This window comes from Picrophilus oshimae DSM 9789 (assembly GCF_900176435.1).
GTDB classification, from domain to species: Archaea; Thermoplasmatota; Thermoplasmata; order Thermoplasmatales; family Thermoplasmataceae; genus Picrophilus; species Picrophilus oshimae.
This window is the reverse complement of the sequence record NZ_FWYE01000001.1, coordinates 516,981-573,494: the sequence shown is the minus strand read 5'-3', so window position 1 is coordinate 573,494 and position 56,514 is coordinate 516,981. Positions and strand designations below refer to the sequence as shown.

Annotated in this window: 65 protein-coding genes and 1 tRNA gene (2 of these 66 running past the window's edge); 23 read left to right on the top strand and 43 right to left on the bottom strand. The window is 38.3% G+C overall.

Annotation, left to right across the window (positions count from 1 at the left end; all coding sequences use genetic code 11):
• Both B8780_RS03150 and B8780_RS03145 read left to right on the top strand, forming a co-directional pair.
• Window positions 1-772, top strand: the 3' portion of a protein-coding gene (locus B8780_RS03150; RefSeq protein WP_161939669.1) for a hypothetical protein. The gene continues 701 nt to the left of window position 1, outside the view; the window shows 772 of its 1,473 coding nt (coding positions 702-1,473); its start codon lies beyond the left edge, outside the window; it ends in the stop codon at window positions 770-772.
• Between the two features lie 48 nt (window positions 773-820).
• Window positions 821-1,366, top strand: a complete 546-nt coding sequence (locus tag B8780_RS03145; protein ID WP_084272608.1) for a DUF998 domain-containing protein — start codon at window positions 821-823, stop codon at window positions 1,364-1,366.
• Here B8780_RS03145 and B8780_RS03140 read toward each other — a convergent pair.
• Both B8780_RS03140 and pdo read right to left on the bottom strand, forming a co-directional pair.
• Window positions 1,367-1,439, bottom strand: a tRNA-Thr gene (locus B8780_RS03140).
• Between the two features lie 65 nt (window positions 1,440-1,504).
• Complete coding sequence (pdo, locus tag B8780_RS03135; RefSeq protein ID WP_011177170.1) at window positions 1,505-2,167, bottom strand: protein disulfide oxidoreductase; 663 nt, start codon at window positions 2,165-2,167, stop codon at window positions 1,505-1,507.
• Window positions 2,168-2,253: 86 nt separating this feature from the next.
• Between pdo and alaXM the strand changes: the two genes are divergently transcribed.
• On the top strand, window positions 2,254-2,970 hold the full coding sequence (gene alaXM, locus B8780_RS03130; protein ID WP_048059436.1) for an alanyl-tRNA editing protein AlaXM: 717 nt from the start codon (window positions 2,254-2,256) through the stop codon (window positions 2,968-2,970).
• Here alaXM and B8780_RS03125 read toward each other — a convergent pair.
• Complete coding sequence (locus B8780_RS03125) at window positions 2,957-4,051, bottom strand: pyridoxal-phosphate-dependent aminotransferase family protein (protein WP_084272607.1); 1,095 nt, start codon at window positions 4,049-4,051, stop codon at window positions 2,957-2,959. The two genes, alaXM and B8780_RS03125, sit on opposite strands and share 14 nt — an antisense overlap.
• Window positions 4,051-4,950 carry a D-2-hydroxyacid dehydrogenase gene (locus B8780_RS03120; RefSeq protein ID WP_084272606.1) on the bottom strand — a complete coding sequence of 300 codons (900 nt, stop codon included), beginning with the start codon at window positions 4,948-4,950 and terminating at the stop codon, window positions 4,051-4,053. Before B8780_RS03120 ends, B8780_RS03125 begins: the two co-directional genes overlap by 1 nt.
• Before the next feature lie 165 nt (window positions 4,951-5,115).
• Here B8780_RS03120 and B8780_RS03115 point away from each other — a divergent pair, with 165 nt between their 5' ends.
• Window positions 5,116-6,744 (top strand): NADH:flavin oxidoreductase, encoded by a 1,629-nt coding sequence (locus B8780_RS03115; RefSeq protein ID WP_084272605.1) that lies wholly within the window; start codon window positions 5,116-5,118, stop codon window positions 6,742-6,744.
• Here B8780_RS03115 and B8780_RS03110 read toward each other — a convergent pair.
• From B8780_RS03110 to B8780_RS03100, 3 genes are all read right to left on the bottom strand, one after another.
• Window positions 6,741-8,330 (bottom strand): bifunctional N(6)-L-threonylcarbamoyladenine synthase/serine/threonine protein kinase, encoded by a 1,590-nt coding sequence (locus tag B8780_RS03110; RefSeq protein WP_084272604.1) that lies wholly within the window; start codon window positions 8,328-8,330, stop codon window positions 6,741-6,743. The two genes, B8780_RS03115 and B8780_RS03110, sit on opposite strands and share 4 nt — an antisense overlap.
• 86 nt (window positions 8,331-8,416) lie before the next feature.
• Window positions 8,417-8,689: an HU family DNA-binding protein gene (locus B8780_RS03105; RefSeq protein ID WP_011177176.1), complete on the bottom strand. Its 273-nt coding sequence runs from the start codon at window positions 8,687-8,689 to the stop codon at window positions 8,417-8,419.
• Between the two features lie 266 nt (window positions 8,690-8,955).
• On the bottom strand, window positions 8,956-9,369 hold the full coding sequence (locus B8780_RS03100; protein WP_011177177.1) for an Lrp/AsnC family transcriptional regulator: 414 nt from the start codon (window positions 9,367-9,369) through the stop codon (window positions 8,956-8,958).
• 145 nt (window positions 9,370-9,514) lie between these two features.
• Between B8780_RS03100 and B8780_RS03095 the strand changes: the two genes are divergently transcribed.
• From B8780_RS03095 to purN, 3 genes are all read left to right on the top strand, one after another.
• Complete coding sequence (locus tag B8780_RS03095) at window positions 9,515-10,198, top strand: peroxiredoxin (RefSeq protein ID WP_084272603.1); 684 nt, start codon at window positions 9,515-9,517, stop codon at window positions 10,196-10,198.
• Window position 10,199: 1 nt separating this feature from the next.
• Complete coding sequence (locus B8780_RS03090) at window positions 10,200-10,484, top strand: ferritin family protein (RefSeq protein WP_011177179.1); 285 nt, start codon at window positions 10,200-10,202, stop codon at window positions 10,482-10,484.
• 74 nt (window positions 10,485-10,558) lie between these two features.
• On the top strand, window positions 10,559-11,167 hold the full coding sequence (purN, locus tag B8780_RS03085; protein ID WP_084272602.1) for a phosphoribosylglycinamide formyltransferase: 609 nt from the start codon (window positions 10,559-10,561) through the stop codon (window positions 11,165-11,167).
• Here purN and B8780_RS03080 read toward each other — a convergent pair.
• The 5 genes from B8780_RS03080 to B8780_RS03060 are packed head-to-tail and all read right to left on the bottom strand — an operon-like array spanning window position 11,153 to window position 15,303.
• Window positions 11,153-11,716, bottom strand: coding sequence for a LysE family translocator (locus B8780_RS03080; RefSeq protein ID WP_084272601.1), 564 nt, complete (start codon window positions 11,714-11,716; stop codon window positions 11,153-11,155). The two genes, purN and B8780_RS03080, sit on opposite strands and share 15 nt — an antisense overlap.
• Before the next feature lie 43 nt (window positions 11,717-11,759).
• Complete coding sequence (locus tag B8780_RS03075; RefSeq protein ID WP_084272600.1) at window positions 11,760-12,635, bottom strand: Rossmann-fold NAD(P)-binding domain-containing protein; 876 nt, start codon at window positions 12,633-12,635, stop codon at window positions 11,760-11,762.
• 59 nt (window positions 12,636-12,694) lie between these two features.
• A complete protein-coding gene (locus B8780_RS03070; RefSeq protein WP_011177183.1) occupies window positions 12,695-13,093 on the bottom strand; it encodes a Zn-ribbon domain-containing OB-fold protein in 399 nt (132 codons plus the stop codon).
• Between the two features lies 1 nt (window position 13,094).
• On the bottom strand, window positions 13,095-14,264 hold the full coding sequence (locus B8780_RS03065) for a thiolase domain-containing protein (RefSeq protein WP_236719361.1): 1,170 nt from the start codon (window positions 14,262-14,264) through the stop codon (window positions 13,095-13,097).
• Window positions 14,248-15,303 carry a hydroxymethylglutaryl-CoA synthase gene (locus B8780_RS03060; RefSeq protein WP_084272598.1) on the bottom strand — a complete coding sequence of 352 codons (1,056 nt, stop codon included), beginning with the start codon at window positions 15,301-15,303 and terminating at the stop codon, window positions 14,248-14,250. Before B8780_RS03060 ends, B8780_RS03065 begins: the two co-directional genes overlap by 17 nt.
• Before the next feature lie 126 nt (window positions 15,304-15,429).
• Between B8780_RS03060 and B8780_RS03055 the strand changes: the two genes are divergently transcribed.
• Complete coding sequence (locus tag B8780_RS03055; RefSeq protein ID WP_011177186.1) at window positions 15,430-16,251, top strand: SPFH domain-containing protein; 822 nt, start codon at window positions 15,430-15,432, stop codon at window positions 16,249-16,251.
• Here the strand turns inward: B8780_RS03055 and rsmA are convergent.
• The 10 genes from rsmA to rrp4 are packed head-to-tail and all read right to left on the bottom strand — an operon-like array spanning window position 16,202 to window position 21,778.
• Window positions 16,202-16,921: a 16S rRNA (adenine(1518)-N(6)/adenine(1519)-N(6))-dimethyltransferase RsmA gene (gene rsmA, locus B8780_RS03050; RefSeq protein WP_084272597.1), complete on the bottom strand. Its 720-nt coding sequence runs from the start codon at window positions 16,919-16,921 to the stop codon at window positions 16,202-16,204. The two genes, B8780_RS03055 and rsmA, sit on opposite strands and share 50 nt — an antisense overlap.
• Window positions 16,918-17,469, bottom strand: a complete 552-nt coding sequence (locus B8780_RS03045) for a DUF655 domain-containing protein (RefSeq protein ID WP_011177188.1) — start codon at window positions 17,467-17,469, stop codon at window positions 16,918-16,920. The genes rsmA and B8780_RS03045 overlap by 4 nt, the downstream gene beginning before the upstream one ends.
• 2 nt (window positions 17,470-17,471) lie before the next feature.
• On the bottom strand, window positions 17,472-17,780 hold the full coding sequence (locus tag B8780_RS03040) for an RNA polymerase Rpb4 family protein (protein ID WP_084272596.1): 309 nt from the start codon (window positions 17,778-17,780) through the stop codon (window positions 17,472-17,474).
• The gene (locus B8780_RS03035) at window positions 17,781-18,065 is read right to left on the bottom strand and encodes a 50S ribosomal protein L21e (RefSeq protein WP_236719360.1); all 285 of its coding nucleotides are present in this window, start codon (window positions 18,063-18,065) and stop codon (window positions 17,781-17,783) included. It lies immediately after the preceding gene.
• 10 nt (window positions 18,066-18,075) lie between these two features.
• Window positions 18,076-19,209 carry a tRNA pseudouridine(54/55) synthase Pus10 gene (locus B8780_RS03030; protein WP_011177191.1) on the bottom strand — a complete coding sequence of 378 codons (1,134 nt, stop codon included), beginning with the start codon at window positions 19,207-19,209 and terminating at the stop codon, window positions 18,076-18,078.
• Window position 19,210: 1 nt separating this feature from the next.
• Window positions 19,211-19,342: a TFIIB-type zinc ribbon-containing protein gene (locus tag B8780_RS03025; RefSeq protein WP_011177192.1), complete on the bottom strand. Its 132-nt coding sequence runs from the start codon at window positions 19,340-19,342 to the stop codon at window positions 19,211-19,213.
• Window positions 19,335-19,592 carry a 50S ribosomal protein L37ae gene (locus B8780_RS03020; RefSeq protein WP_011177193.1) on the bottom strand — a complete coding sequence of 86 codons (258 nt, stop codon included), beginning with the start codon at window positions 19,590-19,592 and terminating at the stop codon, window positions 19,335-19,337. Before B8780_RS03020 ends, B8780_RS03025 begins: the two co-directional genes overlap by 8 nt.
• A 5-nt stretch (window positions 19,593-19,597) precedes the next feature.
• The gene (gene rrp42, locus B8780_RS03015; RefSeq protein WP_011177194.1) at window positions 19,598-20,380 is read right to left on the bottom strand and encodes an exosome complex protein Rrp42; all 783 of its coding nucleotides are present in this window, start codon (window positions 20,378-20,380) and stop codon (window positions 19,598-19,600) included.
• Window positions 20,381-20,382: 2 nt separating this feature from the next.
• Window positions 20,383-21,102 carry an exosome complex exonuclease Rrp41 gene (gene rrp41 / locus B8780_RS03010; protein ID WP_011177195.1) on the bottom strand — a complete coding sequence of 240 codons (720 nt, stop codon included), beginning with the start codon at window positions 21,100-21,102 and terminating at the stop codon, window positions 20,383-20,385.
• Window positions 21,077-21,778 (bottom strand): exosome complex RNA-binding protein Rrp4, encoded by a 702-nt coding sequence (gene rrp4, locus B8780_RS03005; protein WP_048059438.1) that lies wholly within the window; start codon window positions 21,776-21,778, stop codon window positions 21,077-21,079. The genes rrp41 and rrp4 overlap by 26 nt, the downstream gene beginning before the upstream one ends.
• A gap of 95 nt (window positions 21,779-21,873) precedes the next feature.
• Here rrp4 and B8780_RS03000 point away from each other — a divergent pair, with 95 nt between their 5' ends.
• The gene (locus B8780_RS03000) at window positions 21,874-23,172 is read left to right on the top strand and encodes a hypothetical protein (RefSeq protein ID WP_084272595.1); all 1,299 of its coding nucleotides are present in this window, start codon (window positions 21,874-21,876) and stop codon (window positions 23,170-23,172) included.
• On the opposite strand, the gene B8780_RS02995 is transcribed toward B8780_RS03000, so the two are convergent.
• From B8780_RS02995 to B8780_RS02985, 3 genes are read right to left on the bottom strand one after another with little or no spacing between them, the layout of a single operon-like run.
• On the bottom strand, window positions 23,163-23,429 hold the full coding sequence (locus B8780_RS02995) for a ferredoxin family protein (protein WP_084272594.1): 267 nt from the start codon (window positions 23,427-23,429) through the stop codon (window positions 23,163-23,165). The genes B8780_RS03000 and B8780_RS02995 overlap by 10 nt on opposite strands.
• Complete coding sequence (locus B8780_RS02990) at window positions 23,430-24,638, bottom strand: FAD-dependent oxidoreductase (RefSeq protein ID WP_084272593.1); 1,209 nt, start codon at window positions 24,636-24,638, stop codon at window positions 23,430-23,432.
• Window positions 24,639-24,684: 46 nt separating this feature from the next.
• The gene (locus tag B8780_RS02985) at window positions 24,685-25,275 is read right to left on the bottom strand and encodes a hypothetical protein (RefSeq protein ID WP_048059439.1); all 591 of its coding nucleotides are present in this window, start codon (window positions 25,273-25,275) and stop codon (window positions 24,685-24,687) included.
• A 69-nt stretch (window positions 25,276-25,344) separates the two neighbouring features.
• Between B8780_RS02985 and B8780_RS02980 the strand changes: the two genes are divergently transcribed.
• Genes B8780_RS02980 through B8780_RS02970 form a run of 3 tightly spaced genes read left to right on the top strand, consistent with a single transcriptional unit; the run spans window position 25,345 to window position 29,085 of the window.
• The gene (locus B8780_RS02980; protein WP_084272592.1) at window positions 25,345-27,063 is read left to right on the top strand and encodes an alpha/beta hydrolase family protein; all 1,719 of its coding nucleotides are present in this window, start codon (window positions 25,345-25,347) and stop codon (window positions 27,061-27,063) included.
• Between the two features lie 31 nt (window positions 27,064-27,094).
• A complete protein-coding gene (locus B8780_RS02975; protein WP_084272591.1) occupies window positions 27,095-27,964 on the top strand; it encodes a heterodisulfide reductase-related iron-sulfur binding cluster in 870 nt (289 codons plus the stop codon).
• Window positions 27,961-29,085, top strand: a complete 1,125-nt coding sequence (locus B8780_RS02970) for an LUD domain-containing protein (RefSeq protein ID WP_084272590.1) — start codon at window positions 27,961-27,963, stop codon at window positions 29,083-29,085. The genes B8780_RS02975 and B8780_RS02970 overlap by 4 nt, the downstream gene beginning before the upstream one ends.
• On the opposite strand, the gene B8780_RS02965 is transcribed toward B8780_RS02970, so the two are convergent.
• The 7 genes from B8780_RS02965 to B8780_RS02935 form a co-directional block, all read right to left on the bottom strand.
• Window positions 29,082-29,528: a peroxiredoxin gene (locus B8780_RS02965; protein WP_011177204.1), complete on the bottom strand. Its 447-nt coding sequence runs from the start codon at window positions 29,526-29,528 to the stop codon at window positions 29,082-29,084. The two genes, B8780_RS02970 and B8780_RS02965, sit on opposite strands and share 4 nt — an antisense overlap.
• Window positions 29,529-29,595: 67 nt before the next feature.
• Complete coding sequence (locus B8780_RS02960) at window positions 29,596-30,348, bottom strand: proteasome assembly chaperone family protein (protein ID WP_011177205.1); 753 nt, start codon at window positions 30,346-30,348, stop codon at window positions 29,596-29,598.
• The gene (locus B8780_RS02955; protein ID WP_011178338.1) at window positions 30,329-30,505 is read right to left on the bottom strand and encodes an RNA-protein complex protein Nop10; all 177 of its coding nucleotides are present in this window, start codon (window positions 30,503-30,505) and stop codon (window positions 30,329-30,331) included. Before B8780_RS02955 ends, B8780_RS02960 begins: the two co-directional genes overlap by 20 nt.
• A complete protein-coding gene (locus B8780_RS02950; RefSeq protein ID WP_011177206.1) occupies window positions 30,505-31,260 on the bottom strand; it encodes a translation initiation factor IF-2 subunit alpha in 756 nt (251 codons plus the stop codon). The genes B8780_RS02955 and B8780_RS02950 overlap by 1 nt, the downstream gene beginning before the upstream one ends.
• Entirely contained in the window at window positions 31,244-31,453 is a 210-nt protein-coding gene (locus tag B8780_RS02945) for a 30S ribosomal protein S27e (protein ID WP_011177207.1), read from the bottom strand. The genes B8780_RS02950 and B8780_RS02945 overlap by 17 nt, the downstream gene beginning before the upstream one ends.
• Before the next feature lie 2 nt (window positions 31,454-31,455).
• The gene (locus B8780_RS02940) at window positions 31,456-31,737 is read right to left on the bottom strand and encodes a 50S ribosomal protein L44e (protein ID WP_011177208.1); all 282 of its coding nucleotides are present in this window, start codon (window positions 31,735-31,737) and stop codon (window positions 31,456-31,458) included.
• A 75-nt stretch (window positions 31,738-31,812) separates the two neighbouring features.
• Window positions 31,813-32,097, bottom strand: coding sequence for a hypothetical protein (locus B8780_RS02935; protein ID WP_084272589.1), 285 nt, complete (start codon window positions 32,095-32,097; stop codon window positions 31,813-31,815).
• Window positions 32,098-32,200: 103 nt separating this feature from the next.
• On the opposite strand from B8780_RS02935, the gene B8780_RS02930 reads away from it, so the two are divergent.
• The 3 genes from B8780_RS02930 to ileS are packed head-to-tail and all read left to right on the top strand — an operon-like array spanning window position 32,201 to window position 36,540.
• Entirely contained in the window at window positions 32,201-32,524 is a 324-nt protein-coding gene (locus B8780_RS02930; protein WP_011177210.1) for a tRNA-binding protein, read from the top strand.
• Between the two features lie 33 nt (window positions 32,525-32,557).
• Window positions 32,558-33,418, top strand: a complete 861-nt coding sequence (locus B8780_RS02925) for a DMT family transporter (RefSeq protein WP_084272588.1) — start codon at window positions 32,558-32,560, stop codon at window positions 33,416-33,418.
• A 47-nt stretch (window positions 33,419-33,465) separates the two neighbouring features.
• A complete protein-coding gene (gene ileS / locus B8780_RS02920; protein WP_084272587.1) occupies window positions 33,466-36,540 on the top strand; it encodes an isoleucine--tRNA ligase in 3,075 nt (1,024 codons plus the stop codon).
• On the opposite strand, the gene B8780_RS02915 is transcribed toward ileS, so the two are convergent.
• The 3 genes from B8780_RS02915 to B8780_RS02905 are packed head-to-tail and all read right to left on the bottom strand — an operon-like array spanning window position 36,541 to window position 38,583.
• Window positions 36,541-37,503: a DNA methyltransferase gene (locus B8780_RS02915; protein WP_084272586.1), complete on the bottom strand. Its 963-nt coding sequence runs from the start codon at window positions 37,501-37,503 to the stop codon at window positions 36,541-36,543.
• Window positions 37,490-37,792, bottom strand: coding sequence for a DNA-directed RNA polymerase subunit L (locus tag B8780_RS02910; RefSeq protein WP_011177214.1), 303 nt, complete (start codon window positions 37,790-37,792; stop codon window positions 37,490-37,492). The genes B8780_RS02915 and B8780_RS02910 overlap by 14 nt, the downstream gene beginning before the upstream one ends.
• An 11-nt stretch (window positions 37,793-37,803) precedes the next feature.
• Entirely contained in the window at window positions 37,804-38,583 is a 780-nt protein-coding gene (locus B8780_RS02905; RefSeq protein ID WP_084272585.1) for a DODA-type extradiol aromatic ring-opening family dioxygenase, read from the bottom strand.
• Window positions 38,584-38,720: 137 nt separating this feature from the next.
• Between B8780_RS02905 and tuf the strand changes: the two genes are divergently transcribed.
• From tuf to B8780_RS02885, 4 genes are all read left to right on the top strand, one after another.
• Window positions 38,721-39,995, top strand: a complete 1,275-nt coding sequence (gene tuf, locus B8780_RS02900) for a translation elongation factor EF-1 subunit alpha (RefSeq protein ID WP_011177216.1) — start codon at window positions 38,721-38,723, stop codon at window positions 39,993-39,995.
• Window positions 39,996-40,005: 10 nt separating this feature from the next.
• The gene (gene rpsJ, locus B8780_RS02895; protein WP_011177217.1) at window positions 40,006-40,317 is read left to right on the top strand and encodes a 30S ribosomal protein S10; all 312 of its coding nucleotides are present in this window, start codon (window positions 40,006-40,008) and stop codon (window positions 40,315-40,317) included.
• 72 nt (window positions 40,318-40,389) lie between these two features.
• Window positions 40,390-42,588 (top strand): elongation factor EF-2, encoded by a 2,199-nt coding sequence (locus tag B8780_RS02890; RefSeq protein WP_011177218.1) that lies wholly within the window; start codon window positions 40,390-40,392, stop codon window positions 42,586-42,588.
• Window positions 42,589-42,621: 33 nt separating this feature from the next.
• Window positions 42,622-43,608: a pyridoxal-phosphate dependent enzyme gene (locus B8780_RS02885; RefSeq protein ID WP_084272584.1), complete on the top strand. Its 987-nt coding sequence runs from the start codon at window positions 42,622-42,624 to the stop codon at window positions 43,606-43,608.
• Here the strand turns inward: B8780_RS02885 and B8780_RS02880 are convergent.
• From B8780_RS02880 to B8780_RS02865, 4 genes are all read right to left on the bottom strand, one after another.
• The gene (locus B8780_RS02880) at window positions 43,602-44,018 is read right to left on the bottom strand and encodes an OsmC family protein (protein ID WP_011177220.1); all 417 of its coding nucleotides are present in this window, start codon (window positions 44,016-44,018) and stop codon (window positions 43,602-43,604) included. The genes B8780_RS02885 and B8780_RS02880 overlap by 7 nt on opposite strands.
• 29 nt (window positions 44,019-44,047) lie before the next feature.
• Entirely contained in the window at window positions 44,048-44,623 is a 576-nt protein-coding gene (locus B8780_RS02875) for an ArsR/SmtB family transcription factor (protein ID WP_084272583.1), read from the bottom strand.
• A 15-nt stretch (window positions 44,624-44,638) separates the two neighbouring features.
• Window positions 44,639-45,175 (bottom strand): archaeal heat shock protein Hsp20, encoded by a 537-nt coding sequence (hsp20, locus tag B8780_RS02870; RefSeq protein ID WP_011177222.1) that lies wholly within the window; start codon window positions 45,173-45,175, stop codon window positions 44,639-44,641.
• A gap of 155 nt (window positions 45,176-45,330) precedes the next feature.
• Entirely contained in the window at window positions 45,331-45,849 is a 519-nt protein-coding gene (locus B8780_RS02865; protein ID WP_011177223.1) for a deoxycytidylate deaminase, read from the bottom strand.
• Window positions 45,850-46,021: 172 nt separating this feature from the next.
• Between B8780_RS02865 and alaS the strand changes: the two genes are divergently transcribed.
• Complete coding sequence (alaS, locus tag B8780_RS02860) at window positions 46,022-48,634, top strand: alanine--tRNA ligase (RefSeq protein ID WP_084272582.1); 2,613 nt, start codon at window positions 46,022-46,024, stop codon at window positions 48,632-48,634.
• The gene (locus B8780_RS02855; RefSeq protein ID WP_084272581.1) at window positions 48,631-50,271 is read left to right on the top strand and encodes a zinc metalloprotease; all 1,641 of its coding nucleotides are present in this window, start codon (window positions 48,631-48,633) and stop codon (window positions 50,269-50,271) included. Before alaS ends, B8780_RS02855 begins: the two co-directional genes overlap by 4 nt.
• Here B8780_RS02855 and B8780_RS02850 read toward each other — a convergent pair.
• A complete protein-coding gene (locus B8780_RS02850) occupies window positions 50,268-51,089 on the bottom strand; it encodes an isoaspartyl peptidase/L-asparaginase (RefSeq protein WP_084272580.1) in 822 nt (273 codons plus the stop codon). The two genes, B8780_RS02855 and B8780_RS02850, sit on opposite strands and share 4 nt — an antisense overlap.
• A gap of 26 nt (window positions 51,090-51,115) precedes the next feature.
• Window positions 51,116-52,183, bottom strand: a complete 1,068-nt coding sequence (locus B8780_RS02845; RefSeq protein WP_153274201.1) for an isocitrate/isopropylmalate family dehydrogenase — start codon at window positions 52,181-52,183, stop codon at window positions 51,116-51,118.
• Between the two features lie 87 nt (window positions 52,184-52,270).
• Here B8780_RS02845 and B8780_RS02840 point away from each other — a divergent pair, with 87 nt between their 5' ends.
• Entirely contained in the window at window positions 52,271-53,638 is a 1,368-nt protein-coding gene (locus tag B8780_RS02840) for an aspartate ammonia-lyase (RefSeq protein ID WP_084272578.1), read from the top strand.
• A gap of 2 nt (window positions 53,639-53,640) precedes the next feature.
• Here B8780_RS02840 and B8780_RS02835 read toward each other — a convergent pair whose 3' ends face one another.
• Window positions 53,641-54,171 (bottom strand): Lrp/AsnC family transcriptional regulator, encoded by a 531-nt coding sequence (locus B8780_RS02835; protein WP_011177229.1) that lies wholly within the window; start codon window positions 54,169-54,171, stop codon window positions 53,641-53,643.
• A 201-nt stretch (window positions 54,172-54,372) separates the two neighbouring features.
• Here B8780_RS02835 and B8780_RS02830 point away from each other — a divergent pair, with 201 nt between their 5' ends.
• Window positions 54,373-55,575 carry a tRNA (N(6)-L-threonylcarbamoyladenosine(37)-C(2))-methylthiotransferase gene (locus B8780_RS02830; RefSeq protein ID WP_236719359.1) on the top strand — a complete coding sequence of 401 codons (1,203 nt, stop codon included), beginning with the start codon at window positions 54,373-54,375 and terminating at the stop codon, window positions 55,573-55,575.
• On the opposite strand, the gene dph2 is transcribed toward B8780_RS02830, so the two are convergent.
• Window positions 55,572-56,514: the 3' portion of a diphthamide biosynthesis enzyme Dph2 gene (gene dph2 / locus B8780_RS02825; RefSeq protein WP_011177231.1), read on the bottom strand. Its footprint extends 26 nt past the window's final position; the window shows 943 of its 969 coding nt (coding positions 27-969); its start codon lies beyond the right edge, outside the window; the stop codon is at window positions 55,572-55,574. The two genes, B8780_RS02830 and dph2, sit on opposite strands and share 4 nt — an antisense overlap.

Below are 56,514 nucleotides of genomic sequence, written 5' to 3'. Positions count from 1 at the left end.
CGGCAGCGGATATCCGGTTATAACCTACATGAAAAGTCCTGAAAACTGGATATCATGGACATACATCGGCGGAATGCTATCAGGCAAAGACTTCTATCCACAGGGCGGTTCTTACAGGTTTATTGATAAATGGACATATAATAAAACCATGGATGAGCTTGTAAATGATCAGTTTTATAAACCGGTTCTTTGGGTTGTAATGTCACCTGTTCATGAATATGTACAGCCTGCTGTTTATAGGGGCTTTATACCATACATTTCTGCAGTAGCGGTTATAATCGCCATACTAATAATTTTAAGCACGGTTTTTGTCTACATGCCAGGATATGCCAAAAAAAGTCCATCCAAAATTAATAGAATTTTTTATTTATATATATCAATGGCATTTGAATTTTCGTCAATGGTATACCTTATAATATATGATAAATTCCTCAGAACCGCGGCACCGTTACATTATGACTTCCTAATTGCAGCCTTTATTATTTCAATAGCGCTTTTAGTACCTGTTGTTATTAATAAATACAGAAAAGCATTTTTAATAACCCTTGGCTCATTGTCAATACTTGCCTGGATAGGTCTAATAATTGATGCAGAGCTTAATTTACCATTCAGCTCTGTTCACTCATCGATACCAAACTACGGCTGGGAATACCTCTTCGGCTTCGGTACCGGTGCATTCTCATCATTTAATATCTCCATGGGATTCAGTGTTTTCTTTGTTTCAATTATAATAACCGGAATAATATCAATATACATTTCAATGAATGATTAATTTTTTTTAATTTAATAAAAATATTATATATGTTAATTATAATTGTACATGAATAATGAAAAGATTTCAGGTCTTATAATAGTTACAGCGGTAACTGAATTCTTTATTTTTGTTAACATAGCGGCCTTCCTTGACAAGGGATACAGCATATCAAACAATTCAATAAGCCATCTTGGAATAGATTCTATGCCTTATATATTTAATGCATCAATCATAGTTCTTGGCATCCTTGAGATGGCTGCGGCATTTCTATTAAGAAGATGCTCAGGGGCATTTACAGTATTATATATAATGGGCGGCATCGGCTCTATAGGTGTCGGTGTATTCAATGAGCATTTCGGATACATACATCTATCGTTTGCGGTTCTTGCATTTTTGTTTCCATCGCTTTTATCATATTTTGCATTTTTAAAATATAAAAATGCACTTTCCATTGAATGGTCAGTTCTTGGAACAATCTCAATAATAGCACTTGTCCTATTCGGAATAAAGGTCTACCTTGGCCTTGGCCCAGGGGGCATGGAAAGGATGATACTAATACCGCTAATAGCATGGAGCTTTCAGTTTGGAGCTTTTTTATACACAAAAAATTAAAGCCACTGGAGGGTTTCGATCCCCCGACCTGCTGATTACAAGTCAGCCGCTCCACCTGCTGAGCTACAGTGGCATCAAAAACTGTATATGAAAATATTATTAAAATCTTTTTGTAATGGATTTTTAAATAAATAAAATTTAATCCTGGTGGTTGTATGCTTCCATTATAAATTCTGCGAACTGATCATCCGGCTGTGCGCCAACAAAGGTTACATCGTCGTTTATAACAACGTGTGGTACCGCTGAAACCCCGACCTCCTCAGCCTCCTTGTCGAATTCCAGTGATTCTATCATTTCTGCCTTTATATTCTTGTTTAATAGTGCGAACTTATGTGCTGTGCCAACGGCCCTTGGGCAGTACTGGCATGTTGGTGTTACATAGACCTTTATTGTTAGTGGCCTGTCAACCTTTGATATTAACTCCATTGCGTGCTTTGATACATCTGCCTCGTTCATTGAGACGTTTTCAATGTCCTCTATTAATGATCCGAATTCGTAGCCAGATGGAATTCCATAGTATACAATCCTTCCGTCCTTCTGGCCATGCTTTGCGACTATTGTTGCAGGATATTTCTCAACACCATAATCATTTACAGCGTCCTTGTTATCCTCGTAAACGTACTTTATTAAATTTATCTTTTCATTTATTGATGATAATTCCTCTGCAAGCTGGACTGTTTCCTTGCAGTACTTGCAGTCACTCTTGTTTGATGTGAAAACAACAAGGTCAACGGGTTCCTTTAACTTGCCATTGAATTCATCCTCTAAATATTTCCTGTCCTCATCTCTTATCAGTGCCATGGTTGGTTATCATATATAAGTATATAAATTTTAATATACAAATATGTTACCAGATGGCTTTTAATATTATAAAAGATTATAAAATCATGACTGAAAGGCTCTTCTGGAAGGATATGTACATGAAAGAATTTGATGCAACCGTTTTAAATGTGAACGGCGATGAGGTGATACTTGATAGAACATGCTTTTACCCTACAGGCGGTGGCCAGCCAAATGATACCGGTTTATTATTAAAAGATGATAAAAAATACCAGGTTATAGACGTCTATAAAAACAACGATGATATTATACATAAAATATCCGGCGATGTTCCAGGCAGGGGCGATAAATTGCATGGAATAATAGACTGGGATAGAAGGTATTCATTAATGAGGTACCACACAGCCGTGCATATAATAGATGGTGTTGTAAAGAATTATTACAATGACCACGGAATGCTAACAGGTGGGCAGTTATATACAGATCATGCAAGGGTTGATTTTGACTTTGATGATATAAACAGGGAATTAATAGAGACAATAATAAACCAATCAAACGAGATCATTGAAAAAGGTTTAAACGTTTTTGAGAAAACATTAACAAGGGATGAGGCCCTGGCAATACCGGACCTTGCAAGAACAGAGCCTGGCAGAAGGCTCATAGAGAGCCTTGATTATGTAAGGGTCATAGAAATAGAGGGCTTCGACATGCAGAGCGATGGCGGAACCCATGTAAAAAATACATCAGAGGTGGGGAAAATTATTATAAAAAAGATTGAAAACAAGGGCCGCGGACATAAAAGGCTTGAGTTCACGCTTCAATAATCTCAAGAAATTCAGGCAGATCGCATTTTACCTCGCTTTCATCAACATAATCGTTGATTTTTTCTATTTTAAAGTAGCTGTTCAAAAATCTTGATATGAAATGGCTGTTTATTATTCCCATTGTGCCAATCCTGAGATAATTCTTCATCGAGCCCATGCCCTTTGTTATTATTATATTCTCACTAGCAAGTCTTTTTATTACATCATCAGGATCTGTCCTTGGTTTGAAGCAAACAACGGTGTTTGAATAATTACTATCATCGCCGTTTACTTCTATGTTATTCTCATTTAATATTGATCTAATGAATTTTGATGCCTTTTCTATTCTTTTTATCCTGTTTTCCATGCCCTCCTTTTTTACCTCATCCAGGGCAACCTCCAGGGATTTAAAAGCGCCTGTTGACGGTGTGTAAGGCGTTTCATTCTTTTCAAGAAAATCCAGCGATGTCTTTAAATCAAGGTAGAATGGCGCATCAACATCATTTGAATAAAGATCATCGACTGCCTCTTTTGATAGAAAATCGATGCCTGTACCTGGCAGGGCGGCTATGTTCTTCTGTGACCCTGTGGCCATGGCATATATGTTTGAAAAGTCTATTTTATATCCAAGATAGCCTGATACACTGTCTATAATTATCCTTGAACCTTTATTTTTTACAGCCCTTGCAACATCGTTTATATTTCTTACAGCAACACCATAGCCGGTTTCGTTATGTACCATAAACAGCTTATCAAAGTCCTTTTCCTCTATTATCTCCATTATATTTTTGTTTTCAATGTTGATAATCTCTGCGTTTTTGCTTGCCCTCCTCACTGACGCTGCAAGCCTATCCCCAAATGGGCCCTGGGTTAATGCAACCACTTTATCGTTTTTATTGATAAGCGAGAATACCATGGATTCCACTGCCAGCGTTCCAGAGCCCGTTGTTACAACTGCCCGGTGAGACCCTGTTAATGAATTCAATGAATTTTCTATGTTATTTACTATTGCCCTGAATTCGTCAGACCTGTGATTGCATAGGTAGGAGCCTGCATCCATGACAGGCCTTGTAACCTCCACAGGACCTGGTATTAGAAGCATTATGACCACTCCTTTAAGATGTTATCCGCAGTCATTATTGCTATCCTCTTCTGTGCCTCCCTTGTCTGTGCCCCAAGATGCGGTGTTATTATTACATTTGGTAATTTAAGCATCTCAAATTCATAATCAAATCTTGCAGGCTCGTGCCAGAAAACGTCGCTTATGTAAAATATGTTTTTCTCCTTTAAAATTTTTAAAAATGCCCTTGGCTCTATTGCATTGGCCCTGCTTGTGTTTATTACTATTGCATTATCCCTGAGCATGGATAGCTCTTTTTCATTTAATACTGGAGGCGAGTCCTTTCTTAATGTAATATTAATTGATATTATATCAGAATTTCTTAATAAATCTTCAAGTGTTACCTGCTCTGCACCTGTGAAATCAACAGGGTATGCATCGTATGCTATCGACCTTACATTAAAGACAGAGAATGCGTTTGCTATTGCCCTTCCTATCCTGCCATAGCCTATTATGCCAAGTGTTTTTCCGGATAGCTCAATGCCCTTTAGCTTTGTGAAATCGTTTTTCCTTGTATTTTCTACGCCTTTTATTATCTGCCTTGCAGCTATAACTGCAAAGGCAACGGTTAATTCAACAACACTTTCAGTTGAGGATCCCGGGGCGTAAACGATCTTTATGCCCTTTTCCTGTGCATAATCAACGTCAATACTGTCAGTGCCTATGCCCGCCCTGGCTATAATCTTTAACCTTTTTGCATTATCTATAATATCCCTATCGACCTTTGTCCTGCTTCTTACAATAATAATATCATAATCACCTATTTTTTTTAAAAGTTCATCCCTTGTTATATCCGGGCTGTTATCTATATCAAAGTCCTTTGATAGCTTCTCTATCATTATGCCATCCACGGGATCACATATTAATATTTTTCCCTTCATGGTTCGTAATGTACATTTTAATTATAAGCATTGCGAAAAAAATTTAAAATTATTATTCAAAAACATTTTTTATTAATATGATAATGAATAAATAAAAAATGTCATAAAAATTTTGTAATAAATATTCTTAAAAAAATCATTTAAAGGTTTTTACAATGATGCTCAATGGATCTTTTTGAACCCGGAAATATAGGAAACCTTGAGATAAAGAACAGAATGGTTATGGCGCCGATGATCTCAAATATATGCAATCCCGATGGAAGCATTAATGAAAATTACATATATTATATGGAGAGAAGGGCCCTTGGTGGTTTTGGATTGTTAATAACGGAATATGCATACATAAATGATGAGAACAGCAAGGGCTCTCCAAATGAGCTTGGGATAATATCAAAATCATATTTACCAAAGATGAAGAGATTAACAGATGTTATTCACGGACATGGATCAAGGATATTCACACAGCTGGTACACGCGGGTGGCAAGGCCAATCCAGATTATAATAAAAGGATGATCTTTGCCCCTTCATCTTTAAATGAATATCCATTTTTAAGGCCGGATGAGATGACGGTAAATGATATAGAAAGCGTTGAGGAGGATTTTTTAAGGGCTGCAAGGCTTGCATACAGGGCCAATTTTGATGGAATTGAAATACATGGCGCCCATGGCTATTTGATCCAGGAATTTATATCAAAAGATTTGAACAAAAGAAATGACAGATACGGTGGAAGCCTGGAAAACAACGTCAGAATTGCAAATGAGATCATAGACATGATAAGGGCCGAGCTCGATTTTCCGGTTGGCATAAGATTAAGCCTGTATGAGGACGAGGGCTACGGACCTGACTATGGAATAAAGGCCGCAAGGCTGATAAAAAATGCTGATTATGTGCATTTCTCTGCAGGAAGATCCGCTCCTCCTGGATCATCTGCACCGTTTTATTATGAGAGAAACCATATATATAAAAGGATCAGGGAGAGAATAGATAAAAAAACCATGGTTGTCGGCTCTGTAATTGATATAAACGATGCTAGGACAGTTCTTGAGGGGTCTGATTTTGTTGTCTTCGGTAGGGCATCCCTTGCCGATCCATTTCTGCCTGAAAAATTTAGAAGAAATCTTCCATTAAGGCCGTGCATAAGGTGCAACCAGGCCTGCAGGGATCTATCAAGGGGTGAGGCCCGCTGCACTGTAAATGTCGAGACAGGCCTAGAATCAAGAATAAAATATAAAAAGTACCATGGCGAGATATCCATAGGCGGTGCGGGAATAAAGGGGCTTGAGGCCGCGCTCTATGCGTCAAAACTTGGCCTGAATGTATATATTTATGATAATTACAGCTTCGGCGGCCAGATAAATGAGATCTACGATGAATACAAGAAAAGGGAATTTATGAATCTTTTAAAGTATTATGAGAGCGCATTAAAGATCAATAATGTAAAAATAGAGCATGAGGGTTCATACGATGTTCTTTGCAAACCCGATAAGGTTTATCCTGACATAGATGGCGATGTATCAATAGATTCAAATGTTTATAAATACCATGATCTTGCATTAAAAATAGCATTGAAGAACCATGTGATAATGAGCTACAGGAGCCTTAACAGCCTGGACAGATCCAGGGCTGATTTCTATACCAAAATGGCCACGAGGCTTGGCATAGAGTTCAAAAGTGACTATGACTTTGAATTTGTGCTTATTGATAGGGATCAGTATGATATAAGAAAGGCCATGGAAAGCGGCAGAAACGCCATTGAAAGATATATCATGGAAAGAGAGAACGAATTCCTTTAAACGTATCTTCTTCTTGACTCTATCTTTTTTATCAATTCTTTATAATAATTATAATCCTCAACGTTTTTTGAATACTCATTTTCAAAATGCTTTATCATTTCATGGCCATTTACGTAAAGGCTCTTCATTGACTCGTATAATAAAAATAGATCATCGGCAATGTCCTCATCGCTGCATCTTAAATGACCCATGCTTGTATCTATAAAATATATTTTATCAGATATAATAATATTGTTCGGTGTTAAATCGCCATGCGATATCCTTAAACCATGCATTTTTGCAACGGCATCTGCTATCATTCTTATAACGTTTTCATCATATTTGCTTTTAAAGTAATCGTTCATTGTTAAGCCATTTATTCTTTCAATTGTTAAAACCATGTCAAATCTATCGAAATCGTATACAATGGGAGCATTTCCTGTTTTATGGAGATAATACATTATATAGAATTCATTTTTCATTCTTTCAAGCCTTATCTTAAGATCTAGCCTTTTATCACGGTATGATTTTTCAGGCCTCTTCTTGAAAACAACACTCCTGCCATAGAATTCACCATTTGTTATTATTGATTCTGCACCCTTATCCTTAAATGATATGCTGTTTTCATCCTTTATCCATGGAACAGGAACCTCGTCTATTCTAAACCTTTGATTTATCCTTGTTTCCATTATGTCCTGCCTGGCACCGTGCATGTACATAAGCATACCGGCCTGCGCTATCATTGCACCGTTGTCCATGCAGTACTCTTTATCCGTTAGATATGCCTTATAACCTGAGTCCCTTGCCATATCATTAACCATTGATCTTAATCTATCGTTTCTGGCCACACCACCAGCCAGCAGGATCTCGTTTTTATTTGTGTAGTACATCGCACGCTCAAGCACCTCAACAACCATGGAAAATGATGTTTCCTGGAGGCTGTAGCATATATCATTTTTATTTTTGCCAAGAGACAGATACCTTTTCGCCGCGGTGTAAATCCCTGAAAATGATGTGTCCATGCCCTTTACTGAATATGGCAGCTCAAGAAGATCCTTGCCATCAAGGGCCATTCTTTCTATTACAGGGCCACCCGGAAATGGTATTCCAAGGTCCCTGGCAAATTTATCAAGCATGTTTCCAAGGCCTATGTCCATGGTTTCCCCAAGGACGCGGTATCTGCCGTTTAAATGTGCTATTACCTGCGTGTTTCCACCTGATATATAAAGCATTATTGGATCCCTTGCACCAGAGAGCTTTCTTCCTATCTCAACGTGGCCAAGGGGATGGTTCACACCAAGCAATGGCTTTGAATATTTAATTGAAAGTGCCCTGGCGGCGGTTGAGACAACCCGAAGGCATGGCCCAAGGCCAGGACCCATTGAAAACGCTATTAGATCGAGATCCTCCGGTTTTAAACCGGCGTTATCAAAAGATCTTTTTATAACATCGTATATTTTATCAGCATGATGCACTGCAGCCTCCCTTGGATGTATGCCGCCGTGCTCCGGAACATATGTCGATGATACATTTGACAATATCGATCTTTCATCAACGATGCCGGCACTTATTGTATGTGCGGTGCCTTCAAGACCAAGAACGATCATAAATTGATATTTCAATAATAATAATTAACTTTCAGGTTTATTATTTTATCATTTAAACAAAAGAAATTTAAAAATTAATTAAAAATTTACTGCTTGTATTTTATCTTTGATGATGCCCTGAAAACAAATTTCTTCTTTGCGGGGACCTTTATTTCAGCCCTTGTCTGTGGGTTCCTTGCTGTTCTTGGGCTCTGCGTCTTTCTTTCAAAGATGCCGAAGCCTGCGAGATTTATCTTCTGGCCGCTGTCGGCCTGTGATACAACCTCTGCGAGGAATTCCCTTATAACATCCCTGGCCTTCTTCTGCGTTGTGTCCGTCTTCTTTGCCACTGTTTTGGATAGCTCACTTATACCAACCATGGTTTCACCATATGATAATATACATAGTTATATTAAAATATTTCGCTTTGATTTTTAATAAACAACGTACATTTAAGGATTAGCAGGTATATGAAAAATATTATTAAAAATATAGGATAAAAGAATTACGAAAATGATACATAATTTAAAATATAAAATAATAAATATATTAAAATATAAATTTCCATAGAAACCTTATTATCATTGGTTCATTATTTAGTTATATGATAATAATATTGTAATTAATATAAAAATTATTAAATTAATTATTTTATTACAGTGTTAACAAGTGATGGATAAACGTTCCTGACACCATTTATCTTTAAGATCTGTGATATGCATTTGTTCATTTCATTTTCATTGCATTCTATTATTGCTATTGCAGAGTGATCACCAGAGGTTGAGTATACCTCTGAAATAAAATTTAAATTCTTTATTGATTCAAGGGTTTCAAAATAATGCTCAGGACTTACATCAAGGCCAAGTATTGCCTCCTCCATGCCTATCTTCTTCCCCTGAAGCCTTGCCTTAAACCCTATAATTATGTGCTCCTTCTCCATTTCAATTATCCTGTTTCTCACTGTTCCAGGGCTTACAGAGCATCTCCTGGCTATCTCCCTTATCGACGCCTTGCCATTATTACGTATTTCCCTTATTATTTTAAGATCAAGATCATCCATTACATATCTTATATATAAAACGATAATAAAATATTTTTCACTGCTTTTAAAAATATTTTATACATTGTTTATTTATAAATAATCAAAAAGCAAAAATAATAAACAAATAAGCAACATTTTTATAGTTGTGATTAATAACATAACTATGGAAGGAAAGATGCCATTGATTGGTGAAAAGTTCCCTGAAATGGAAGTTGTCACAAATTTGGGTAACATTAAATTACCTGACGACTTCAAGGGGAAGTGGTTTGTTCTATTCAGCCACCCAGGTGATTTTACACCTGTTTGCACAACAGAATTCTTCTCATTTGCAAAGCATCACGATGATTTTGAAAAGTTAAATACAGAGCTAATAGGATTAAGCGTTGATTCAAAGATATCGCATATAGAATGGATTAACTGGATAAAGCAAAACCTTAAAATTGATATAAAGTTCCCAATAATTGCTGATCCCATGGGCCATGTTGCAACAAAGCTTGGCATGATACAGGCACAATCAGCAACACAGACCGTCAGGGCTGTTTTTATCGTTGATGACAGGTCAACAATCAGGGCAATACTTTATTACCCAATGGAAACCGGAAGGAACATATCAGAGATACTTAGATTAATAAAGTCATTGCAGATGGTCGATAAGTATAAAATAGTAACACCGGCAAACTGGCCAAATAATGAGATAATAGGCGATAATGTTCTGAATCCGCCGCCAGCAACACAGAACGATATAGAGGAGAGGACAAAGAAGTACAAGGGCTATGCATGGTGGCTAACATACCAGGATGCAAACAAGGCAGATGTGGATGAGGCAAAGGAGATAACAGGTGAGTAAAATGCCGATGTACGAGTCCGGTGAGGATTTAAGCGGGAAGATAAGGGATCTTTCCAGGGCCAGGCAGTCCCTGATAGAGGAAATGCAGGCAATAATGTTCTATGATGAGCGCGCCGATGTAACAAAAGACCCGGAATTAAAGGCGGTAATAGAGCACAACAGGGACGATGAAAAGGAGCACTTCTCATTGCTTCTTGAATACCTTAGAAGAAATGATCCGCAGCTTGACAGGGAGTTAAAGGAGATACTTTTTAGCAACAAGCCCTTAAAAGAGCTTGGTGACTGATTTTTAAATAATTTTATCATGGTATTTAGAAATTTATTATCAAATAATTTTTAACTTAAAAGTAATAACATATCATGTTTAACATTGTTGTTATTGCATCAGGAAACGGTTCAAATTTCCAGGCGGTTATAGATGCCATTGATTCCGGCTTAATAAATGCCAGGATTATAAAATTAATATCTGATAATGAAAGGGCCAATGCATTAAACCGTGCAAGGTCATCTGGCATAGAAACAGTAATAATTAATGGAAAGGACAGTAATTTTTATCCAATTTTAAATGATATATTATTATCAATAAATCCTGATTTAATAGTCCTGGATGGTTTTATGAAGATCATGCCTGATTATATAGTCAATGAATTTTTATATAAAATGATTAATATACATCCATCACTGCTGCCCGCATTTGGGGGCCGTGGATTTTATGGCATTAAGGTTCATAGAAGCGTGATAAGATCCGGTGCAAGATTTTCAGGATGCACAATACATTTTGTAACCAGTGATGTTGATAACGGTCCAATAATAGAGCAAAGGGTGGTCGAGGTAAATGACGATGATGATGAGTATACATTATCAGAGAAGATACATGAAGAGGAGCACAGGGCTCTTGTATCATCCATAGCGCTTTTAATAAGCGGTAGATACAGGATCTCGGGAAAAAGGGTTTTAAGGCTTTATTAATAGGTTTATTCCGGAATAAAGTATATACAAGCCAAAACCAAGTATAACAGCAAATGAAAAGATGTTTATGTACCTTTCATATTTATATCCAAATTTGTTAATTAAGTATGGAAATACAGTGCACCATACTATAATTCCTGAAAAAAGACCTATAATAATTAGAATTGAGAATTCCCTTACCAGGAAGATCCCTGCCGTGATCCACCACGTTATCTGGAATGGATTTGTTAATCCCATGATAAGACCTATAATGTAATTGCCACCTTTTGATGATGATGGCATCCTTGATCTTATTATTCCGTAGGCAAGGTATATCATTAATAACCCGCCGGCGATATAAAGTATCCTTATAATATAAACGTTTATAATGGATTTTAGAAAGTAAATGATTAAAAAGAATGTAAAATCTGCGGTCATTGCACCGAAACCAACGTTTGAGCCATGGATCTTCGATTTTAATGATTCGTGCGCTATTACCGAGTTTACAGGTCCAGGAGGTGCCGCAAGTGATAAGCCAAGGGCAATACCAAGAAAGTATATGTAAAACATTTAATGATCATTATTAATACATTTTTAGACTTTTTCATAAATATTAAAGTAATTTCATATCCTTTAATACAAGGTATCCTGCCGCAAGATCCTCAAGACCAATGCCCATGGATTTAAAAACTGTTCTGTTGTAGCTGCCATTGTTTTTTATGAAATCCTTTAATTCAACCATATTTTTATTTTTTGATTCAATGATCTCTGATGATTCCCTCAGGGCCTGTTCCATATGCTCGACTATGATTATATCCGCGTTGTTTATAACGCTGTGATCTGCCTCGCGCCTTCCGGGCATATTTGATCCTGCAAGATTTACATGAAAATGTTCCGGAAGCATATCATAATTAAATATCGGTGTATCGCTGTTTGTTATGCTTGTTATAACATCGGAATCCCTGAGGCATTTTAAATCATTGACAGGTTCAAGACCAAATCTTTCAGCAAATGCCCTGGCATGATCAAAATTTTTTGAGTAAACATAACCTCTTTTTATATTATATATCGAGGCCATGGCCTGGTACTGTGTCTCTGCCTGGAAGCCCGAACCTATCAATGTAAAATTTATACCATTCTTCTTTACAATTAGTGATGTTACCATTGCAGTTAATGCCCCGGTTCTTATCCTGCCAAGCATGTTTGCATCAAAGACAAAAACATCCTCGGGATTATTAACATTGAAGATCAAAACTATAAATCTTATACCATTCTTCCCTGCTATGTAAGTTTTTAAGCCTGCCAGGTTCCTTTTTGAATAGTATGCAGGCATGGTGTTTAAAACATGGCCTGGAAGGAATATTCTGTCCCTTGCAGATGAGTTGGATTCGCCGGCCCCGTATGACTCAAAGGCAGTTTTTAATTCTCCTATGCATTCCTTTATATTTAAATGCCTTAAAACATCGTCATCGCTTATGTATGTTATCATAAATAAAGAAATTATAAATCTTTAATAAAGGCTTTTGGTATGAATTAATTAAAAAAATATTAATCCATTTCAAATTTGTATCCGTATTCTATTATTCCCTCCTCGCCGTCCTGCCTAATCCTTCTAAAGACCATATGAACCCTTTTACCGGTATCGATGCCCTCAAGGTTTCCTGTTAGCTGTGCAGTTATAACAGGCCCCTCATCCAGTTTTACAAGTGCAAGCGTGTATGGAACCTGTCTTTTGAATGCAGGTGCCGCCTCATGAACTGTTGTATATGAGATTATCTCACCGGTGCCATTAAGCTGGTATTTTTCCATCCTGCCTATTGAATCCCTGTGGCAGTACGGGCATATGTCCCTTGGAGGGAAGTAAACCCTTTTACAATTGTTGCATTTATTTCCTATTAACCTGTACCTGTATTCAGTCTCTCTCCATATTCTTGAAAGCTCTGTCATTTTAATCACCAAGTATATGAACAACGGATGTCGCACCGGTGCCGGCCATGTTATGAAGTAAACCGTACCTTGGGCTTTTTACCTGTCTATCCCCGGCCTTTTCCATCAATTGAAGATAGGCCTCGACAAACTGCCCAACGCCGACTGCTCCGTATGGATCACCCTTTGCCTTTAAACCGCCCGATGGGTTTAATGGTATTCTTCCAGAGAGTTTTATCTCATCGTAAACAAGATCCTTTGCATTTCCCTTATCCGCAAAGCCAAGGTCTTCAAGTGCAAGAAGGCCGTATATTGAAAATGAATCGTGGATCTCGGCAAATGATACATCATCGCTTTTGATTCCTGCACGATCAAATGCAAGCCTTGCAGCCTTTTTTGTTGAGTTAAATGTGTAAATTGATTTTCTTGAACCAACGTCAAGGTAATCCTCTGCTATTGCAGATGCCAGTATTTTAACTCCATCCTTTTTATTTCTCTTAACAAAATCCTCGGATGCAAGGACAATGGCAGCAGCACCATCGCTTATTGGAGAGCAGTCCATTAACGTTAACGGGTCTGCAACCATGACGGATTCCATTGCCTGCTTCAATGATATTTTATTTCTGTACTGTGCATCAGGATTCCTTGATGCGTTTTCGTGGTCGTTAACAGAGATCATCGAAAGTGCCTCCTTTTCTATATTGAAATCCTTCATGTATTTCCTTGCTATTAATGCGGCCATTGATGCCGGTGTTGCGCCGTAAAATGATTCCCACTCGCGATCAAGTATTGATGACATGATTTCATTGATCTCGTGCCCATGTATATCGGTCATTTTTTCAACACCGCCAACCACTGCAACGTTGTATTCACCGGATTTTATTGCAAGGTATGCCTCATGAACAGCTGCGGCACCAGACGCCGTTGATGCCTCTATCCTTATTGCAGGTATGCCCTCCTCTGAAAGACCTGAGAAATCCGCTATTAACGCGCCGATGTTCTCCTGCTTGTTTATCACACCTGCAAGACCGTTTGCACCGTATATTATGTCAATATCCTTGGAATATATTCCTGCGTTCTCTATTGCCTTTAACCCGGCCTCAACGGCAAGATTTCTCAATGATTTGTCCCATAGCTCGCCAAACTTTGTTTCTCCAGCACCAATAATATAAACATCACTCAAGGTTATCACCAAAAACAAGTATCTTTCTGAATTTTGAATAAACAGCATAATCAATATACTCTGTGCTTTCCATCATCTTTCTTACGCCCGGGGCGTTCTCTCTATGATAATCAAGTATATTATCGGTAACTGTTATATCAAAGGCATCTGAACCGGCCCCTGAACCGAATGATACTGCAAGTATCCTATCGCCGGGCTTTGATACATCAAGTATTGCTGAAAGACCGGTCATTGTTGATCCTGAGTATGTATTACCTATATAAGGCGTTATAAGCCCCTCCCTGTACTGCTCCTCACTGAAGCCAAGGATCTTTGCAGCCCTTGTTGGGAATTTACCGTTTGGCTGATGGAAAACGACGTAATCATAATCATCAGGCTTTGTGTTCAACTCTGACATTATATCCCTTGCGGCACCTATAACATGCTTAAAGTATCCGGGCTCACCGGTGAATCTCTCACCGTGCTTTGGATATGGTTCGCCCTCGCGGCGCCAGAAATCAGGGGTATCTGTTGCAACAGATATTGTCTTGTTTATCTCGGCTATAACATTATCACGGCCTATGACCATGGCAGTTCCACCGGCAGATGCCGTATACTCCAGGGCATCGCCAGGCGCACCCTGGGATGTATCAGATCCAATGGCCATACCGTATTTTATCATGTTTGAATCGACCATTGCCTTTATGTTCTGCATTGCAGCCGTTCCCGCCTTGCATGCAAATTCATAATCTGCTGCAAACGTTCTAAATGGCATGCCTATGGCGGCTGCAACTATCGTTGCGGTTGGCTTCACGGCGTATGGATGTGACTCTGAACCAATGTATATTGCGCCGATATCATTTGGATCTATATTTGATCTTTTTAATGCGTTTCTTGCAGCCTCAACAGATATTGTTGCAACATCCTCATCGGGGCCGGGAACACTCTTGCTTAATATAAAAATACCATTCTTCATCTTTTCAGGGTCCTCGCCCCAGACCCTGGCTATCTCCTCCGGCCTTATTCTGTACCTTGGAATGTAAGAGCCGTAGGTAACTATACCTGACATGGATGGATAACCTGTTATTATATTTAAAAATTAACGTTGATTGTTTCGCTGTTAACCGATAAATAATGGTATTTTAATAATATTTTTTTAAAAAAATTTAAATAGTAAAATTATTTAATAATATACATGATTGCGGCAACAACAATATTACTCATAATAATATTGATAATAATAGTGATATTCCTGCTCTCAGGAATACATGTATTAAAGGAATGGCAAAGGGCACCTGTTCTAACGCTTGGCAGGTACACAGGCATGAAGGGGCCTGGCCTGGTGTATGTAACCCCGATAATAAGCAGAATAGCTGTTGTTATATCAACAAGGATCCAGCCAGTGGCCTTTAAAACAGAGTCAACGTTTACAAGGGATAACGTTCCAATAAACGTCGATGCAGTTATGTATTTCCAGGTAATAGATCCAGATAAGGCCGTTTTAAACGTTGAGAATTATGGAACCGCGACCCAGCTTGCAGCCCAGACGACGCTTAGGGAGGTTATAGGAAAGTACAACTTCGATGAGATATTATCTGAAAGGGAGAAGATAGGAGAGGCTGCCCGTGAGATCATAGACGAGAAGACCGAGCACTGGGGTGTCAAGGTTTCATCTGTTGAAATAAGGGATGTGCTTGTTCCACAGAACCTCCAGGATGCGATGTCCAGGCAGGCTGCAGCCGAGAGGGAGAGGAGATCCAGGGTAACGCTTGCACAGGCAGAGGTTGAGGCCGCAAGCAAGATGATAGAGGCCGGCCAGCAGTACAGAAACGATCCAACCGCATTCCAGTTAAGATGGATGGATATAATATATCAGATAGGTCTTGAGGGCAAGGGCACAATAATAATGGTTCCACAGATGACGCCTGTCGCCGGTGATCTTTCATCATTTTACACGGCAACCGCACTCAGGAGCCTTGGCAACGTTCAGGGAAAAGATAACAGCAAAGGTCAATGAAATCCTCTGGACTTAAATCTCCGGGCCTTTTATCTTTTAATGGCCCATCATAATTTTTAAATATGCTTGAAATCTTCTTTCTCTTCATTGAAAATGCCATTTTTATAATATCATCAGGATTACAGGGTATTTTTTTATTGTTTTTCTTTATAATAATAATGGAGGAATCAACCTCAGGAACAGGGTAAAAGTTTTTTCTTGAGACGTCCATAACCTTTTTTATATCAAACCTTAATTTTGATGATGCGCTCAGCCTTGAGTAATTTTTATTCCCGGGAGATGCTACAAGCCTTTCAGCAAATTCCCTTTGAACCATCAATAATGCCAGCTTAAAATCAAAATCATATAATTTAAAGATGATCTGTGATGATATATTATATGGTATATTTCCTATTATCTTGTCGTAGGCATCAGGATTTAAATCCAGAAAGCTATTTTTTATTGCATTTAATCCCGGGAATCTTAATATTATTTCATTGTAGAATCTATGGTCAGGTTCAACAACGGTTAAATTAACATTCTTTTCCATTATTATTGATGTTAAAATTCCATGACCGGGGCCTATTTCCAGAACCCTTTCACCCGGAGATAAATTTAAAAGGTTCACCTCGATTTTTGCGATGTTTAAATTTTTTAAAAAAACCTGGCCATACTTTCTTGAAAATTTCATTTTGCAACAAAAAGCTTGTATTTTTCGTACCTGTTCTGCAGCTCATCAAGTATTCTATTAACTATCATCTTCTTTGGATTGTGAACACTCTTAACCCTCTCAGAGATATCCTCGAAGCTCTCAAATGGCTTCTTCTTTCTCTCCTCAAGGATGCTCCACATGCTTTTATTGCCAAGGCCTGGAAGAAGCTCAAGTGTGTGCAGCCTTGAATTTATTGGCTCTGACTTGTTAAAGAAGTCTATAAACTTCTTTGGATTTTTATCTATTATATCCTCTATTATATACGGCAGCTCACTTACAGCGGCACTTGTCAGCTCCTTGTATGTTATCCTGCGCTTTATTGATATGATCTTGTCCCTTTTCTGCTGGTCCTTGCCTATGTATATCCTATCGCCTATCGTTATAACAGCATTTGGATTCGCAATGATTTCAAGCAGCTTGAATTCGTCCTCGCCTATGGCCAGTATCAATGGCTGCTGTGATCTAAAATTTCTCTCATCCGGCCTACCCTGTGGAAGGTAGTCCAGAACGTAAGCGTACTCCTCCATAACTATAATCCCTTTATATAATCAAGAATTTTTTCAAGGACGCTATCATCAGGCATTATATTATATGATGATAGTATGGCTGTTAATTCCTCCCTTGTTACTGGCATAATATCTATGATCTTTGAAGATACCTCCTGTGAAAGATTTGAAAGCGCCATAATTTCCTTTCTTATTGATTCAATGTCAGTTGATGGATTGATTTTCATGAAATTCTCTATATATGAAAGCTCATCCTTTTCTATGTCGTTGTGTTCATCCTTTGAAATAAGCCTGTTATAAACCTCCAGATTCGTTATATAGCTTATCTTCATTTACTGGACCTTCCTGAGATGCACAGGTGCGGCTATAACTTTCTTTTCAACGTTGCCTACCTTAAATGAAAGTATGTAACAGCTACCCTGCATGCCAGTTATAACGCCAGTAATGCCCTGGAAGTCGTGGTGGGGCATACCATCAGGAACCGCCGAGTTTATAACTATTGCAGCCCTGTCGCCAACCTCGAATGTCTTCATCATTTCATTTACCTTTGGCATGCCCTTATTCTTTACCGATTTTGTCATAACCCTTCTTGAACCTGATCTCGGACCCTTGGACATCTTTGTCATTTTAATCATCCCTATATATTTTTACCACATCAAGGCTCGATACCTGAAGCTGGGAACCGTAAACAGATGACAGGCTTGGAACTGTCCTGCCATTATCGCCGTTTACAAGCTCCTTTATGTATGTTCCTGCCTCAGCACATATCTTTAAGAGAGCCCTTCCATTCATTATACTTATTATATTAATATAGTTTATTTTTTTGCGCCTCACAAGATCTGATCTGTGGTTTATAACCCTCAATGGTGTCCTCTGCTCAATTATTAAATTATTGAATTTACTGCATGCTTTTTTAATATCTTTATTTAGATCACCGGTTACCTCAGCAATGTAAAGCTTTTCATGAAGCTCTGATTTTATCCTTCTTACAGTGGCCTTTGATGAATATGATAAATTATATATAAAAAGAATACCTGATGCATTTACCCTGAGCTGCAGCTCATATAAATCAATATACCTTCTTTTTGGCATTGCTGCCTCAATTACAAATTCGCGGCCATTGCCAAGCATCATGACATCCACGTCCTCCCGGCCAGATCCGTGCAGGTAGTAGTTTTCACAGCCGGTCATTGATCTTAGCTCATTTCCTATTATTGATTCTATGGACTCCCCAGTTTTATGTATCCACCTTGTCTGTGATATGTCCCTGGATTTTTTTATGTAAACACCGTAAATATAGACGGGTTTTACTATTATATTCACGTTTTCATATAATGCATCGACCTCAATTGTAAGGTCTGCATCCTTTGAAAATGGTTTTCCAAGCCTCTTTGATAGGTATTTACCGAATTCCCTGTTAAATTCCTTTTTTATGCTCTCGCCCTTTGAACCAAACCTGGACTGTATATCCTTTTCCATTTCTATAATATTTTCATCAAATGTTGATCCAACAAGTATGCTGTTAAACTCGTAATTATTTAATTTTGACATTAATATATTAAAAAATTCATCAAATTTCTTGAACACCCCATTGCAAAGATAACATGATTCCGGTACATCCCTTTCGCCGTAGATGGATTTGTACGCGAAGTAAAGCCTTGCGCCACGCTCCTCGTTTGTCAAACCTGTATCCACGGCTGCAAAAATACGACCCGTGCATCTAAGGCACAGGTTTAGATCGAACAGTTCCTTTAAATCCATGTTATCTTGCTATTACCTTTTTCTCTATGTTGGGTCTCTCCTTTACGAAAACCCTGGAGCCGCACTCGCATTCTATGTCTGCGGTTCCAAAGGATTTCTCAAGAGGCCTGCCGCATCTTATGCATTTATACATTTCCGGCTACCTCCCTGACAATCTCGGCGCTGTACTCAGGATTGTATGAGCCGCCGGCAAATTTATATGAGCAGTGCCTGCACTCCCATATGCCGTTGGCTATGCGCCTTACCTTTTTCTGCTTGCACTTTGGGCATACATAGTATGCCTTCTTCTGCACATAATACTTTGACCATTCCTTTCTTACTGTTACACCATACCTTGGGCCAAAACGGCCTGCAACACCAACCTTTACTGTATGTTTTGCCATTCCCATCACCTGAAATACTGTGACCTTATTCTATTACCTGTATCTCTTGATGCTTTTATAGCTTTTCTTATATCTTCCATGGTGAATTCACCAACGTCGCCCTTCTGTATTGCATGTATATGATCGTCCTCTGCCATTGTTATTGTTATTCTTCCATTTGATACCTGTTCCTCCTCAAGATCCGGATCTATAACAAGCTCGTCGCCTATCTTTGCCATTGTAACCGAAACCGGATTTGCGTTTACAGGCAGCTTAAAGTCCTCGCCGCCAATCCTGGATGCCGGCACTATGGCATTTCTCAATGCTGCAACGGCAGCTATTGTCGATGCATCTATAATATTTCCTGCGTAGTTTATAATATCTATATCGATAAAGACCATCCAGACCTTTGTGCCAGGCTCGATTACAAGCCTTGTTACATCGATCATCTTGCTCTCACGTATGCCACGATCAACAACCCTTGAGTATTCTATGGCCTCCTCACCAGGTGGACCTGCCTCAAAGGTTGGAAATGCCATTGGCAGCATCTCTATGTTAAGTGCCATGACTCCCTGGTCAGGTGTATCCGGAAACGGTTCACCCTCCTCTATTTTAACGCCTGCAACAACCTTGGTCCTTCCAAGTTCAACCATGGCAGAGCCCGATGCCTTTGGTATGTAATTCTCGAATATTTTTATATCCCTAAAATCGTTTAAACCACGGCCGTCAAGCCTTTTACCACGTTTTATGCTGTTAAGTATCATATCCCTTTTCAGGCCTGATATAACTGCGAGTGTGTCCATTGGCATCCTTATTCACCATCCTCTATCATGTATCTATTCATGAGTGCCTCCCTCTGTATCCTTGATATATTCTTCATGGCACCAAGCATCATTTCCATTGCCTCCTCAAGTTCCTGCTCAGAGACATCGCCGTCCAGCTGTAGAAGTATAATCTTTCCACTCTTTGGAAGTATCGCCATTGGTATGTCTGCATCACCGTAATTGTCCTCGTCCTTTGATAAATCAAGGACGACCTTGCCGTTTGCCTTGCCGGCAGTGCAGCCAACAGGAAGATCCTTCATTGGTATTCCTGCATCCGCAACAGCAACAGATGCCGCTGTAAGACTTGCTATCCTTGTGCCGGCATCTGCCTCGAGAACCTCTATATAAACATCGATCTCGGCCCTCGGCAGCCTTTCAACCATTATTGCCGATTCCAGTGCCTCGGAGATTAGTTTTGATATCTCCATGGTTCTTCTGTCCGGGCCTGGCCTTTTTCTTTCCTCAACGGAAAAACCGGCCATGTTGTATCTGGCCTTTACTATTGCCTTGTCGATGTTCTGTGCATGCTTTGGATATGCCTCCCTTACATAAACGGCAACAACAATCTTGTTTGCACCCCATTCAATATATGCAGAGCCATCAGCGTTATCAACAACGCCTGTTGTTATCCTGATCGGCCTCATCTCATTAAATGCGCGGCCGTCAAGCCTTAAACCATCATCATTGATTAACTTCACTTCTTCCATTGTTTCCACCCTTCATTTTATCAAGATATGCCTTTACCCTGTCTGTAAGCCCAAAGGTATGTGCCTCCTTTTCAACCATGCCTATTGCGTTTATGGCAAGATCAACATTTTCGGGCTCACCATCTATCCATATTAAACCATTCTGGCCAACGATGATCTTTGTATTTGTTTCGCTCTTTATCATGTTTATCATGTTTCCGGCCTTGCCTATGACCCTTGGCACCTTTGGGGCCTTTATGTATATTATACTGCCCTCCTCAAGCTTTCTTAGGTTTACATCTTTAAGCGAGAGCCAGCTTTCCTTTATCTCGTTGAGTATTGATACCTTTGCATATATGTAATCGCCAACATTTAAATATTTCCTTAGGTCGCCGGATGTAACATGCCATGGCGTGTCGTTCATATGCATCAATGAGAAGTATGGTGAGTTTATATCAACGGTCCACATCGTTGCACTGACATCGATTACCTTGCCTATAACCTTGTCGTTGATCCTTGGCATGTAGGGCCCGTTGAATGGTACTATGTCTATAAATTTATCACTTTTCTGAACAACGCCAAAATATTCTGAGTAGTATTCGTCATTCTCCTCATAAAGGCCGTTCCTTGGCTTCTGGCCTTCGAGATCTATCTTCTCACCCGGATAAACAATCTGCCTTATTTCCAATGATTCCACCTATTGCTATTTTAATATCTTGTAAGTTAATTCATAAATAATATTAAAATATAATTGTTTGAAAAACTTTTTAGTTTTTATTATATAATCATAACATGATTTCATCATTTACCCTGGATAATGAGCTATCAGGAATAATAAAGAATATCTTCATCAAGGAATACAGTAAAAATATAAGGTACATATATGTAACAGATCTTGTAAATCCTGCATATTCCATCTATGTAAGAAATAATGACTACAAGATACCTGAGGAGCAGGTAAGAATACTTGAATCAGGCGGCGAGATGCATGAAATGGCAAGGTCATTCTTCGAGAATATGCCTGGTTTTATGTCCTTTGAGGAGACCGTCGCAGGTAAAAACAATTTAAAGGGTATAATAGGCAGGATAGATTTTGTCTTTGAAAATTACATTGTTGAGTTCAAGAGCAAGCATGCCGAGGCAATAACCATTGATGACGTTAAAAATAAATATATAATGGATCTTGAGCAGTGCATATTTTACGCTGTAATGAATAAAAACGATGAATGCAGGCTTGTCTTTGTTAATGATAAAATGGAATCATATGGCTTTATTGTAAAAATAATAAAAGGCAATGAAATTGAAAATGAAATGCTAAGAAGATATAAAATGTTCGATGATGGCAATGGGGTGCCAAAATGCAGATACATACAGAGCTGTACACTGCACCATGATAAATTATGCAGATGCGATGAGCTTGACACCCTGGATTATAAATGGCTTGACGGCCTGATAGATATAAAAAGCTTTGATATAAAGGTAAATCTTTCAAATTATCCTGGAATATCATACCATGATTTGATATATCCAAGGAGGTACTATCACAGAATAAAAAATGACGATATAGTAAAAAAGAGGGCAATTGGGCCATCAAAATATGAAAACAACAGGTTGTTCTATATATTAAATGATGCAATATCAGAATCACAATTTGCAATAACACCAGAGGAGCAAAGGAGGCAAAACAAAAGCTCCTGTTTAAATATAATAAGCAATGACAGGTACATTGCAAGAAACATTTATGATAGCAAATTTATTCCATATATAGCAAAGGTAAATAATTCCATTTACGAGCGTAATCCACCTGAAACATATGTAAAGGAGCTTGCATTTGAATGCGCAAACAGGAATTCAGAGACTGGTTATATAATAGTTTTATATCCAAAAATGAACATGAAGATCTTAGCATATAAATACAGCTTTGATCTTAATATATTAAAAAATAATGCAAAATCATTAATTGATAAAATAAATGATGCGTTAAAAAATGATAAACCAGAGGATCTTGATATGTGCCCTGAGTTTTCAATAGATTCCTGCCAGTTCAGATCATGCTCATGCAGATCAGAGATCTTCAGAAATTATCCATAGGTGTACGAAACACCCTTTTCTGGATAGCTAAACTTTATGGAGCCGTAAGGGCATGCCACAAGGGCAGCGCTGCATTCAACGCATCTTTCATAGTGTACTATCATTATTTTTTCTGGGTCAGGATCATATGTGCCTGCGGGGCAAACCCTTACGCATGGCTTTTCCTTACATTTTGCACAGATATCCAGATTAACCGTTATATGTGGTTTTGAATCAACATCGTGCTTTTCAAGTGATAATCTTTTTAAAAGATCCATTCACATCACCCTCATGATATTTCTAAGCATCGATAACAGGCTTATATTATTATCGTGCGCGCCCTCCATTGCATACTTTATAAAGGGCTTTCTGTAATCATCATCAACGGTAAAGACCTTTGAAAAGGCATCGCATAAAACCTTTGGATAGACATTAAAGAACTCATCGCTGTTAAATAAATCAAAGATGCTGGATGCCGTTTTTAGATCGTTCATGACCTGGCTGCCATACATCATTTTATTGTATATTGATGTATCACCATAATTCTTTGATTTTAAGATCTTTTCTGCCGCCTGCGCCGCTATCATTCCTGATTCTATTGCAAGGTCCATGCCGCGTATTGCAAAACCATCGTTTATTAAAAGTCCGGCTGCATCGCCTGTTACAAGCAGGTTCTCTGATGATATATTTTTTATGTTTTTATATCCGTAGAATGGTATCATATGCGCCGAGTATTCAAGTATTTTGCCATCTATGTTCAGTGATTCACGGAATTTCTCTATCAGTTCGTGTGATATTTCGTTATTATTCTGCAATGATTCGATCTTCAATGTTAGACCGAGCGATATTGAGTTTTTATTCGTGTACATAAAGCCACCGCCCTTGACGCCCCCGCTGTAGCCTATAAATGTATTGGCCTCACCTGTTTTGTTTTCACCGCTTTCAATGATCTCCTTTATGCCAAGCATGTAAAACTCTGGTTTTAACTCCTTTTTATCAAGAAACCTTGATAATGAGGAGCCAACGCCATCCGCCTCTATAACAAGTGGCGCCCTTATATCACCACGGTTTGTCTCAAGCATTATTCCATTGTCCCTTGATGCATTTTTTACCAGGGTACTATATGAAACTGGCACACCGGCTTCCTCTGCAAACTGCGATAGCCAGCGGTCAAACTTTGCACGGAGCACAGTGTAGCTATTTTTTTTATTCTCCTCAGAAAATGAGAAGCTAATTGATTTTTCACCGCATTTTATAAAATAGCGCTCTGACTCAACGGGCAGTTCCAGAGGGGCCTCATCAAATCTATCGCCAAGGAGCCGCTTCAGTGAATGAATGTACATTCTGCCACCGCTTACGTTCTTTGATCCTGAGTACTCACCGCGTTCAAGGACTATGCAAGATATCCCAAGCCTGGATGCGGTAATGGCAGCTGAAAGACCGGCAAGGCCGCCACCAACAATTGCAAGATCGATATCGTAATCCATTTATATCTAAATGATATCCATAATTAATAAATAAGTTTTATTTAATTTAAAAGATCATCTGGTGCCATACATCGATTGATCTCTTATTGTTTCTCTTTAGATAGTTTTTCCAGTATGATGTTATGTATGATACCGGCACCTCTATATTATGTTCCGGCTGCAGTGTCGAGGATCTGTTCAAGCTGTATATTTGATCCATTATTATATCCTTTATTATATAATTATTAACAGGGAACGTATACCCGGTATTGCTATCGTATAATAACCATATTAAATTCTTTCTGCCTATTATAACGTCCAGAAATCTTGAGATCTCAGATCTTGTTTCCCTGGAAAGATCTGCTGAAGACCTTATTATTGAGTAAAGATTGGACCTGCCAATCCTCCTGCTTTTTAAATCCAGTAGCATAATATTAAAGACGTTGTTGCTTGATATTATTATTTTTATGTATTTATAATCATTTTTGTATGTTTTAACCTTGAGATCTATATCGGAGTCCTCATAGTATTTTACAAAGACTATATTATCGCCAAAGTATTCTATGAATTTTTCTGTAATATTCATCTTTTCCCTATCACCATTGAAAAACTTTGATATCTTTTTTACATTGCTCTTGTTTATAAGAATGGCCCTCATTAAATGCTTATCAAAAATCATTATAAATAAATTGGCAAAAATGTTAATATTTAACATAGATAAACCATTATGAAACCAGAGGAAGCTTATGGTATAAGAATTGCAGGTGACCTTTCTCTTGACGGCGGCCTTTTTTACACCGTAAAGGAGATAGAGAACGGCGAGTACAGGACTTATATATACCATGGAGATAAAAAAATAACCTTCTCCGGAAATGATCATAATCCTGTTTTTAATGGAGCCCTTTATTATATAAGATCTGGTAAGGATGAAGATAGCATAATAAGGCTTGATTATGGCTCCGAACCGCAGAGGGTTGCATCATTCTTTAAAATAAAAAAGATCATTTCAGCAGGCAACAGAATACTTGCAATAGCCAGGGAAAAACCTGAGGAAAAAACATTCTTTGAGGCAAAAAGGCTAAAATACAGGTTCAATGGATACGGTTATTTATCAACGAACTTCCATTTATATGACATTAATGGAAGATGCATATTCAGTGGTGATGTGGGCGATGCGGCCGCAAACGATGATTTTATACTTGTAAATGAGCTGAACGATTATAATATATCAAATCTTTATAAAATAGATTTTTCAGGAAACATCATGGAAAAGATCGCAGAAAACATTGATGTGTCATCAATTGCAGTATCAGAAAGAGGAAAAATTGCATTCACATGGAGTCCGGCAATGAAGGCAGGTGAGGTGAGGAGGCTGAGAATGGATAATAATGATTTAATCGTTGGCAGCGACTCTGCGGTTAGCATAATAAGCGATTCATTTATGTCCACCGGAAGGCAGATGAAATTTTATAATGATGATCTTTATATAATAGCACAGGAAAGATCATATTCAAACATATACAGAATCTCTGATAAGATAGAGAAGGTAACCGATAATAATTATTACATAAGGGAGTTCGACGTGAATGACTCTGGACTTGCTTACATATATTCAACGCCGGAAAAACCATGTATTATAAATTTTAATGGCGAGATTGATATAAACAATGTAAATGGAAAAACCACGGAGATCATTGACTTTATGAATGGGGAGGCATTTTTTATGCTTTATTCAAGGGATGCACCAACGATACTTTTTATACATGGCGGACCAAATGCGGCATACGGAAGATCATATTATATAGAGTTCCAGTACTTTTATGATAACGGATATAACATATTATATTCAAATCCCCCGGGCAGCACCGGCTACGGCCAGGAATATGAAAAGGCCTGTGTTGGTGACTGGGGAAATCTTGATACAAAATACATATTTGATCTAATAGAATACATAAGGAAAAGATATAATATAAAAAACTGCTTTGGCATTACCGGTGGTTCCTATGGCGGCTATTTAACAAACTGGATAGTATCGCATTATGATTACTTTAAGTGCGGCATTTCAGAGAGAAGCATATCAAACCTTTTAAGCATGATAGGAACAAGCGACATAGGATTCTGGTTCAATGCAATACAGCTTAACATAGATGATCCATACAAGGACGAATCCATTGAAAAACTAATGAAATATTCGCCTATAAAATATGTTAAAAACGTAAAAACGCCATTGATGTTAATAACGGGCGAGGAGGACTATAGATGCCCTATAGAGCAGGCAGAGCAGTTTTTCATTGGACTAAAGCTTAACAATATAGATACGGAATTAATAAGATACCTTGGTGATAACCATGAGCATGCCAGGGCCGGCATACCAAAAAATATGATCGATAGACTGTATAAAAAGCTTGCATGGTTTGATAGGTATCTTAAGACATGTAAGGAATAAACATTAAATACAAACTTATTTTATTATTTATATGTACGTGAATTATCTAAAAAATATAAGGGACATTATATACAAAAACCTCATGGAAAGCTATTTACCATTTCCATTGGATAAAAAGCTTTTCTCATCATGGACAAACGATATAAGGCATGGAGGTGAAACAGTAATCTACACATCTTACATGTATCAGATCGCACCGTTATTAAAAAAATTTGAAAGATATGCAAATTCATTTTCAAAAATAAAAATACCAAGGAGCTTAATGTCCCTCGCAGGCCTTTTTAAACCTGATATGGATCAAATGAACAGGTCATTTAAAATATTAAAAAATATCTCTGAAATGCTTAAAAAGTCAGACGTGGAATTTGGATATCTTTATGATGAGGAGCCATACAGCGGCGCACTGTTAATTGAGCTTGGCATGATTGATGCGTTCAATGATTACTCGAAGAGATTAAACGATTTCTTTAAAGGGCATGGTGTAAAAAGGATAATAACCCTTGATCCGCATACACATAACGCTATTAAGAGGGCCAATCTTGATCTTGATGTAAAAAACTACCTTGAGCTTGTGAAATTCACCGGAACCGGATCATATGTTTTCCATGATTCATGCCTTTACTCAAGGCATTATAACATGTACGATAAGATAAGATCGCTTATAAATGATTCCGGAATAGAGCTAACAGAGGATTATTTAATAACATCAAAGGAGATGGGTTTCTGCTGCGGTGGGCCATTGGGAATAATCTCGGAAAAAGACAGCGAGGGTGTGGCAGAGCTAAGATATAAACAGCTGAGCTCATTGAATGAGAATATACTTGTTGCCTGCCCGCTATGCTATGAAAATCTATCAAAATTCTCAAAAAATGTTAAGGATATAGCGGAGGTTGTTTCATGAACTGGACGGTAAATGTATCAAATGCTATAAAAAACAACGCACCAAAGGTTCATAAAATACTTGAGGAGCATCCATATATAATTGAGGCGGCAAGGGATCTTAGAAATAAAAAGCTTGAGGTCATTAACAACATTGAAATGTATATAAATCTTGTTAAAAAAAATGTGGAGGCATCAAACGGCAATTTCCACTTTGCAAGAAATAAAGAAGAGGCACTTTCAATAATAGATAATATAATAAAGGATAAAAACAGAATAGTTTTATCAAAATCAAATGTTTTATATGAAATATCATTAAGGGAGCATTTACATAACAAAGACGTCTGGGAAACGGACCTTGGGGAGTACCTTGTCCAGATAGGAAACGATATGCCATCACACCTTGTTGCGCCTGCAATACATCTTTCAAAGGATGATGTTGCAGGGCTATTAAATAAAAACCTTTCAGATGGTATAAATAATAATACATCAATAGAGGACATGGTAAAGTATGTTCGTGATTTTTTGATGGAAAAGTATGTAAATGCTGATGTTGGCATAACCGGCGCAAATGCTATTGCTGCTGATACAGGCTCTGTAATACTTGTCGAGAACGAGGGTAATATAAGAATGGATACTGTCATGCCAAGGATACATATAGCCGTTACAGGAATAGACAAGATTGTCCCAAGGCTTTCAGATGCCTTTGAGGAGGCAATGGTCCAGGCTGCATATGCAGGATTTTACCCACCAACATATATAAATGTAACCTCTGGGCCAAGCTCAACAGGTGACATAGAATTGAAAAAGGTAACGCCTGCAACCGGTCCGGCAGAGTTCCATTTAATTTTAATAGACAACGGAAGACTTGAGGCATCAAGGGATGAAACAATGAAGGAATCGCTTTTATGCATAAGATGCGGCCGCTGCTACTTTTCATGCCCTGCATACAGGCTTTATGGAAGGAAATTTGGGAATCCGCCATATACAGGGCCAACGGGCATCATGTGGTCCGCAATAACAATGCAGGATTACTCAAAATCGCAACTGTGCATGCACTCAGGAGGCTGCCGTGAGGTGTGCCCAATGAATATAGATATACCAAAGATTATAGAAAAAATAAAATTCCTGGATATAAACTAATTTTTTGATTTTAATGCATTTATTGATATTTCAACATGATCCCTTGGCCGCATCTGTGAATTAAAGGCCTCGATTATTTTCATGTTTTTATCGATAACATATGTTATCCTTGGAGGCAGCATCAAGCCTGTTGCATCGTATAATTTTCGTATCTTGCCATCAGGATCGCTTATTAATGTAAATGGCAGCCTGTATTTCTCCTTGAATTTTCTGTGCGATTCTATTGAGTCTGAGCTGACACCAATGACGTTGCCACCGAGTGATAAAAGCTCATTGTAGTTATCCCTGAATGTACAGGCCTCTGTTGTGCATCCGGGTGTATCATCCTTTGGATAAAAATATAGAACGACCCTGTGCTTTTTTACCTCGTCGCTGAGCCTTATCTTTTCATTACTGTCAGAAATGGCCTCAAAATCAGGTGCATTATCACCAACCTTAAGCATATTTATATAAGCCCTGCATCTTTATTATAACTATGTAAAGAAAGTTTTTAATATTGTTTTATATAAATTATCCAAAGTAGTTTAAATCATCCCTGTTCTTGCTGGTTGTTTCTTCCTTCATCTTTTCTGTGATTTCCTCTATCTGCCTTGCCTTTTCCTCAATGTCCTTTTCATCAACGGTTACATCTATGATCCTTGTTAACGCCCTTAGTATTGCAATTGCTCCCTTTGGGTCGGCAAAATAGCCCGAGGTTTCACCCATCAGGCATGCACCCTTCATGTTAAAGACCTCCTTTCCAAGGCCGAGCATCAAACCGGCAGAGCCAACTATACCGCCTGCAGGTTCACCCTTTGGAAAGATTACGCCGGCCCTGCTTATATCATCTATTAAATCAATGTCTGTAACAGCACCAAGCACCCTTGGGTTATCAACGATTCTGCCTATGCTGTAACCGCCAAGTGTATATATCATTGAAACCTTTAATTCCTTGCAGATCTCAAGTATCTTACTTGATAATTCGTACTGCCCCTCTTGGCTTGTTCCCTGGAAATCACCTGTGAGGAAGATTAAATCGCTCTTACCGCGTCTCTTTTTATAATACATTGTGTTCTTTGCTATGCTTACCACAGAGTTACTATCAATAAAGACCTGTGGTGGAAAATGCTCTGAAATAATATCAAGGAGCCTTTCCGGTTTTAACTTCTCTATTAGATAATCGACGGTTATCTTGCCAACGTTGCCTATACCGGGAAGGCCACTAATTAATACAGGATTGCTAAGCCTGGGCTTTTTATAATATTTAATCACTATCTTTTCCATAATTATCACTTTCTTCCATAAGGCGATACCTCTGGAATTTATCAGCAGGTGAGAACCTGACAGGTATTGCCATGCATGTTCTTGCAGAGCATCTCGGACAGTACTCCTTCAATGTGTAAATATTGCATGAGGGGCACCTTCTTATTAAAGATTTCATCACTCCTCACGCTCAAAATCATATGAAACGTTATTTTTCTTTGATTTTTCTGATATCTCATTCAGCTTGTTTTTTAAGACCTCCTCTGCAACTTTGTAGTTTGATTCCGTGACCACTATACGGTACTTTGGGGCACCGGCATAGCTTATGGTTACATCTTCTGATTCCTCGTTTTCAAGAACCTTTTTGATGTTTTCTATGCCGTTTGATGATAATGAATAAAGCTCAAGGTAGCCGGATATCTCAACCTTTGGTATTACTATGTTTTCCCTTGCAATCCTGACAAAAACACTGCGCCACTTTGAATTGTCTGATGACATGAATTCATCATTTGATGCGGCGTCAAAAAATGCATCGTATAATGTACCGTAGTTTTCTATTAAACGGTCACCAAATTCCTTCATTGCATCTTCCTTTGATATGCCAAGGTTGTTTGCAACGATTTCCAGCAGCTTAAAGGCCTTTTCCTCGTTCTTCCATTCCTCAATCTTCTCCCTGCGCTGATGCTCATTCACCCTTTTAAGTGAAAGATCAACATGCCTTCTGCTTTTATCGACGTCCAGAACCTTGCATACGGTCTTCTGGTTTTCCTTGAGATAATCCTTTATATGCTTTATCCAGCCTGTGGCAACCTCGGTTATATGAATGAAACCTGTTACATTTTCGTACTCATCAAGTGTTACTATTGCACCGTAGTTCTTTATTTCCTTTATTGTAACGACTACAAGATCGCCAACATCAGGCAGGCTTTTCATCTTTGCCTCCGCCTACAAGATCGCCGGCCGCTGCAAGAAGGCCTCCTGTCGGCTTTGCTATGGTGGACCCGCATATATTGCATGTTACCTGCGATGATATTCTTGCAAAGACCAGCTGCTCGTTCCCGCAGTTCCTGCACTTTATCTTAACAAAATGGTCGTTAACATGCCTTATCTTAACAAAGTCTTTCATGTTTACTCCTCCACAATCTCAAACTTCTTTGCCCTTATGCTTGGAGGTGTCACAGCCTTTTTACAGACGGTGCATCTTAATCTTAAGGCTATTCTCTTTGTTGGCTTCTCACGGCCCTCGTACCTTGGCCTTGGGAAACCTCCATAACCAGATGTTACCCTTCTGAATCTCCTCTGACCGGCCTTAAGCTCGCTGGCCTTTCTCTTACGAACGCGCTCAACATCATGTGTTGTGTGTTTTTTGCAGTACGGACAGTAAGCTTCAATTTGCTTTGGCATCTTCATTATATCACCTTAATATAATCCCTATTTGTAACTTGTATTTAATATCTTTTTAACATTAAAGCCTGTTATAAATATTTATTGCCTGTATTTACTGTAATCAAAAATTAGATCAATCAGCTTTTTCTCGGTATTTTCATCTATTATACCGGCCTCCCTCTGCTTTATTATAAAGTCCTTGGCCTCAAATATACCCTTTTTTGAGGCTATTGAGTATATACCACCGCGTATTGCACCGCGTACGCTATCAGGCAGGTCCCTGACTATGGTTCCCAGCATGTAGTTAAACTCCGCGTTCTTTCTCATATCAAGCTTTTTTGTATACCTTCTTTTTTGATTATTATGCCTGTTTTTTGTATTCATTTATACAAAGATTTTTTAATAATATAAATATTTTTTTGCGGTAATGAAATTATCGTGATAAACAATAATAAACAATAAATATATTTTATTATTATAATTTTTTATGATTACATACAATGATTTTTCAAAAATCGATATTCGTGTTGGAATTATAAAGGAGGTTTCTGACTTTAAGGAGGCAATAAAGCCGGCATATAAGTTAAAAATATACTTTGGTGATATTATAGGATATAAAAACTCCTCGGCACAGATTACAAACTATAAAAAGGATGAATTAATAAATAAAAAAATAATAGCTGTTGTCAATTTTCCACCAAAACAGATTGCAAATTTTATCTCAGAGGTTCTTGTTCTTGGTGCAATTACAGGTGATGGTGTTAAGCTTTTAACCCCTGATGGCGGCGAGCCTGGTGATAAAATAGCATAATTAAAAATAATTTTATAATATATCTATGCTTAAATGAGAAGTGAAAACCTTGGGATTTCCGAAATGCTTGCATCAACAGTCATATGGGGATCGATACCTGTTTTTGCCCTATGGTCTGGCCTGCCATCCCCGGTTTTTGTATTTTTCAGGGTGTTAATTTCATTCATTATTATTCTATTTATATTAAAGAGAGAATCAATAAAGTTAATATGGAATATAAAATATAATGAAATAGCCTCAGGAATACTGCTTTCACTTAACTGGATCCTTTTGTTTTATTCAATATTTTTAATACCTGTTTCTGAGGCGATAGTGTTTTATTACACAGGGCCTGTAATAGCAATACTGCTTGCCCCACTGGCAGGTGAAAAAACTACCATGCGTGGATATATCGCATCTTTTGCATCGCTTCTTGGTGTTTTTATCATGGCTGTGACGTCCATTGATATAAACATTGCAGGAATAATAATTGCATTGTTATCAGGAATAACATATGGCCTTTTAACAATATTCAGCAGGCTTTCATCAAAAAAGGGTGCATTCAATTTAATTTTTATGCAATCCTTTATATCAATAATAATACTGTTTCCATTTATATTTTTACTTAGGTTTAAAATTGATTTTAACGTTGTTTTTATAATTATATTCTCCGGTGCAATCCAGACTGTTCTTGCATTATTTTTATGGTACGATTCTATGAAAAGGATAGGTATTGAGCCTGTTTCAATATTAACATACCTTGATCCTGTTTTTGCAATAATCTTTGCATTTATATTATTAAAACAGGTACCTGGTGTTTATACAATTGCAGGTGCCGTGTTTCTTATAGGCGGCGGCGTCTGGATTTCAGCATCAAGAAAATCCATAAAGGCAGGAATTAATATTAATGGCTGAGAATTTACATAAAAAATAATATATACTTTTTATAATTGAACTATAAAATGAAAGCCACACTTTATGAGAATATAAATGTAAACAAATCCATGATTGATATTAACAATGAAATTTTAAATTACTGGAAGGAGAATCACATAGACGAGAATATAATAAAAAGCAATAGAAACCTGAAGCCATTTGCCTTTTTGGAGGGGCCGCCAACGGCAAATGGCAGGCCTCACGTTGGACATTTGATGACGCGTGCTGTAAAGGACACAGTAATGCGGTATAAGTACATGACCGGTCATGACATATTGAGAAGGACTGGCGGCTGGGACTGCCATGGGCTTCCGGTTGAGCTTGAGGCAGAGAAACACTTTGGTTTTAAAAACAAAAAGGACATAGAGAACTTCGGCATAGAAAAGTTCAACCAGTACTGCAGGGATAGTGTTTTTAGATACATAGATGAATGGAACATTGTTGATGACCTTGTTGGATTCTGGGTTGATAAGGAAAATTCTTACATAACATTAAAAAATGACTACATGGAAAGTGAGTGGTGGGCATTAAAAACATTGTATGAAAATAACCTTCTGGTAAAGGATTATAAAATAGTGCCATACTGTCCAAGATGTGGCACATCACTAAGCTCGCATGAGGTTGCACAGGGTTATAAAAACGTTGATGATCCTTCAGTATTTGTCAAATTTGCAGAAAAAGGCAGAAAAAATAGATATTTTATAGCCTGGACCACAACGCCATGGACGCTGCCGTCAAATGAGTTCCTGGTTGTCAATCCTGATATGGATTATTCTTTAATAGAGAGCGATGGCTTTGAGTACTATTTATTATCATCAAAGGTAGAATCGCTGTTCAATGATTATAAATTAATAAAGACCTTTAAAGGTAAGGATCTTGAGGGCATAGAGTACGAGCAGCTAATGTCGTTTCTGGAAAAACCTGAAAATGCTTTCAGGGTTGTTGCGGCATCATTTGTAACAGCAGAGGATGGTACAGGAATAGTGCATGCAGCACCTGCATTCGGTGCTGATGATTTTGAGATAGGAAGGCGCTTTTCAGTGGAAATACTCAATCCTGTTGACCAGGATGGAAGATTTAATGAAAAGCTTCCATGGAGTGGCCTCTTTGTAACCGATGCAAATAAATCCATAATAAATTATTTAAAGGAGAACAACCTGCTTTTTAAGGCCGAGACGATGAAGCATGATTATCCATTCTGCTACAGGTGTGGCACCAGGCTGCTCTATTATCCACTGGATACATGGTTTATAAAGGTCTCGTTAATAAGGAAAAAGCTGCTTGAAAATAACGAAAAGATAAACTGGGTGCCCGACTATTTAAAGAACGGCAGATTTGGGAATTTCCTTGAGGAGGCAAAGGACTGGGCGTTGAGCCGTGATAGATACTGGGGAACCCCACTGCCCATATGGAGGTGTAATAAAAACCATTACCTTGCCATAGGAAGCAGGGATGATCTTTTAAAGTACGGTGGTTACATACCTGAGGATTTACATAGACCATATATAGATGACGTTGTATTAAAGTGCCCTGAATGCGGATCTGAAATGCACAGGGAGTCATATGTTATAGACACATGGTTCGATTCCGGAAGTGCCAGCTATGCTGCAATGCACTATCCGTTCTCAAAGGACTTTACAAAGAGCCATTTCCCTGTGGACTTTATAACGGAGGCAATAGATCAGACCAGGGGCTGGTTCTACACATTGCATGTTGTTGCATCACTTCTCTTTGACGAAAACGCTTATAAAAACGTGGTTTCCATAAGTCATATACTGGATGAGAATGGACAGAAGATGAGCAAGAGCAAGGGAAATTTCATAGCCGCTATAGACTTTTTAAATGATTACGGTGCGGACGCTGCAAGAATGTTCTTTTTTACCGGTGCACCATGGAATTCAAAGTCTGTAAACAAAAAACTGATCGGCGAGATAACAAGGAAGAATCTATCAACACTATTAAATGTTTATTCTTTCTTTGCATCAAATGCAAACATCGATGAGTACAGGTTCACAGAGATTAAAGAACCGGAAAACCTTCTTGATCGCTGGATGCTGTCAAGGCTTAACACAACGATAATAAAGGTAAGGGAGAATATGGATAATTACAATATACACACAGCATTAAGGTACATTGAGGATCTAATCTCTGAACTTTCCAATGTTTATCTAAGATTATCAAGAAAGCGCTTCTGGGAGGGAAACCTCGATGATTCAAAGGAGAGGGCATACAGCACGCTTTACTATACATTAAGGGAGACAATAAAGATGATGGCACCAATAACACCGTTCTTCTCAGAGTATCTTTATCAGAAATTATCCCCTGGAATGCCGAGTGTTCACATGGAGTCATATCCTGAGGCCATTGAAAGGTTCATAGACAATGACCTTGAAAATGAGATGGAGCATGCCATAGAGATCATGGAACTCTCAAGAAGGACAAGGCAGGAATTAAACATAAAGGGAAGGCAGCCTGTTAAGGAGATACTTATATACTCGGATATAAAGCTTAGAGACGATATAATAGATATTATATCACCTGAGCTAAACGCAGAATCAATAAGATTCATAAAAAGCGATGAAATGCCACTCAAAATAACAGTACGCGCCGATATATCAAAGGTCGCAAAGCTGCTAAAGAGCAGAATAAATGATTTTAATCTATACCTTGAAAGGAACAATGATCTTGTATACAGGGAGTTAAAATCAAAGAGGAAGATAAACTTTGATGGTATATATTTAACAGATGACATGTTTATAATGAACGAGGAGGTAAATGGAAACTACGGCTTTAACAAGGACGAAAGGTCCGGCATCTATCTATTCATAAACAGGGAGATAGATAATGATCTATTACTTGAGGGCTATGCACGTGAGATAATAAGACGTATACAGGTCATGAGAAAGGATCTTAATTTAGAATACTCAGAAAAAATAAAAACCTACATAGATGCCGATGAGGATATAAGAAGTGCTGTTGAGAGGTACATGGAAAAGATAAAAAATGAGACCCTGAGCAGCGAGATATTGTTCAAAAATGATCCTGGGGCGAGGGCCTGGGACATAGATGATAAGACAGTTTATATAAAGATAGTTAAATAACTATATTTTTTCAAGTGTTACAAAGTACCTTGTCAATGACCTGTGCTGGTAAACAGGAACAATAAACAATATTTTAAAGTATTTTTTTGAATATATTAACCTTGAGGTATCATTGATTACTATTGCACATTTGCCATGATCAATCAAAAATTCATTAAACTTCTCAAATGAAATGTTATAAAGATCTTCTATGTTTCCTGAAACTGATGAGCTCCTGCCGTATGGCATGTCTGTTGCAATGCCATTTATTTTATCATCAAGATAGAGATCCTCTATGTTTTTATTATATATCTTGTAATCATATATATTATAATACTTAAGGTTCATCTTTGTTCCTGTTACCATTGATAGTAAATAATCATTTCCTATGATCTTTCTTCCTGTTAGGGCAGCCTCAATTAGTATTCCGCCAGTTCCACAGAATGGATCTAGTATGGTTTCATTTTCCCTTGTAAAGGTCATGTTAACAAGGTACCTTGCGTACTTTGGATGCATTGAAACCGGTGAGAAGAATGGCCTTAACGGGGCCCTTCTTGACTCGAATTCCCTTGTGCTCCTTGAGTAAACAAGCCTGCACAGGTACCATTTATCAAGCTTTACCGCACGGTATATTCCCTCAGGATTGTTAAAAGAAACTGCTGATTTACCCTTTATTATTCTGCCTATTTCCCTTTCAAGAGCCTCTGTTTTATCCTTTTCAACGTTCACAACCCGGACATAGAAGCTTTTGACATTAACCTCCGGAAAATCTTTGTAATCATTTGATTCGTATATAATATTTGATATATTATTCACAAAGCCTGAGTAACGAATTTTTTCAAAGCTTCCAGAGATTATAAAAAAACCATTTGACGAAAAATTTATATTAAAATCCAGAAAGGTTTCTGATATGGCCTTCAGCTCTGTTGATACAATATCGTAGTTCTCCTTTGAAGTCTCAATTAAATATTTATTTTGAGACATTTAAACGCTTTTCTTCCCTTTCAAGATCGTCTATCAATGAGTTATATATCCTGTCAATGCGTCTTATCGATTTTTTTATTGCAGACTGTGGCTTGCCGGATTTTACCTTTACATGTATCTGCGGATTATCAAGATTTGGATGCTTTATATAGTAATGAATCTCATCAACAGAGTCGTCCCTTGATATTTCCTCAACAAGGGGCCTTAATAATGTATTATCATAGTTAATCATTTCAACGGTTATTGAATTTTTGTCCTTTGAAATAATATTAAAATGGGCATCGTTCATACCGGTTTATCTTATTCATATATATATTCTTTATCTGCAACGGCAAGCAGCATCGAGAAGTAATCCATGACATAATAGTACTTAAAAATCAGCCTGTACCTGTTTTTTATCATGCCATAAAGTATTAACATGTTCCAGTAGCTATCAGGCTTTGCCCTTTCTATTATATTATCATCAAGATCCTTTATTGAATCGTCATTATTTTTTATCCATGATATGATTTTATTATCATATACATTTGAAAGATCTGAATAACCATAGATGCCGTTTGAATGCGTATGTGATTGATCAGCACTTATTATAACAGAAACTTTTTTATTATACGGTTCCAGAGTTTTATAAAGATCGTTGCCGAATTCTATTAATTTTTGCCTGCAATTTATTCTTGGCTGCCCAATAGAGATAATATCGCCCTTTTTAAAGAAACTCAAGGGTATTATCGAGCCAAAATCCAGTGGAAAGATTGAGTGCTCGCCAGATGATGTTATGTAATACCCCGGACTTGTTATATATGATGTATTTTTATATATCAATGATGCAAGCTCTAGATCGTTTCTGAATTTTGATCTAAAGGTTCTTGTCTTTGTTTTATAGTATCCATAATAATATGAATCCATCGGAATCACTGTACCGTTTTCAAGCCTTAACCCATGCGGCGATATTATTAATTTAACATCGCTTTTATCGTTCTTTGATACCTCTCTTATTTTTTTGTTCATTTCAGCGCTTTCTTTATCCGGCATGTCTATGATCTCATCACCGTGGGGTATAACATAGATGCGTTCTATCATGTGGATAAATCACTTATGATAATATAGGTTTTCTTAATTTATTATTGATATTATATATATTTAAAAATCCATAAAAAAGTATATAAATAGCATTGTATTATACTTTAACAGAGGCTTAATTAAAAAGGTGAAAGAATATGGCATCAGAAAAACCACACATGAACCTGGTAATAATAGGCCACGTTGACCATGGTAAATCAACATTAGTCGGCAGGCTATTATTCGAGCATGGAGAGATTCCACAGCATATAATAGACGAGTACAAGAAGGAAGCTGAGGAGAAGGGAAAGGCAACATTTGAGTTCGCCTGGGTTATGGATCGCTTCAAAGAGGAAAGGGAAAGAGGAGTTACAATAGATTTAACACACAGGAAGTTTGAAACTGACAAGTATTACTTCACAATCATTGATGCCCCCGGACACAGGGACTTCGTAAAGAACATGATAACAGGTACAAGCCAGGCAGATGCAGCAGTTCTCGTTGTTTCTGCAAGGGAAGGAGAGGGAGTCATGGCACAGACAAAGGAGCATGCCTTCCTTGCAAGAACACTGGGTGTGCCGCAGCTCATAGCCGTTGTTAATAAGATGGATGCAACACAGCCACCGTACAGTGAGAAGAGATTCAATGAGGTAAAGGACGAGATAACAAAGCTGTTAACACCAATAGGCTTTAAGAACGTACCAATAATACCATTGAGCGGATACAAGGGAGATAATATAATGAAGCCAAGCCCGAACCTTTCATGGTGGAAGGGCCCAACATTAATGGAGGCATTGAATGCATTACAGGTACCTGCAAAGCCTGTGGACAAGCCATTAAGGTTACCAGTAGAGGATGTTTACTCAATAACCGGTATAGGAACGGTTCCTGTTGGAAGAATAGAAACCGGTGTTATGAAGGTCGGCGACAAGGTTATATTCATGCCGGCAAACAAGGCTGGAGATGTAAAATCAATAGAGATGCACCATGAGCCGATGCAGCAGGCAGGCCCAGGTGACAACATAGGATTCAACGTTAGGGGAATTGCAAAGAACGAGTTAAAGAGGGGAGATGTCTGCGGTCCTGCAAACAACCCGCCAACAGTTGTCAAGGGCTTCACAGCACAGATCGTTGTGCTAAACCACCCAAGCGTCATAGCTGCAGGATACAAGCCTGTATTCCATGTTCACACAGCGCAGGTTGCATGCAGAATAGATGAAATAGTAAAGACAATAAATCCAAAGGATGGCACAACATTAAAGGAAAAGCCAGATTTCATAAAGACCGGAGATATAGCAATAGTCAAGGTCGTTCCAGACCGTGCGCTTGTCATAGAGAAGGTATCAGAGTTTCCGCAGCTTGGCAGGTTTGCCATACGTGATATGGGCATGACCGTTGCTGCAGGTCAGTGCATAGATCTTGAAAAAGCGTAAAGTGATATAGATGGTTTACAAGGCCAGGATATCCTTAAGCGGCACCGAGAATAAGATCGTCGACGTTGTCTGTGAGGAGATCAAGGGAATAGCAAAGAGGACAGGCGTTGAAATACACGGTCCGATACCGCTTCCAACAAAGAGGCTCGTCGTACCAGTAAGGAAGAGCCCTGATGGGGAGGGTTCCCCAACATGGGATCGCTGGGAGATGAGGGTTCACAAGAGATTAATCGACGTTGATGCAGACGAGAGAACCTTAAGACAGCTGATGAGGATATCCATACCGGATGGCGTTAGAATAGAGATACAGATAAAAAGCTAAATTTTTTATTTTTATATAACATTAAATAAGATATTTTAATAGGTGTTTTATAACTTGTAAAGGTGTTATAGTATGGGTCGAAAAGAGGATAATATTGCCAAGGCAATGAAGTTAATTGAGATACCGGAGAGGATCAGGAACATTGATATAGCTGCACACATAGACCATGGAAAAACAACCTTAAGTGATAACCTAATAGCTGGCGCAGGCATGATGAGTGAGGATCTCGCCGGAAAGCAGCTCCTGCTTGATTACGATGAACAGGAGCAGGCACGTGGTATTACAATAAATGCCGCAAATGCATCAATGGTTCACGAGGTTGATGGAAAGGAGTACCTGATAAATCTTATAGATACTCCAGGCCACGTTGATTTCGGCGGTGACGTTACAAGGGCCATGAGGGCCGTTGATGGAACAATAATCGTTGTCGATTCTGTTGAGGGTGTAATGCCACAGACAGAGACCGTTGTAAGGCAGGCCCTTAAGGAGAAGGTAAAACCAGTGCTGTTCATAAACAAGGTTGATCGTTTAATAAATGAGCTAAAGTTAAACGCAGAGGAGATGCAGAAAAGATTTGTAAAGATCATAACCGATGTGAACAGGTTAATAACAAAGTATGCACCGCCGGAGTTCTCAAAGCAGTGGCAGGTAAATGTGCAGGCTGGAACTGTTGCCTTTGGATCTGCATACAATAACTGGGCATTATCTGTTCCGGCAATGAACATATTTAAGATATCATTTAAGGAGATATACGATTACGTTAGCACCGGCAGGCAGAAGGAGCTTGCAAAGAAGGCACCGCTGCACAAGGTTGTCCTTGATATGGTTATAAAGAATCTGCCCAACCCAAGGGAGGCACAGAAGTACAGGATACCGCAGATATGGAAGGGTGATCTTGACAGTGAAATAGGAAAGGCCATGCTAAGCTGCGATGACAACGGTCCTGTAAGCATGATGGTAACAAAGATAATAATAGATCCACATGCCGGTGAAATAGCCGTTGGAAGGTTATTCTCTGGAATAATAAGGAAGGGCAGCGAGCTCTATGTCTCAGGTGCCGGAAAAACAAAGGTTCAGGTCCTTTCAATGATGGTTGGCCCTGACAGGATACCAATAGATGAGATAGCTGCAGGAAACATCGTTGCAATAATAGGATTAAAGGGTGCAATAGCAGGTTCAACAGTATCATCATTGAGCGACATGGAGCCGTTCGAGCCAATGACGCATTACACAGATCCTGTTGTTACGCTTGCCATAGAGGCAAAGCATACCGCAGATCTTCCAAAGTTAATAGATGTTTTGAGAACGATATCAAAGGCGGATCCATCAATACAGGTAGATATAAACCAGGAAACCGGTGAGCATTTAATATCCGGTATGGGAGAGCTGCATCTCGAGGTGACAATATACAGAATAAAGAATGATTACAAGGTTGACGTTGTAACATCCGAACCGCTCGTTGTATACCGTGAAACAGTTGATAAAAAGGGCGGCCCGTTTGAGGGCAAATCACCAAACAAGCATAACAGATTCTACTTCCAGGTTGAGCCACTGCCAGAGAATGTTGTCTCGGCAATACTCGATGGAAAGATACCCGAGGGCTCAAAATTCAAGGATAAAAAGGCCGTAATGGCAAACCTTGAGGAGGCAGGTCTTACACATGACGAGGCCAGGGGGCTTGTTTGCATCTATGGAACAAACGTTATGCTTGACATGACAAAGGGAATACAGTACCTTGACGAGACCATGGAGCTGCTAATAGAATCCTTCAACGAGGCCATGGATAAGGGACCGCTGGCAAATGAAAAGGTCTATGGTTTAAAGGTAAGCCTGATGGATGCAAAGCTCCATGAGGATAGCATACACAGGGGGCCTGCACAGGTTATACCTGCAGGAAGAAACTCAATATACGGTGCAATGTGCGAGGCCGGTCGTGTTCTCCTGGAACCAATGCAGAAGGTCTTTATAAGCGTTCCACAGGAGATCATGGGCTCTGTTACAAACGAGCTGCAGCAGAGGCGTGGTGTTGTAGAGGATATGCAGCAGAACGGCGAGGAGATAACAATCATAGCAAAGGTACCTGTGGCCGGAATGATAGGTTTTGCATCTGCAATAAGAAGCGCAACCGGTGGAAAGGTCATATGGAACTCTGAGAATGCAGGATACCAGAGGGTGCCATACGAAATGCAGAAGGATGTCGTTGCAAAGATCAGGGAGAGAAAGGGACTTAAGCCAGAGCCGTACAACGAGGAATACTACGCATCCCTTTAAATATATTAATATTTAATAATTTATTTTACATTTATGAAGATAAGATGCATATCCTGCGGAAGGGATAGAAAGGGAAATGAATTATTTTGTGAATGTGGTTCTCCATTTGAGATTATTCCAGATTTTAAATATTATGATGATATAAATAGAAATTTTCCATATATAAAGAGGTTCATAAGCCTTGGCGAGGTGGAAACCCCTGTAATAAAGAAGCATAATTTTTCAATGAAGCTTGATTATTTCTCGCCAACGTTCTCATACAAGGATCGTGGTTCAAGGACTTTAATATCGTATGTTAATGATCTTAAAATAAATGAGATAAATGAGGATTCTTCAGGTAATGCCGGTGCATCAATTGCCGGCTATGGTGCTGCCGCCGGAATTAAGGTAAAAATTTTTGTTCCTGAGAATGCAAGCGCCGCAAAATTAAGTCAGATTATGAGCTATGGTGCACAGGTAATAAAAATAAAAGGTTCAAGGGATGATGTTCAGAGGGCCGCCCAGGCATCCGATGGTTTCTATGCAAGCCATATACTTAGGCCGGAGTTCAGGGATGGCATAAGAACGCTGGCATACGAAATATTTAATCAGGGCATGCCGGATCATATATATGTGCCTGTATCTGCAGGAACCCTGTTGCTCGGCCTTTATTCAGGATTGAAGCACCTTTATGAATCATCTGAAATAAAAACCATGCCAAAGATCATAGGTGTCCAGCCCGAAAATATATCACCGGTATGCTCAAGGCTTAACAACATTAAATATGACCCTGATAATAATTTAACGTCCATAGCCGATGCTCTTGTATCAAAAAGACCCGTGCTTATTGAAAGGATGCTTGAGGCACTTTATAAATGCATATCTGTATCCGAGGACGAAATAAAAATAGCAAGGGATGAGCTTGCGGCGTCAGGCATATACGTTGAGTACAGCTCGGCAACGGTTTACGCGGCCTACAAAAAGGTGAGACTTGATAATTCAATGCTGATACTCACAGGAAATGGATTAAAAAATCAGTGATAATCAATATTATTTATCGTGTAATAGTATGAAACATCAACGCCGCCGCGCTTTGCCATTATTGATACAGAGCAGTACTTTTCCAGAGATAGTTCTATTGCCTTTCTTGCGCTTTCAGGATCGATGTCACCCTCAAATATATAATGTATTACAGCGTATCTTAGTATTCTTGGATGCTCGTCCCTTTTTTCACCCTCGATCTCGCATCTGTAATTTTTGACGTTTTGCCTCATCTTTTTTAATATATTTAAAACGTCATCGCTTGTGCATGAACCCATGGCAAGCATTAACAGCTCTGTTGGTGAATGATGCGAATCATTATTAATTATTGAATTCTTTATGCTAACAGGACTTTTCTCATCATCACTGATAAAGCCGGTATCAGGATCAAATTTAAATGATACCTTCATAAAACGTTATAATAAATTAATATAATATTTTATCCAATGTTTTTGAATTCGTTTATTAGTTTACGTACCATGGCCTCTGGCAGGCCGTAATATGATGCCGTTACTTTTGCATCCATTGTTTCGATGTATGTATTTATAATGTTTCTGTGAAACTCACCCATCATCGATGATTTTTCCTTTAATGACTTTATAATGCTGTCCTTTACAGAGACAAGGGCCGCCCTTTTTTTATCCATTTCATTTATTTCATTGTTTACGCTTTTAAGCTCAGAGAGCATTTCATCAACAGTTTTTTTGTCACCTGCTATTTCGGTTAGTTCCATTCTTTTTATTCCCATGAAGCTTCTGGAGTAATCTATTATTATTGTTGAGAATCCGCCTGGTTCATAGACCTTTCTTGCAGGGCCTATTCTTGATTGCATGTTAACCGGTGATATTATTCCCATTGATTCTAGTATATCAATCTGCTTATTCACCGCCTGCGATGATATACGCATCTGCCTGCTTATGTTTAACGCATAGGAGCTCGCATCACAGAGAGATTTTAATATATCCCTTCTTGTTTTATTTGAAAAAATTGATAAAAAGTCCCAGTCATCGTACATAAAAATCAAAAAAATTTAATCTATTTTAACTGATCTGCCAGTTCCCTCTGATTTCTTCTTCTGAACCGTAACATCAAGGATGCCATTTGTAAATTTGGCAGTGACCTTGTTTGAATCAACCTCGCTGTCAAAGTTTACATTCTTATAGTATTTCCTTGCACCCTTGTCAACTGATAGCGTCATGTTGTTATCGCTTACGGTTAATGATATATCCTCCTTGTTGACACCGGGCAGCTCAAATGTGACGTAGATGTTGTTTTTATCCTCATTTATATCGGTTAATGGTTCCCTGTAACCCTCGCGCTCCTCGTAGAGTGATCTCCTCCCGGGCACGTTGCCAAACTCCTGGAATACTGGCTTCCCATCCGGCCCTATCTTGTATGAGAAGCCGTATACATATGGCCCTGAGATCTTTATCTTGTCAGGATCCTTCATCACGGATTCCCAGAACCTTGCAATCTCATTGTTGATCCTTCTCATGTCAAGGCCGAACTCCTCATAGAGTTCTCTGAATATCTCATCCCAGTCATCCTCATCCCTTCTTGTAACCATACATCTCACCTCCAGTTATCAACCATTGGTTGACAACTACTTAATCATAATTAAGTATATAAAATTTACTATTTAATAAAATATAATATAAAAATCAATATATTAAAATAAGATGCAATACGAAAAATTTTAATAAACAATTGGATGATTAAAAATCAATCCTCTCCTGATTTATGTATATAGTATTCTCCTATAATATTCTCGACTTCAGAATCTGGAAGCTCAAATCTTCTTACCTTTATATCACTTTCAAGCAACATGAGTTTTGCAAGATCGTCAGGATAACCCTCTGAATATATAATCTCGTCAATATATGCATTCATTAACATCTTTGAGCATACAACACATGGATGCGTTGTTACATAGATCTTTGCACCTTTTATACTTACACCATTAACTGCGGCCTGTATTATTGCATTCTGCTCGGCATGAAGACCGCGGCACAGTTCATGTCTTTCACCTGACTGAATGCCAAGCTCATCGCGTATGCATCCAACCAAATCACAATTTACAGCATGTGTTGGCGGGCCATTATAGCCGGTGGCCAGCACCTGGTTATCCTTCACGATGACGGCCCCAACCTTGCGTCTTGTGCAGTTCGATCTTGAGGCTGCAAGGTAGGCCATCCTCATGAAGTACTCGTCCCATGTTGGCCTCTTGTAGATACCTTCCATATTTATAAGAGAAATAACAGATTAATAAAGATATCTAAAGGTGATGCTGCACATATGATTTATATAATAGATAAAATTCTGATTTATTTTATATTATAATTTTATTAAATTCTTTTAATGATATGATATAAAGTTTAATAATATTTATTATGATAAAATACATTACAAGTTAATGGAATTTGACCTTGAATTCTTTAGGGAGAACAATTTTGTAAGAAAACAGTGCAGGGTATGCTCCTCATACTTCTGGACGCTGGATGATAAAAGAAGCACATGCGGTGATCCGGCATGTAATGGTTATTCCTTTATAAATAAATCCCCGGTTTACAAAAAATACAATGTGGATGAGATGAGAGATGAATTCATAAAATTTTTCGAGAACGATTCACTTCCGCATAAATTTGTTGAACCGTATCCTGTTGTGCCAAGGTGGAGGGACGACGTCTTACTTGTAAATGCATCAATATATGATTTTCAGCCTCAGGTAACATCGGGTCTTGCAAAACCGCCCGGAAATCCAATTGTAATGTCACAGCCAAGCATAAGGATGCTGGACATAGACCTTGTTGGGAAAACCGGCAGGCATCTAACAAGCTTTGAAATGCTATGCCATGATTCATTTAATTATGATGATAATTATATTTACTGGAAGGATGAAACCGTAAGATACTCTTTTAGGTTCCTTACAGAGAGATTAAGGGTTGATCCATTATTAATAACATATAAGGAGAAGCCATGGTTCGGTGGTGGAAACGCAGGCAATGCCCTTGAGGTCTTTGTTATGGGCCTTGAGGTTGCAACACTTGTTTTTATGGATCTTAAGGAGGATAAGAACGGCGATATAGAGCTAGAGGGCACAAGGTATTCAAGGATGCCATTGAGGGTCGTTGATACCGGCTATGGACTGGAAAGGCTTGTGTGGCTTTCAACAGGAACGCCAACGGTCTATGAGTCAATATATAAAAGATCGCTTGACTATATAATAAAAAATTCAAATGCTGAGTATGTTTCACCAGAGATTATGGCCAGAATCTCGGAGATAGCCGCAGAGATAGATCCGTACAGCGATGAGCTGGTCCTATCAAGGATAAATAAAACCGGGGACAAAAAATTTATGGAAATGCTTGATAACATAAGAAGCGCCTATGGGCTCGTTGACCATGCAAGGACGCTGCTTTTAATGTTTTCAGATTATGTTATACCATCAAATGTTAAGGTCGGATATCTTGCAAGGATGCTCCTAAGGAGATCGTTTAGATTCATGGAGAAGATAAAATTCAATGGCAGCATAAACGATATTTTCGATGCTGTATATGATGAATTTAATAAGATAATAAAAAATTACGATAAAGACTTTATAAACAACATTATAAAAATAGAGACTGAAAAATACAAAGAGATGCTCAGATCCGCACCGGAGATAATAAGAAAACACATAAATAAAAACACAATAAGCAATGAAAACATTGCAAAAATATACGATACATATGGAATACCACTGGAAATTATATCAAAGGTCTTTAAGGATTTAACAAACAAAGAACTGGATGTTCCAGAAAACTTCCAGGAGTATCTTGTAAAACTTCATGAAAATGTAAAAAAACCGGAGAAAACTGTTAAGGATTATCCGGATATAAACACAAGACCTTTATATTACAATGACACGGGCATAATGGAGTTTACAGGCATAGTTATGTACTCAAATGGCAATGAGATAATACTTAACCAAACAGCCTTTTACCCCGAGGGTGGTGGCCAGCCGGCTGATCACGGGTACTTTTTATACAATGGTAAGAAGATAGAGGTTCTTGATGTGCAAAAATATGGTAATTCCATAGTTCATATAATAAATGGAAGCATCCCGGAGCATTCAAGAATAAAGGGCTTCGTGGATAAGGAAAGAAGAACGCAGTTAATGATACATCACTCTGCAACACACCTCCTGCTTGGCATATGCAGGGCATACTTCGGCGAGCACGTATGGCAGAACAGTGTAAAAAAGGATATAGATGAATCCAGGCTTGACATAACACATTATAAAAAAATCACTGAGGATGATATAAAAAACATAGAGAATATGTGCCTTGATGCGATCATGGCATCAAAGAATATACATGTAAAAAACATAGAATGGAACCGGGCAATATCTGAGTACGGCTTCAGGCTGTTTGAGGGTGGGTTTCCGTTATCAGATACTATAAGGGTTGTTACAATAGATGATATAGATTCTGAGGGCTGTGGCGGCACACATTTAAAGAACACAAAGGATATTTTAATGCTAAAGATTGTTTCAACGGAAACAGTTCAGGAAGGAATACAAAGGATTGTATTCACCGCAGGACCCGCAGCGTTAAGATACTCACAGAAGCTTTACAGCATTATAAATGATGAGCAGGAATATTTAAAGGTTCCGCCTGAAAAAATACCGGAGCAGTCGATTAAGCTTGTAAGGGAGAACATAGAGAATAAAAAGATGATTAACAGCCTGGAAAGGGAGCTTGCAGAGATTTACATAAAAAACGCATTAAGGATTGATGATGAAAGCTTTTACATAAAATCAAATGAAATATTATCAAGGATCATATTAAAATACACAGGGGCGCGTAATGGCAGGTTTATAATAAATACAGGCTCAAGAATATACATATCATCATCATACAACGATGCCGATGTAATTGCCTCAATGCTGTCAAATAATTACAGCGGTTCAAAAAGGGTTGCAATATGTGATTGTAATGCAAATGAAAACTTAATAAAGGAGATTTTAGTAAAGATAAAAAGATGATATTTCAGGAGACAAATGAGATCATAAATAAATATTATAAATATTATAAATATGAGGAAAACGAATATTCATGCGTCTTCTATATAAATGATCCCGGCAGTGATGATGATTTTATAAAAATGCTTGAATCACTGAACGGGATTGGTTATACAGCATTTACAAATGATGATCCAATGAGCATAGTTGTAATAAGAAATTCGAGCACAAAATCAATACTTTTAAAATTAATAATGTTTATGGTAACATTAATAAGTATTGCTGCAACAGGCATTATATATTACTCATATTATTATAATATTCACAATATTTATGATCTTTACGGCATCATCCTGTTTTCACTGCCGTTACTGTCGATATTATTTATAAGAGAGCTTTCAAAATATATAATTTTAAAAAGGATGAATATAAAATATGAAATGCCAATTTTTGTGCCTGCACCTGGTTTTGGTACCCTTGGCATGGTAAATTCAAATAAAAGACAGTTTTCAACATATAAAGTATCAATATATGCCGGGTCTGCATCAATATTTTCCGGATTCTTTGCATCCATGATTTTTATTATAATAGGTAACGCCATTGGCGGATCACAGATGGCCGAGATTATATATTCTCCATTGAAATCGCTTAATTTTCCTGAAATATATTACCTTGGCCTTAACAGAATTCTGCCTCAGGATGTTATGCCGTATCCTGTTGCATTTGCTGGCTGGTCTGGGCTAATAACAACGGCCATAAATGCCCTGCCAGTGGGCTATCTTGATGGTGGTTTAATATTCTCATCAATAATAAATAAAAGATTTAAATATGTTTCATATGCATTTCTCGGAATTCTTGGCATAATAGGGATAATATATTATTATTACATGTTTATTTTAATAGCAATAATAATAGTCACGGGGCTTAAACCGGTAACATTGAATAATATAGTCATACCGAAGGCATCTGTGAAGGCTCTTGCCATAGGCGCAATAATAATCATAGTCATGGGCTTTGTGCCTGTTCCCTATCATGATTATAACAATGTATCAATACATGTTTATCAGAATGATTATGTTGTTACACCTGCCAGGCCCGAAAACGTATCCATAAAGGTAATTATTAGCAACAATGGCCCATCACTTATAAGACCGGAATTCTCGGTATCTCCAGATGTAAAATACCATGTTTTATCAAATAAAAGCTGTCTTGAACCCGGGCATTCCGGCATATTTATAATAGAGATACATAAAAAATTCAGGCCCGGGATTTATAAATACAGTATATATGTTTACACAGGTGCCCAGAAGCTGACGGATGGAATAAATATATACAGCCTCATGGCAAATTCAGGCATCCTGTTTAATAATATGACGAATCCATATTACGGTGTTTCAAGCAAAAACTTCACCCTGAACATTTACAATACATTTGACCAGAGCATAAATGTTACGATATTAATATTCTCAACAGGCAACGTTTATTACCATACAGGAAACATAACAATAGACATGGGTAAAAGCTATGCAATGAAAAATGTAATAATAAATTCAGGCTCAAGCTTTAAAATGGACATAACATCAAATGGCCATGCAAGGATATGGATAGTAATAATATACAAGAATTACAGCGGTGCAATGGCAACAATAAATCTGAACTAGAATTCAAGGGCAGCATAGCTCATATCTGTATTGGAATATGCAAAGTACTCTTCGTTTGATACGGCTATCACACCAGCATGGTACCTGAACCTTGATATATTTTTCATTACTATTTTGCTTAAGCTTTCCCTTCCAATTTCGTTGTATATCGATATACACAGCATGTTTTTTATGATTTCCTCGCCAACGCCGGTTGCAACCACGGCACCGTTTTCACCGCAGAATATGCCGGCACCAGGAACCGGTGAGTCACCAACACGGCCCCTCAGCATTGGCGGTGCACCGCCAGTGGAAACTGCTGCAGCAAATTCACCATTTACCCTGGCAACCGCGCCGACGGTATCAACAAATTTTGATATGTCAACTGTTTCCATCATTTTATTATATGAATCAATTTTCCTGCTTAGGATCATTGATATGTCATTTTCCCTTCTTTTTGCTGCCCTTTCCGTTGATGGATCGTATTTCTCGAAGCCAAGCAGGTGCGCAAACTTTTCGGCACCATCACCGGCCATTATAAGATGCGGTGATCTCTCCATAACTGCCCTGGCAACAAGCACAGGATTCTTCACATTTTCTATGGCCATGACTGAACCAAAGCCCTTTGATGTCATGACAGCAGCGTCCATCTGTATTGAGCCGTCAAGCCTCATGCATGAGCCCGTTCCTGCATTAAAGCACGGATCGTTTTCCATAAGCACAACGGCATTGCATACAGAATCAAGAGCACTGCCTGATTTTGATTTAACCGCGTATTCCATTAATTTCTGTTCAACGCCTGTTGAGCCTGCACCACCATGGAGCATTATCACATTCATGGTAAACATATGTTTAGTCTTTATAATTATCTTTTCATTCTCTTTACAATGGCATCGATAAAATCCGAGCATTTTAAACCATTGTTTAAATTTAATGACGCTGGAAGAATACCATCTGAATAAACGGAGTTTAATGCGTTTCTTAATATTAACGCGGCATCATTAAAGTTCAATCTGCGCAGCATCATGGATGATGCAAGTAAAAACGATGTTGGATCGGCAAGATCATAACCCTCCTCGGTGAATGACGGCCTGCTCTGTGATTCAAATAATGATATGAAATCGCCAAGTATTGCACCAAAAAATGTTCTTGCGCTTATTATTTTTATTATTAATGATGAGAGCCTCGAATCAGGAATAAATATATTGAATCTGCTTTCTGATGTCATCTCATCGTACAAATTGTACAAATTTTCTATTTCAACAGGCATCTCCATTTTGTTAAGTGTGTTATAAACCCATAGTGGTGCATGGCTTCCCGTGTAATCATCAGCTACCAGTGTTCTTTTTATACCATATAATGATGAGATCTCGGCGATCTTCGACGCTATTTTAATAATCCTGTACCTGCTTGTACCCTTTAGGAATATATCGCTGTCACCGCCTATTGAAATATTGAAGCTCTGCTGAAGGTACTGCCTTAGCATATCCGAGTCCTCGGAATCGTATGAAAAGTGATATACCTCATCAATGGACGGTGAGAAGATAAAGATCTCCTTTCCTTCAGATAGCCCTGGCAGGCCGGTTATGCATTTCACGTCTGTGTATAGATTCAATATTCTCTTTATATTTATGTTTATATCATGGCCGTTTATGTTTGAGCTCAGCGGGCCTTTCATTACAAAAACTGTCTTTCTTATATCCTCTATTGATTCCCTTGGCAGGTACTTGCCATATTTTTCGTATGCTTCTCTACCAATGTATATCTTCTTCCATTCTATTGATTTTGATCCTGAATATGCAATTTCAATTGCAGAGTTAACAGCATTTATCATGGCCCTTGTCAGTTCTGTACCCTCACCGTCTCCCTCTATGTAACCTATCGTAACATCATCAGGTATGATTAAATGATTGCCATCCAGTTTTATGTACACGATTCATTATCATAAGTATGTTATAAATACTTATGCAGATTTATTTTCACAGATAAATTCTTTTATAATAGAAATAAATTAATAAACATGAGAACAGAGCACGATGTTATAGGCAGTGTTGAGCTTGATGATTCTGTTTACTATGGCATAAATACATACAGGGCCATGAACAATTTTAAAATATCAGGAATAAAGGAGGATGATGACCATATAAAGGCAATAGCAATGGTCAAGAAGGCAGCTGCCTATGGAAACCATAGAGCCGGGAAGCTTAACGATGAGCTTTACAGTGCAATAGACCAGGCGTGTGACCTGGTTATATCAGGAAAATACAATGACCAGTTTGTTATAGATGTTTACCAGGCAGGTGCAGGAACCTCATTTAACATGAACGCAAACGAGGTTATTGCCAACATAGCACTGGAAAGGCTTGGCCATAAAAAGGGCGATTATAAGATAATACATCCAAATGACACTGTAAATATGAGCCAGTCAACAAATGATATATACCCAACAATGATGCGCGTTGCAATAATGATAAAGGCTCCTGACCTTCTGGAATCAATGAACCAGCTGATAATGTCTCTTAACAGGAAGGGCGAGGAATTCTCAAAGATATACAAAACAGGAAGAACACACCTGCAGGACGCCGTTCGTGTTACACTTGGCGATGAGTTCCGTGCCTGGGCCTATGCCCTTGCAAAGGATATGAAGGAAATAAAAAATGCACTGGATTACATATTAGAATTAAACATAGGCGGAACGGCTGTTGGAAACGGCGCCAATACACCTGATGGATACAGGGATTACGCCGTTGAGGCACTTTCAAATATGTTAAAGGTGAACTTTAGAACCTCTGGAAACATGATGGGTGTTATGCAGTTTATGACTGATTTTTCCAGGTTCATGAACTCTCTTGCGAACACTGCAATAGACCTTGGCAAGATCTCTGACGATTTAAGGCTTTTATACTCGGGACCTGGAGCCGGAATCCGTGAGATACTGTTGCCGGCAGTGCAGCAGGGGTCATCAATAATGCCTGGAAAGATAAATCCATCAATACCGGAGGCAATGAACATGATATGCAATTCTATACTTGGTGCCCAGCAGGCGGTAAACATGTCGGCAAAGGCAGGGCAGCTTGAATTAAACGTCTTTATGCCAAATATAGATTATGAGATAACAAGATCAATAACAATACTTAAAAATGGCATGGACATGCTCAGGGAAAGGGCCATAGATGGTATAAAACCAGATTTAAAGCACTGCAGGCTGCATCTACAGAACAGCTTTGGATCTGCCGCATTGCTTAATCCATACCTTGGCTATGATACCGTTGCTGCAATAGTTGAAAGGGCCCTTGAAACCGGCGAGAATATCAGGGATCTTGTCCTGCAAACAGGAAAAATAACTGAGGAGCAGTACGATAAAATATTCTCGTTCATGAATGAATAATTTTATATACCGACCCATGGGTCCTTTTTATATACCTTTGAAACCACCATGGTTTCAAATTTTATTATACCCTGTGTCCTTGCAAGGTTGTCCTCAAAGTCCTGGACTGCCTCGAGATTAAGGAAGAGCCCCTGCAGCAGGAGCTGGTTCTGGCCACGTCTTCTGTAAAGAGATATAATATCAGGGTTCTCCGCTATCTTTGATGCTATTTCATCTATTCTTTCGGCGTCGGTATCGACCCTTATGCATACTTTAATACTGTTTTCTATGGTATGCAAATCCACAAGGGCCGAGAAACCTGTTATTATCTTCTTTCTTACAAGCTCATTTATCCTTCTTCTAACCGTTGCCTCGCTTGTATTTAGCATCTTTGCAATCTCCGCATTAGACATCCTTGCGTTATATCTCAGGAAGCACATTATATCACGGTCAAGCTCGTCAAATGGTAGTATTGATTGGTCTATCTTGCTCCATCTTAGCGTTAGGTCACATTCATATTTTTTTAGGTAATTTTCATTATTATTATCTGCCATAATATGATATTTTAAGACAATATTTAGAGTTTTCTATTAATCATTAAAATGATGCTTTTATGAAATGATAAATTATGAATATTTTATATGATTTCCTTTTATAAATTTTTAATATAAATATATATGGAAATACTTATAATAAATTTATTTTTATTAACTGCATTCAGTAACATTAATAACGATATAAAACATATTAAAAGCATGAAGGTTTACTTTGAATCTTATGGCTGTACCCTTGAAAAATCAGAGGCTGCCCTTTACGTTAATAAGATGTTGCAGGATGGTGGCGAACTTGTTGATGACCCTGAAAGGGCCGATGTAAGCGTTATAGGAACCTGCGTTGTTATAAAGCATACAGAAGACCATATGCTTAAAAGGATAGGTGAGCTGTCAAAAAAATCAAGGAACGTGCTTGTTCTTGGATGCCTGGCAACAGTAAACGGAAACACACTTGAATCAGAAAATATTAGGGTGATAAAGCCAAGGGAATTCAGAAGCTTTTACACAGGAACACTTGATGATGTTAAAATAAAGGAGCCATCGATACTTGATGGAATTCCAATAAACCAGGGATGCACCGGCCATTGCAACTTCTGCATATCACATATATCAAGGGGGAAGCTTTTATCAAGAAGCCCGGAGAAGATAGTTGGCCAGGTAAGGATGCAAATCGAATCAGGAATAAGGGAGATCAGGATAACATCGCTGGATACGGCCGCCTATGGAAAGGATATAAATACAGATCTTGCGGATTTAATAAATAGTATAACAAGACTTGACGTGGATTTTATGCTAAGGGTTGGCATGATGGAGCCCAGGAACACATATGATATACTGGAGAAATTAATAGATGCCTATAAAAATGATAAGGTCTTTAAATTCCTGCATCTGCCTGTTCAGAGCGGGGACAACAGAATTCTTGATTCCATGAACAGGGAATATAAGATAGAGGAAGCCGGGCATGTGATAAAAAGATTCAAAGAGGAATTCCCGGACATGGTGTTTTCCACAGATATAATAGCTGGATATTATACAGAGAACAGCGAGAGCATGGAGAACACTTACAAATTCATAGATACCTACATGCCAGATATAATAAACATAACAAGGTTTTCACCAAGGCCATACACGCCGGATTTTTCAAGGAAGACGATGCCATCGAACATTACAAAGGAATTCTCAAAGAAAATCATGGAAATGCATAAAGAATACATGGATGAAAAGCTTTCCAGATACCATGGAAGGATATTAAAAGTTATTGTAACAGAAAGAACCGAAAATGCATACCTTGCAAGGGATGTCAACTACAGGCCGGTTATAATAAAAGGCGATGTAAAATTATATGATAGATTAAATGTTGAGATCGTTGATCATGGGGATACATATTTAATAGGAAAAATTTAATCAACGGAAACTATTTCGTCCATTATATATTTATTTGATCTTTTTATAAAGAGCGATTTGAATTCCTGCGGTGTCAATACAGGAACGCTAAATTTTTCCTCATCATCCAGTGAAACCCTTGGACAGCCGGTGAAAACAACAGCATCGCACCTAAGATTTTCTATATCGTACGGATTAACGTTATCCGCTGTAACAAGTATTGCATCCTTGCCAAGTGATAATAATTCCCTGTATATATGCTCTGCAAGCCTTCTTCTGTACTGGCCTATCTTTGTATCCATCAAAACGCAGAATTTCCTTGCGTCAAGGGCCCTGGATATTCTCAAATACCTCCTTCTTATAAATAGATCGACATCATTTTTTATGTTTTTTATTCTTCTCTCATTTAAATCAAGAAGGTAAACATCCTTGTCAGATGCCAGCTGTGCACCAATTGCATGGAACATGCCGGTACTCACAACAAGAAATGCATCAACATCAAGGGCAGAGCTGTGCACAGCACTGAAATTGCAGCCGAGCACCTGCCCCGGGTATTTCATCCTTTTATCAGTTTTACCTATAACCGTTTTTATGCCAAGCCTTTTTAATATATCAGAAACGTAAAGCATCTCATCGTAATACTGTATCGATGATAGCAGACCAATGGTATTATACTTTTTAAGATCGTAAAATATCGATTCATCAAGTTCTATAACATCATTTCTGTATTCAATGAAGATCACGGGCTTTGGGTACTTTATATTTGGTATCTCTGAGTGGCCGAACTGAACTATGCAGTCAACATTATCGTATATTTCCCTGTTGCCTATATCACAGGCACCATAGAAGCCCTGGGAGCTTATAATAACGTTAAAATCCTTTGAAAACATATTAAAAAGCCTGAAGGCGGATGGTTTTAAACCATCAGGTATCTGCAATAGTATCCTCTTTGCATTCATT

Excerpts from the sequence above, each read along its gene's own strand:
- B8780_RS03145 (WP_084272608.1), top strand. The coding sequence starts at position 821 with ATGAATAATGAAAAGATTTCAGGTCTTATAATAGTTACAGCGGTAACT.
- pdo (WP_011177170.1), bottom strand. The coding sequence starts at position 2,167 with ATGGCACTGATAAGAGATGAGGACAGGAAATATTTAGAGGATGAATTC.
- alaXM (WP_048059436.1), top strand. The coding sequence starts at position 2,254 with ATGACTGAAAGGCTCTTCTGGAAGGATATGTACATGAAAGAATTTGAT.
- B8780_RS03125 (WP_084272607.1), bottom strand. The coding sequence starts at position 4,051 with ATGCTTCTAATACCAGGTCCTGTGGAGGTTACAAGGCCTGTCATGGAT.
- B8780_RS03120 (WP_084272606.1), bottom strand. The coding sequence starts at position 4,950 with ATGAAGGGAAAAATATTAATATGTGATCCCGTGGATGGCATAATGATA.
- B8780_RS03115 (WP_084272605.1), top strand. The coding sequence starts at position 5,116 with ATGGATCTTTTTGAACCCGGAAATATAGGAAACCTTGAGATAAAGAAC.
- B8780_RS03110 (WP_084272604.1), bottom strand. The coding sequence starts at position 8,330 with ATGATCGTTCTTGGTCTTGAAGGCACCGCACATACAATAAGTGCCGGC.
- B8780_RS03105 (WP_011177176.1), bottom strand. The coding sequence starts at position 8,689 with ATGGTTGGTATAAGTGAGCTATCCAAAACAGTGGCAAAGAAGACGGAC.
- B8780_RS03100 (WP_011177177.1), bottom strand. The coding sequence starts at position 9,369 with ATGGATGATCTTGATCTTAAAATAATAAGGGAAATACGTAATAATGGC.
- B8780_RS03095 (WP_084272603.1), top strand. The coding sequence starts at position 9,515 with ATGGAAGGAAAGATGCCATTGATTGGTGAAAAGTTCCCTGAAATGGAA.
- B8780_RS03090 (WP_011177179.1), top strand. The coding sequence starts at position 10,200 with ATGCCGATGTACGAGTCCGGTGAGGATTTAAGCGGGAAGATAAGGGAT.
- purN (WP_084272602.1), top strand. The coding sequence starts at position 10,559 with ATGTTTAACATTGTTGTTATTGCATCAGGAAACGGTTCAAATTTCCAG.
- B8780_RS03080 (WP_084272601.1), bottom strand. The coding sequence starts at position 11,716 with ATGTTTTACATATACTTTCTTGGTATTGCCCTTGGCTTATCACTTGCG.
- B8780_RS03075 (WP_084272600.1), bottom strand. The coding sequence starts at position 12,635 with ATGATAACATACATAAGCGATGACGATGTTTTAAGGCATTTAAATATA.
- B8780_RS03070 (WP_011177183.1), bottom strand. The coding sequence starts at position 13,093 with ATGACAGAGCTTTCAAGAATATGGAGAGAGACTGAATACAGGTACAGG.
- B8780_RS03060 (WP_084272598.1), bottom strand. The coding sequence starts at position 15,303 with ATGTCAGGTATAGTTACCTACGGCTCTTACATTCCAAGGTACAGAATA.
- B8780_RS03055 (WP_011177186.1), top strand. The coding sequence starts at position 15,430 with ATGATTGCGGCAACAACAATATTACTCATAATAATATTGATAATAATA.
- rsmA (WP_084272597.1), bottom strand. The coding sequence starts at position 16,921 with ATGAAATTTTCAAGAAAGTATGGCCAGGTTTTTTTAAAAAATTTAAAC.
- B8780_RS03045 (WP_011177188.1), bottom strand. The coding sequence starts at position 17,469 with ATGGAGGAGTACGCTTACGTTCTGGACTACCTTCCACAGGGTAGGCCG.
- B8780_RS03040 (WP_084272596.1), bottom strand. The coding sequence starts at position 17,780 with ATGAAGATAAGCTATATAACGAATCTGGAGGTTTATAACAGGCTTATT.
- B8780_RS03035 (WP_236719360.1), bottom strand. The coding sequence starts at position 18,065 with ATGTCCAAGGGTCCGAGATCAGGTTCAAGAAGGGTTATGACAAAATCG.
- B8780_RS03030 (WP_011177191.1), bottom strand. The coding sequence starts at position 19,209 with ATGGATTTAAAGGAACTGTTCGATCTAAACCTGTGCCTTAGATGCACG.
- B8780_RS03025 (WP_011177192.1), bottom strand. The coding sequence starts at position 19,342 with ATGTATAAATGCATAAGATGCGGCAGGCCTCTTGAGAAATCCTTTGGA.
- B8780_RS03020 (WP_011177193.1), bottom strand. The coding sequence starts at position 19,592 with ATGGCAAAACATACAGTAAAGGTTGGTGTTGCAGGCCGTTTTGGCCCA.
- rrp42 (WP_011177194.1), bottom strand. The coding sequence starts at position 20,380 with ATGCCAATGGACACACTCGCAGTTATATCAGGCCTGAAAAGGGATATG.
- rrp41 (WP_011177195.1), bottom strand. The coding sequence starts at position 21,102 with ATGGAAGAAGTGAAGTTAATCAATGATGATGGTTTAAGGCTTGACGGC.
- B8780_RS03000 (WP_084272595.1), top strand. The coding sequence starts at position 21,874 with ATGATTTCATCATTTACCCTGGATAATGAGCTATCAGGAATAATAAAG.
- B8780_RS02995 (WP_084272594.1), bottom strand. The coding sequence starts at position 23,429 with ATGGATCTTTTAAAAAGATTATCACTTGAAAAGCACGATGTTGATTCA.
- B8780_RS02990 (WP_084272593.1), bottom strand. The coding sequence starts at position 24,638 with ATGGATTACGATATCGATCTTGCAATTGTTGGTGGCGGCCTTGCCGGT.
- B8780_RS02985 (WP_048059439.1), bottom strand. The coding sequence starts at position 25,275 with ATGAGGGCCATTCTTATAAACAAGAGCAATGTAAAAAAGATATCAAAG.
- B8780_RS02980 (WP_084272592.1), top strand. The coding sequence starts at position 25,345 with ATGAAACCAGAGGAAGCTTATGGTATAAGAATTGCAGGTGACCTTTCT.
- B8780_RS02975 (WP_084272591.1), top strand. The coding sequence starts at position 27,095 with ATGTACGTGAATTATCTAAAAAATATAAGGGACATTATATACAAAAAC.
- B8780_RS02970 (WP_084272590.1), top strand. The coding sequence starts at position 27,961 with ATGAACTGGACGGTAAATGTATCAAATGCTATAAAAAACAACGCACCA.
- B8780_RS02965 (WP_011177204.1), bottom strand. The coding sequence starts at position 29,528 with ATGCTTAAGGTTGGTGATAATGCACCTGATTTTGAGGCCATTTCTGAC.
- B8780_RS02960 (WP_011177205.1), bottom strand. The coding sequence starts at position 30,348 with ATGGAAAAGATAGTGATTAAATATTATAAAAAGCCCAGGCTTAGCAAT.
- B8780_RS02955 (WP_011178338.1), bottom strand. The coding sequence starts at position 30,505 with ATGAAATCTTTAATAAGAAGGTGCCCCTCATGCAATATTTACACATTG.
- B8780_RS02950 (WP_011177206.1), bottom strand. The coding sequence starts at position 31,260 with ATGAAAAGCCTGCCTGATGTTGGCGATCTTGTAGTCGTTACAATAAAG.
- B8780_RS02945 (WP_011177207.1), bottom strand. The coding sequence starts at position 31,453 with ATGAAAGACTTTGTTAAGATAAGGCATGTTAACGACCATTTTGTTAAG.
- B8780_RS02940 (WP_011177208.1), bottom strand. The coding sequence starts at position 31,737 with ATGAAGATGCCAAAGCAAATTGAAGCTTACTGTCCGTACTGCAAAAAA.
- B8780_RS02935 (WP_084272589.1), bottom strand. The coding sequence starts at position 32,097 with ATGAATACAAAAAACAGGCATAATAATCAAAAAAGAAGGTATACAAAA.
- B8780_RS02930 (WP_011177210.1), top strand. The coding sequence starts at position 32,201 with ATGATTACATACAATGATTTTTCAAAAATCGATATTCGTGTTGGAATT.
- B8780_RS02925 (WP_084272588.1), top strand. The coding sequence starts at position 32,558 with ATGAGAAGTGAAAACCTTGGGATTTCCGAAATGCTTGCATCAACAGTC.
- ileS (WP_084272587.1), top strand. The coding sequence starts at position 33,466 with ATGAAAGCCACACTTTATGAGAATATAAATGTAAACAAATCCATGATT.
- B8780_RS02915 (WP_084272586.1), bottom strand. The coding sequence starts at position 37,503 with ATGTCTCAAAATAAATATTTAATTGAGACTTCAAAGGAGAACTACGAT.
- B8780_RS02910 (WP_011177214.1), bottom strand. The coding sequence starts at position 37,792 with ATGAACGATGCCCATTTTAATATTATTTCAAAGGACAAAAATTCAATA.
- B8780_RS02905 (WP_084272585.1), bottom strand. The coding sequence starts at position 38,583 with ATGATAGAACGCATCTATGTTATACCCCACGGTGATGAGATCATAGAC.
- tuf (WP_011177216.1), top strand. The coding sequence starts at position 38,721 with ATGGCATCAGAAAAACCACACATGAACCTGGTAATAATAGGCCACGTT.
- rpsJ (WP_011177217.1), top strand. The coding sequence starts at position 40,006 with ATGGTTTACAAGGCCAGGATATCCTTAAGCGGCACCGAGAATAAGATC.
- B8780_RS02890 (WP_011177218.1), top strand. The coding sequence starts at position 40,390 with ATGGGTCGAAAAGAGGATAATATTGCCAAGGCAATGAAGTTAATTGAG.
- B8780_RS02885 (WP_084272584.1), top strand. The coding sequence starts at position 42,622 with ATGAAGATAAGATGCATATCCTGCGGAAGGGATAGAAAGGGAAATGAA.
- B8780_RS02880 (WP_011177220.1), bottom strand. The coding sequence starts at position 44,018 with ATGAAGGTATCATTTAAATTTGATCCTGATACCGGCTTTATCAGTGAT.
- B8780_RS02875 (WP_084272583.1), bottom strand. The coding sequence starts at position 44,623 with ATGTACGATGACTGGGACTTTTTATCAATTTTTTCAAATAAAACAAGA.
- hsp20 (WP_011177222.1), bottom strand. The coding sequence starts at position 45,175 with ATGGTTACAAGAAGGGATGAGGATGACTGGGATGAGATATTCAGAGAA.
- B8780_RS02865 (WP_011177223.1), bottom strand. The coding sequence starts at position 45,849 with ATGGAAGGTATCTACAAGAGGCCAACATGGGACGAGTACTTCATGAGG.
- alaS (WP_084272582.1), top strand. The coding sequence starts at position 46,022 with ATGGAATTTGACCTTGAATTCTTTAGGGAGAACAATTTTGTAAGAAAA.
- B8780_RS02855 (WP_084272581.1), top strand. The coding sequence starts at position 48,631 with ATGATATTTCAGGAGACAAATGAGATCATAAATAAATATTATAAATAT.
- B8780_RS02850 (WP_084272580.1), bottom strand. The coding sequence starts at position 51,089 with ATGAATGTGATAATGCTCCATGGTGGTGCAGGCTCAACAGGCGTTGAA.
- B8780_RS02840 (WP_084272578.1), top strand. The coding sequence starts at position 52,271 with ATGAGAACAGAGCACGATGTTATAGGCAGTGTTGAGCTTGATGATTCT.
- B8780_RS02835 (WP_011177229.1), bottom strand. The coding sequence starts at position 54,171 with ATGGCAGATAATAATAATGAAAATTACCTAAAAAAATATGAATGTGAC.
- B8780_RS02830 (WP_236719359.1), top strand. The coding sequence starts at position 54,373 with ATGAAGGTTTACTTTGAATCTTATGGCTGTACCCTTGAAAAATCAGAG.